Origin of the sequence: Saccharolobus shibatae B12 (assembly GCF_019175345.1) — an archaeon.
GTDB lineage: Archaea > Thermoproteota > Thermoprotei_A > Sulfolobales > Sulfolobaceae > Saccharolobus > Saccharolobus shibatae.
The window spans coordinates 772,672-829,542 of sequence record NZ_CP077717.1 but is presented as its reverse complement, the minus strand read 5'-3'; the positions used below and the strand labels follow the sequence as shown (position 1 = coordinate 829,542).

Genomic DNA, 56,871 nt, shown 5'->3' with positions numbered 1-56,871 from the left:
TGATTATAGTTATGTTGATTGGTTGAAGTAATGTAAAGTTTGAATAGGGTAAAACTTTTTCCATGAGGAGTCTTGCGGTACTATTTATGTAGTATGTGATATTCTCTATCTGTATTCTACTTCCAGTATTGAACCAAGAGTATTTTTGTAACGTCTCGTTAGTACCATTGACTAATGCGTAAACTGGAACCTTGGAATAAACAGTTAGAGGATACTGCTTTACCGTTATGATTGATATTGTGACTGGATTTTCAACCGTAATATTTTTGGAAGGTAAAATAGCAATTATTATGTCTCTATATTCGTTATTTGGTCCATAATATGTTATGTTTTCTACATTAATAGTTGTCCCTCTATTATACCAGTTACTGGTTAATGTATTGTTACTTCCATTAATGAGTGCATAAATAGGTATTTGCGATTTCACAGCAATATAATATTGCACCAACTCATCTACAGTTATTGTATAAGACATGTTTACGAGGATTTTATTTGCAGGTAAAATCTTAGTAATTATCGCTCTAGTTTCATTACTCTGATAGAATGTTATGTTATAAATTTGTATAATCGTATTCTGATTATACCATCCTGAGAAAATCGTACTATTAGTACCATTTATTGAACCAAAAAGTGGGATTAATGAGTTAACGTGTACGTAATACTGTAAAATATAAGTTACGGTAAGATTAATAGGATTATTTAGTGTAAACTGACTCGTTGGATATGAAAATACCATTATTCTCGAACTGTTAGGATAATATGTAAATGGGCTGATTGCAACTTTTATGGATGCGTTATACCACCCACTGCTTAGAGTTGTATAAATTCCATTAATACTCGCGTTTACTGGGACGTTTATATTAATAAAATACTGAAGTTGATAGTATACTGTTAGATTGCCACTTCTATTTGCCAGAATTGGCGTAGAATTTAAACTAACAATCCTACTTAATCCATTTAAAACCATAGATGGTAAACTTATATTAGAATTAGAGTCTACAAAAATCAAGGAAGGTAATCTCACCGTCTCCTTAAAACTGTCGTAAAAATACGTAACGTTTATTGGTATATTAAAACTGCCTCCAATCACCTTATAGTTTAAGAATATTGGGTATAAATCGCCAGTTATAAAGTAATATCCATTTGACGCAGCATATGCTCCTATATAGGATAAATCATAGAAGGTATAGTTATTTGAGACTGAGTATGCTACCTCATTAGACGCTATACTTTGTGGAGGGGAGGTTAAATACATTTCATTAATACCTAAAGTGAAGCTAGTTGTTAAATATTGTAATCTATACACCACTCCGAGTTCACCTCCAAAATATGCTCTAAGGTGATACCATTCCGTCATTAATCCAGTTATGTAGCCATGTAAAAAGTTAAGATCTGTAACGATACTCGATGCACCGTTGGCGTTAACAGTCGCAACGGCTTTAGCACCGGTACTATTATCATAGGCGGAAAGTACTATATTACCATTCGATATTTCAATTTCCAACATTATCTCATCTCCATTATTCACATTTCCGTTAAAGCTAAGCAAAACTGGTCCAATTACCGAATCCCCACTGCTATTCCAAACCATGTAGATCATATGGAATCCTGGGTCAAATGAACCATTTGTATAAGGCCAATTATAGGCTACACCAATTTGATACCACCAGTCATTATTGGTTATTGCGTTTAACAAATATGCTGGACCGTAACCAGAATCGCTGGTTTGCGAAATTACTTTTACATAAGCTATTAAATTTGTACTAACTGGATACGCATTTAATGCCATGAATATTTGCTCATCGTAGAAAGTTATCCCCGGGTCATTAGAATTTAACGGAGATAATGGCAAGGGTTTGGCGTTGCTATGATATACTGAGGTTAATGGTATAAGAGATATAATTAAAAGAATTGTTATGATAATTACTCTCCATTCCATATTTTTTGTCTTTATATAAAACTTTTTAAGTGTTTTTCCAACAGAACTTTCTTCAGTAGTACTATATATCAGAATCATAATATTTGTTAATTATCTCCATTACCATAAGACATATATACTCAGCTTGAGAATAAAGAATATGATGTTAAATGATTCCACCAATAGTATTTGTTAAGATTTCCTTCGTTATTATAGCCTTAATCATGGCTATCTTTGGAGTTACCTATGTCGGCCTGGCTTACTTTAATCTCTTTCCGCGAGTTAGGAATGATTTATATATTATTGGTTCTACATTAGTTGCAATAGCTACAGCATTCGTAATACTCACGTTGGTTTTGCTCTGATGCTGAGAAGGGCTCGGCTTGATCTGTGATGAACCCGAGCCATGCTAACTGAGCAGATATGTTTGATGTTAATAATATTTATATCGCAATCCCACTAAGATATATTTATGAGAAGAATTCTAAGATGGTACCTAATATACAGATTACTCAAGGCTCTATGGAGGATAAGAAGGTGATAAGTCATGATGAATGTAATAATGAGAGAAATAGGTAAAAAGTTAGATGAACTATCTAGAGAATTCTATGAATCAGTTATTCCGCCTATAGATATGTATGAAGAAGGAGGAGAGTTAGTAGTAGTAGCAGATTTAGCTGGTTTTAATAAAGATAAGATAAGTGTAAGGCTATCTGCACAGAACGAACTGATAATTAATGCCGAAAGGGAAATACAGTATACCGGCACTAAATATACTACTCAGAGGCCTCTTAAGATACATAAGGTAATTCGTTTACCGGTGAAGGTTAGGAAGGATTCTCAAGTTACAGCTAAATATGAAAATGGAGTATTGACTATAAGGATACCCGTAGAGGGTTCGGTATCAATCAAAATAGAGTAATTCTCCTTAAGTTATGTATTTTTTCTTCCACTGAGTGATATTGATAACGCTAGAATGACCATAAGTAGGGTAATTATAATATCTCTTGTTATTGCATAAAATATTATCGTTATAACCAATATCGTTTGAGGAATATAATTAACTATTGTACTACCTCTTCTACTACTTTGTATGTTTATCAGTTCTTGCTGTTGTGAATATGACAGTAGAAAGCTCCTAAACCTATTCCAAATTCCATCTACTATTTCTCTTACTTGTTCTATAACAACCTTTGTTGTATATCCTTCTTCCTCTAAAAAAGTTATCGAAGATTTAACAAAGTCGAAATCCTTGTCTATTTCTCTACAAGTTCCATCTAAAACGTTAATCATTCTAAAAGGTAGAACAAGTTTAGAAGGCATTCTGAGTGGGAACTTAAAGAATACTTGATCAGCTAATTTCATAAAATCTTCCAGCTCTAGTTCACTAACTTCTATTCCTTGCATTGCCTGCATGAAAAGCTTCAGTCCTTTCGCTAATACCCTCCTATCCGCGAAAGGTTGTATTGCACCTAACTCGTCCAGCACCCTCACTAGCGAATCGGCATCCATTCTAATCATTGCCACATATGCTCTTATCAGTAGATTTCTAGTCTTTTCATCTATTTTCCCAGACATCCCAAAATCGTAGAGTACTAAATTCCCTTGATCATCTACGGCTATATTACCAGGGTGAGGATCTGCATGAAAATAGTCCTTATTTAGTAACATATACATAAACAATCTAAATACTCTATACGCCAATACTCTGGTATCGACTATCTTTTTTGCTTCTTCACTTGTAACTTTATACCCTTTAATATATTCCATCACTAACACTCTCTTAGTAGCCTTTACTATTGAAGGTATTCTTAAGGATGGGTAATCGGACAACTCCTCCTTAATCTTATTTAAATAAAATGCTTCCTTAGTATAATCCATTTCTTCAAATATTCTTCTAGAAAATTCTTCTAGGAATACCTTTATTATTTCAGTGAATGATTCATCAAATACAAATCTAAGAAGTGGCAATAATTTCTTCACTACTTGAATATCTTCATTAACAATTTCCTTTATTCTAGGCCTATTTACCTTAATTGCAACTATCTTCCCTTTATACTCCCCCAGATAAACTTGACCTAAAGAGGCTGAGGATAGCTCTTTCAAAATTTTTACGCTATCACCTAGTTCCTCTTCAATAATTTTACTTACCTGGTTAAATGGAGCAGGTGGGACATCGTCTTGTAATCTGGCCAGTTCCTTTATATATGCTTCCGGCATGATATCAGGTCTAACTGAAAGAATTTGTCCAAACTTGATAAATGTGGGGCCTAGTTCGATTAAAGTGTCAACAAATTTCTTAGCTTCTTCGGCTATCTCCTTTTCATCAATTGGCATTTCCTTTAGGATTCTATTTCTGAACGCCCTATATGCTAGTACTCTAGGCGTCAATTTAAAGAATACTTTCAGTAATCTTTTAATCACAAGTATAATGGTAAAATGGAAGTATTTGTGCCTATTCAAAGTTGTTACATCACCGTAATTAGATTCGAAATAAATTCTTCTCAAGCTCATGAAGATTAAATGTTGCAATTAATCTTAGAATAAGCAAAAGAAGTTAGATATGATCACGAATTCCATTATCTTGCTTATTTGTACGTTTATTTTAGGAAGAATTTAATAATTCTGTTAGTTATCGATATACGTGAAAATACTAATAATTGCCCCATTAACTGAGGTATCGGAAGAAGAAAGTGAAATTGAACCTATAGAAGTTACAAATTGGACAAATCCACCAGTGGGAATTAGCTCTAAGTATACTTTTTTAGCTGAAAAGAAGTTCCTAGAACAAGAAAGACATGAAGTTAAAATTTTAACTCTTGTTCCAACTGAGATAAAAACAAGATTTAATGTTAAATTCAATAATTATAATGAATTAGCTAGTAATATTTTAGAAACCTTAAAACTCGGTGACAATATCACAGTTGAAGTAATACCTTTTGAGGACTCAGTAAGTTTTGGCACTTCTCTATTCTTCTCTTATCTGAAAATAAATGATGTTCTAAAGAATTTCTTACCTAGTTTAATACTTTTAGATGTATCACATTCTACTTCTTCCTTTTCTACAGTAGTTTTAGCGGCGTTAGAAATAGCGATAATTGATTCACTTCTCACACAACAAGTTCAAGACTATATCTATACGAAAGTAGCTAAAAAGGGCGATTCTATACAATTAATTAGCCATGTGCTTAAGAATATATATAGTATTAAACTATCTGAATACTTCTTAAGAGAAATGAAGATAATGAAGTCCGAAAAGCAAACTAATTTACCTCAGCCTGTAGGAAGGGCTGAATTTAGGAGACTTGGTTTTTGTATAGAAAATTGTTATCCTCTAGTAATGCTTCATATTCTGAATAGAATAGACCTAGAGAAGCTATTAAGCGAAGAGAAAATTATGGATATAGTTATGAATAACTTGGAAATAAGAGATGGTAAATTAATAGAGAATGTTGAATTATTAGAAGGCGCAACTTACTATGTCCTTGCTACGCATTTAGTAAAGAAGTATAAAGTTGAAAAGCCTTTTAGCATTGATAATTTGAGAAATATTCTAAATTTAACTTCTCCAACATGTAGAAGAATCTCCAATCAGATTATAGACGAAGTAATGATAGAGTTGAACTATCTTATAAAGCATTTAGAATTAAAAGAAGCTGAGTATAGCTTAGGACAGATATTTAACTTAGTAAAACAGCCTCTAGCTGAGATTATACGAAAAGAGGAAAGTATTGGTAATATATTAAGTGGATACAAGGGTGAATGTGATAACATCGATCTAACTGGTATTGGTCTAGATCCTAACGCGACTATTATAAAGATAGATAGAGATAAGATTTACATATATTACTCTGAACAATGTGAAGATAGTGTGTCAAGCAAAGTGAAGGAATTGATGGGTGATTAACAGAAATCTAGCTTTATGCAAATCCTATCATTTTTACAACTATCATCCAATTCAATTATTTGAAAGTTCTCATCAAGAATTTCCGTTATTATGCGAAGGAACATGATTATATTTGGATTAGTTGATGCATTAATTATCTCAAATCTTGTTTTTCCATCTGCAACTAATTTTATGTTCTCTCCTAGAATATACGTTAGTCCTCTTATAACGTTCTCTAAGATAGACCTCTCTTTGCAATTATTTTCAAAGTTCTCTAAATACAGTAAAGATGTCTCTTGCACTTTATTAGTTATTGTTGACAACAACGAATTGGCTATTTCTTTGTATATTTTTTCGTCTTGTATATTTGAGATAAGATTATAGAACACATTAGATGAAATGAGATATTTAATTCCAACTATTGAATTTCTGATACTAATATCAGTTATATCGATATCTTCCATTATAAGTTCAGACGCGCTCTGTATTATCTTATCTGTACAATTATATGATTTCTTATTATCTAGTTTTATGCAAATCTCATCCAATTTCTCCCAAATATCGCTTCTAATCCTCCAAGGTCGAGATTGTAATGTCATGTGTTTAATTGGTGGGATAAAGTAATTATGGGTTTTGCATTTCAGTTATGAAAATATTCTCTCATTCGTTCTTATTTTAAAGTATCCATGACTACCTTTTTCTATTTCTGTTTCATTTAAAGTATATCTTATAAAATTAGAGAGGTTCTGATCAAAATCATTTAAGCCTGCAATAATTAGCTCTTGGTTATTTATCTTTATTACTCTAATTTTAGGACTCATAAGAAGGGCAAAAATGTCAAGGTTTTTGTTGATTATTTCCTTCTCTAATAATCTATAATTAATATATTCGATTCCTCTTATATTAGGATATAAAATATGGCCTGTTTTTCTCAGCTCTAAGAACAAGGTGTAAATATCATTTAGTCTATCCAATATGTTATATAAAAGTAAATTATTTTTGAACAAAGTATCATATATTGTGAGTATTTGGTATAGGGACCAATCGTTTACGAATTTATCGGATTTAATATCATTTTTGAGATTGAATTTAGCTATTATTTGATTTCTCTTACTGATCACACTGCTTTCAACCCTCACTAGATGATGATTTTGGTTTGCAAAATCTATAAGAGACCGATATGATGCAATTATTTCTAGATTGTCTTTAGAGCTATTTATCTTTCCTATGTCTAATACTGCAACAATATTCTGTAGAAAATTTTCTACATATTCTCGTAATTTTTTATTTATATTATTTAAACTGATTTTATAGACTAAATTATTCCCATTCCTAATTACTAGCGGGGTATATGTGGATGGAATTAAATACTCAAGAAGATGTTTTAGATATATTGGATTTATGAAACTAAAATATTTTTTAATTAGATATTTTGTAACCTCATCATCGGAATGCAAATCAACTTTATCCTCTATATAGGAATAATGGACAAACGAAAAGTTCTCGTGAATCAGAATATAAGGGACGAGAAAGCAGAGGTCTACTCCCAATAAAGACTCATCCTTTTCCATCATATTCATGATACTCATAAGCGCGTTAGTGTAGAAATCTTTCTCATCCTCTATTCCATACATCCTCATGATGACCTCTGCTCTTTCCCTAAGGCTTTCGCTAATTGGCGTTAGTCTAACATCGGAAGATCTTGGCACTATATAAAATAAGAATAGAGGTTTATAAGGTTTCTAGACTTTTTCATATAATATCACGATATAGAGAAAACAAATTTCACTCATTAGAGTGAGAAGAAAGTTAAGAGTTGTGTCTATTAGCTACATAGGCTATTGTCATTAGGTAGTCCCTCAATTCTCTAGTTATGAGGAAATTCCTCCTTACGTGTTCCCTAGCGTTAATACCGAGTCTCTTCCTTATCTCCTCATTTCTAATTAAATATATTATGTAGTGTGCTGCTCCTTGTGGGCTATTGACTAGGAAACCAGTAATTCCATTTATCACTTGTAAAGGAATTCCACCAGTATTTCCTCCTATTACCGGTTTTCTTTTCCACATCGCCTCACTTACAGTTAGACCAAAACCTTCTTTTATAGACTTCTGCATAACTACCGTAGATGCTGTTTGAAATGCATTTATTTCTAAATCACTGTATGGCGGTAACATTAGGAGATGTATATCTTTATGTCCCTCGGAAGCCTTAACTACTTCATTGTAAACCTTTTCACCTTCTGGATCATCGGTAGCTGGACTTCCTACGTATAGTAATTGTATGTCTACATGCCTTTTGGCTAACTTATAAGCTTGTATAACGCCTAAAGGATCTTTAGCATAGTCAAATCTCGATACTTGGGTTATTAATGGTTTTTCAAGATTAATACCAAACTTATATAATATTCTGAATACAGTAGTCTCAGCGATGTCCCTATTCTTTACACTTAATGGGTCTATTGATGGGGGAACTATAAATTGCGGAATCTCGATATTATCTCTCCCAAACGAGGGAACTGAGATTATCATGCTATCATATTGTGAAATATACTTCTGTAAGAAGTTCCATACTGATGGATAAGGATTTGAAATATCAATGTGACATCTCCAAATCCACTTATTATTACCTTTTTTGAATTTTATAAGCCCCGCAGGCTGAGGGTCGTGTATAAACATTATATCGTAATCTAATGGAATTTCAGATAGGTTTATCTCTTGCCATTTATCGTAAATTTTAAAGTATTCCTCTGGTATGTTTCCAGTTCCATTTTGTAGCGAATTATGAAAGGATTTGGTTACGTTAAAGAATTCACTATCCCCTTTTATTACTTTCCAATCAACATTGAGACCTAATTCTTTCATTAAAGGCAACATTCTATTTAATATCTCAGCTACTCCTCCTCCTGCCTTAGTGGAGTTTACGTGAAGTATTGATAGGTCCTTGATCTTTTCCGCTATCTTAAAGATCGCATCGAGCTCATGCTCTCCTATAAATTCTACGTATTTATCTATCATCTTAACAACCACCTTTCTAATATTCTAATTATGTCTCTCCTAAGCACTTCCTCATCAATATAGGTTTGTGGGTCAATCTTGCTTAATGTCTCAGCTAGTTCTGAGAGTCCAAAATTAGAATCTAGCCATTCTGAAAAATCATTTCTCTTTGAAATTCCAAGTACTCTTTTGCTTACAAAATGCCAAACCAGTGCTCTTCCGGGTATTGTCTGTATTAAATCTAAGAACTCTGCAAGAGTATTTGCAATGTAATTTGTCTTGTATACTATTGGCATGCATGAAACAAACACAAAGTCCCCTATTCCCCTTCTCTCATCTACTCTGGGTTCCAGAATTTCTATCAAATCATTTCTAATATCTTCTATAGTTCTAGGCTCAGCACCGGGTATGTCAGAAACCAATTCGGCTAATTCTTTATCTCCTAAACTCTCAGCTATCCAGTGTGCGAAATCATTAGAATACTCTTCCGGTATAAGATGAGAACTAAAAATTGGGTGGAAAACGTGGTAAAATAACGTATACTTGTCAGCTTTCTTGATACCCTCAACTAGTTCCCTTAAAGTTTTGGCTTTAAGTTTAGAATAAAGTGGAGGATAGTAAGCAGCGTAAAAGATAAAAGGTGTTCCTTTACCTTTTGAGTCTAGATCCATCATTAAGTATATTTGAGTATCTAAAGCATATTAACCTATCTACATATGATATTGTAATTTAGCTAATAACTTCAGCAGTAATTGAAGGACTTATTATTATTTGTCCATTGGTATAGGTTATATGAGGAAAGCTTATCAGTAGTGATTGTGAAGAACCTCCTTTTAGATCCATACCGTTTATAATATGTATTTTAAATACTCCGCTAGGTATTTTCGCTGAGATATTGATATTTCCAAGTTGAACTTGAGCCGCAGATATCTCTAGAAATATCTCATTGTATTCCCCAGAAGGTATTCTAGAAGAGGCTAGAAATGTCATATTAGAAGTTAATAGTATAGTAATTGTCTTATTGGAAATTGTTATCCAAGAGTCATTGCTGGCATTAACTTTATGTATCATAATGGAAGAGATGGTTAAGTATATTTTGTCTCCTTGAGTGGTTGGAGGATCTTGAGCGTATACATTTACAACTCCAGTAGTAAAGTAATAGTAACCGTAGTATATTCCACTAACTAATACTAATAACACTATTACGAAGCCTATTATTCCCTTATTCATAGGTTCAATGTCGATCAGATACCTTAAAAGGATTTTTGAGTTTATTTTCGTTCCACTTGGTGGTATTTCAGACTTTAGAAGAATGTAATGAAGACTATTGTAGGTTTTTCAACAATTTATATATTTTTAAGTATCTTTTTCTATTTTCTCGTAAGGTGAAAGAATATAAATAGCTTGCCAAGCTTAACATATACGATGTATGAGGATTTAGTAGAAAAAGTAACTCCATCAGTGGTCACCATAATAACGAAGCAGATCGCTCTAGACCAGTTTTTTATGCCTCAAGTTGCTGAAGGTATAGGATCCGGCTACTCTATAGGGAAAAATGTTCTAATAACATCTTATCACGTTATATCAAATGCTGAAGAGATAGTAGTAATATCTGAAGATGGATTTAGAGAGGAAGCACAAGTAGTTGCTATAAATCCCTATCATGATTTAGCAATGTTGAGCACTACACTAAACTTGCCTAGTCTGAAATTCGCTAAGGAATACAAAACTGGAGAGGTAGTATTAGCAGTGGGAAATCCTTTGGGTTTATACAGTGTGAGCATGGGAATAATCAGCAGTGAAGAAAGGGCTATAATGACACCTAATGGTCTTCCTATATATGTGATTCAAACAGATGCCGCCGTTAACCCTGGTAATAGTGGAGGGCCTCTTATAAATACCAAAGGTGAGGTCGTGGGTACTGTTACTGCCATGATAAGAGAAGCTCAGAATATAGGTTTTGCAATACCGTCTAAACTTATTGATAGCTTCGTGAAAAACGTCATGAAGTTTGGAAGATATATAAGACCTTATATAGGAGTTGGAGTAATAAAGTTAAACAAAGCATTAGCGACGTATCTGGGAGTAAGGAAACAAAGTGGTTTACTTGTAATTAACATAGATCCAAATGGAAGTGCCTATAAATATGGCATAAGACGAGGTGACATTATACTAAAAGTCGATAACCAAGAAGTTAAATCTCCTATAGATTTACTAGCAATACTGGAAGAGATGGTTGGTTCAGAAGTTAATGTAAAAATGCTAAGGGATTCTAGGGAGATTGATCTTTCTATACCAGTTCCTGGAATATCTACTTAAACTTTTTAAAAGTCTTTTAGTGTTGAGCTTTTTATCTCTCATTGCTAAATCTTTTATATGGTAGAAATAGGACAGAAGGCTCCGGAATTAGAATTAGTAGATACAGATTTAAAAAAAGTTAAAATACCATCTGATTTCAAAGGTAAAGTAGTAGTTCTAGCATTTTACCCTGCTGCGTTTACTTCAGTTTGTACGAAAGAAATGTGTACTTTTAGGGACTCTATGGCTAAATTTAACGAAGTTAATGCAGTAGTTATAGGAGTTAGTGTAGATCCACCATTTAGTAATAAGGCGTTTAAGGAGCAGAATAAGCTAAATTTCACTATTGTTAGTGATTTTAATAGAGAAGCTGTAAAAGCCTATGGTGTAGCTGGTGAATTGCCAATCCTAAAGGGATATGTACTCGCTAAGAGATCAGTATTCGTAATTGACAAAAACGGTATAATAAGGTATAAGTGGGTTTCCGAAGATCCAACAAAGGAACCAAACTACGATGAGATAAAAGACATTGTATCTAAATTATCTTAAATGATGTCATGGCTAGGCACTGATAACGTGATGACTTAAGGGCGGGAATTCTGAATTCTTTCAAGGAATTTTTCTGGGTTTTTTATATCATATAAGACTGTGGCCTTTCCGTTTTTTAATATAATGTAAATTGAGCCACAATTCAATTTCTTCGCTATAGGTCCCTGTGATATAAATGTTTCTTTAAAATTTTCTGCTTTGACTACTTTTTTACCTAAGAATGATTTTATTATTATCTCTTTTTCCAAGATACAGTAAGTATGGCTCTTGAACCACGCAATTATAATAAATAATATAGCGTACCATATTCCAACGAAAATAAGATAATTAATTATGCTAGTTATCTCCAAGAATAAAGAAAAAATCACAAGTATAATAGTTCCCTCAACTAGAAGCCTTCTTCCAGTTGGTTTCGTACAACCAACAAGCGACTTTTCTTCCATTTATTTCCACCAATGGTGGTTCCTTTTCCTTACATATTGGCATAGCAAAAGGACATCTAGGATTGAATCTGCATCCGCTAGGTGGGTTTATTAAGCTGGGCACTTCTCCGCTAGGTGGTTTAAGCTCCTTCTTTCCCAATTCTGGTACTGAGCTAAGCAGTGATTGAGTATATGGATGCATTGGTTCCGAAATAACTTCTTTTGTATTTCCTTCTTCCACAATTTTTCCAGCATACATAATTATGACTCTATCAGAGATGTATCTAGCTACTGCAATATTATGGGTAATGAAGAGGTATGTGAGTTTTCTTTCTTTTTGTAAGTCTACAAGTAGATTAAGGATTTGCGCTTGTACTGACGCATCTAAAGCCGAAGTTGGTTCATCTAGAATTAAAAAATCCGGCTCTTTTGCAAGCGCTCTAGCTATTGCAACTCTCTGTGTTTGCCCTCCAGATAGTTCTCTAGGATACTTATCTTTTACGTAATTATAATCTAGCCCAACTTCCTCTAATACCTTCTTGATTCTTTCTTCCCTTTTCTCCTTCATAGCTTCTTTAACTATATCCTTGACTTTCATTCTTGGATTTATGGATGTCATAGGATTTTGAAAAACCATATGTATATGTTTTCTAACATGATTTACGTTATGATCATTTACCTCCATTCCCATAAAGAATAAGTTTCCACTAGTGGGTTTTTCTAGTGTAGCTAGTACTTTACCTAATGTGGTTTTACCAGAACCACTTTCACCCACAACACCTAAGACTTCACCTCTTCTTATCTCCACGGATACGTTATCTAATGCTCTAACATATATTGGGGGTTCTCTAGCTAATGACTCCAGTATTCCCCTCTTCTTTGCAAGATAATATTTGCTTATGTTGATTGCCTTGTAAAGTACATTATCACTCATATAACCAACACCTTATTTTTCTTCCATTTTTCTCACTAATGTTAGGTTCCTTCTTTCTGCAAATATCAAAAACTTTACTGCATCTATTACTAAACTTACATCCAGTAGGTAATGCAAAAAACGATGGCGGATTACCTGGAATTGCAGTTAACTTTTGATTTTTATCTCCAGTTGGTATACTTGCCACTAACCCTTGTGTGTATGGATGCATTGGTGACTTTAAGACTTCTTCAACTTTTCCATCCTCCATAATTCTTCCAGCATACATTACTACTATTCTATCCGAAACTACGTAAGCTAAGGAAATGTCATGTGTTATAAAAAGAATGCTTGTATTTATCTCCTTATTTAATTGCTTGAATAGATTAACCACTTGAGCCTGTATGGTAACATCCAATGCAGATGTTGGTTCATCAGCTATGAGCAGTTTGGGCTTAAGTAATAACGCCATTGAAATAACTATTCTTTGAACTTGTCCTCCTGAGAGCTGGTGAGGGTAACGGTCAATAATGGAATAAGGATCTGGAAGTCTTAAATCTTTGAGAACTTCAATAACATCTTTCATTAGATTCGCTTCTTCAACTTTCTTTCCTTCTCTTTGATATCTTATTTTAACTGCTTCTAAGAGCTGAGAGCCTACTTTCTTTACTGGATTTAAGCTGTTTAATGGATTTTGAAATATCATGAAAACCCATGTTCCTCTATATTTCTGCAATTCATTATCTTTTAACTTAGCTAAATTAACCCCATCTATTATAATATCTCCTCGTATTATTGCATTCGGTGGTAGGATTCTGGAGATTGCGTGGCCCAGTGTGGATTTTCCGGAACCGCTTTCTCCAACAACTCCTACTATTTCCCCTTTTTCTATATCTAGATTTACATCGCTTAATACTTTAATCCAACTAATTATTGTGTTATAATAAACGTTCAAATTCCTAATCTGAAGCAATACCATATTATTCACCTAATAGACTATTCTTCCAGCTACCACATCTTGTAATCTGTCACCTAATAGTACGAACCCTATAACAATAATTAAAATGGTTAATCCCGGAAATAAGGCCCACCACCAATACTGCGGTAAACCAGTAACACCATTTGCAGCCATTTCTCCTAACTCTGGAATTGGTGGTGTTATTCCTATTCCTAGGAACGCTAAGGTTGAATAAGTTAATATTACGTTTCCAAAGTCCAGTGCAGCATAAGCTAATATAGGATCTACGGAATTTAGAAAGATATATCTATAGAACAATGATATTCGAGAGACTCCACTTAATTTAGCTGCAGAAATATAATCCATATTCTTTATCCTTAACGTTTGGGCTCTATAAAATCTAGCATAGGTTGGCCACCATACTATTGCCAAGCCTAATATGGTAGCGAAGAACGTAGCCTTTAATGGTACAGTTATTGCAATAACTAATATTAATGCCGGTAAGGATAGAAAGGCATCTGTAACCCTCATTAAGATTTCATCTATTATACCACCTAGATATCCTGCGAGTATTCCTAATATTCCTCCTATGATTATTGCTGAAAACACTACTACTATGGCTACGAATGCATCTCTGGGTAGTGCATATAAAATCCTTGAAAAAATATCCTCTCCTTCTGCATTAGTACCTAAAAGAAAAGTAGAAGAAGGAGGATGGAAGGCTAACTGCAAATTATATTGAAAGGGATTATGTGGAAGGAGTATATAACCTAAAGATTGTTTCCTAAGATAACTGGACAATATCTCTAATATTCCTTGTATTAAAGACCACAATAGAAATAGGCTTACTATTATTAAGCCCAATAATCCAGCCTTATCTCTAATTAAAGCCTTTAGCATAAACCTAATTCCAGAACTTTCACTCAACTATCCTCACCCTTGGATCTAGAACCCCGTAAAGTATATCTGCAACTAGATTTGCTATAATTATAGCAATTCCAACAATTACTGTTGTTCCCAAAATTGACGTGTAATCTAGACTTTCTATAGCCTGAGTAATGAAATACCCCATTCCATGATATTGGAATATATCCTCAATTACAACTGCTCCCGCTACCGAGTATCCGAAAAGTAACGCAATTAAGGTTACTAATGGTATTGAAGCATTTCTTAGAACCACACCATATACCACTCTTCTTCTACTTAGTCCTTTCATAAGACTAAGTTTAGCGAAATCAGACTCCATATAGTCTAGCATTGAGGCTCTGGCTATTCGGGTTACTATTCCAAAACTCACTAATGCTATTGCTATAACTGGTAAGACCATATGGTGAACTAGACTAGAAAAATAAGGCCAATCTCCTGCTAACATTGCGTTTAGCAAGGGAAAAGGCGTTATAGACTTTGGTGGAGTAAGAACAGGGTTAACAGTACCGGTAGGGGGTAATAATCTGAGATAATATGCTATCACTAACTGTAATATGACAGCGATTAAGAATGGCGGAGATGCCCAAGTAACTAAGTAAACGCCACGGACTAGATAATCCAGTGGTTTATTCCTGTTTGATGCTGCTATGGCACCAGTGAATAAACCAATAACTACGGAAAGTATCGTTGCGGGTATTACCAATTCTAGGGTTCTTGGCAAATATTTGCCGATAAGCGTTACTACTGGTACCTTATATGTTGGATCTATACCTAAATTTCCATGAAATATGTTAATTATGTAGTTAATTATTTGGATATAAAGAGGTTGATCTAGTCCATATTGTTTCGCTACTTGTTCTAACTCTGTATAAGTTGCATGTGGCCCAGTATATAGCCTTGCCAATGCTAAAGGATTTGGTGCTATGATATGTATCATAATAAAAACTAATATAATTAGTAATATTAAGGTAATGAAAGCATTAATGATCCTTCTTATGATAAAGAAAACAGTATTTATGGACATACCATGTCCATTTAAATAAAGTTTGAAGGTACTAATATATTTATTCTCTCAGAGTAACGTGGAAAGGAAAAAAAAGAAAAAAGGAATGACTTTTAAAAGCCTGGGCCTCCTCTACCTCTTCCTCTTAAGAGGACTATCGCAACTACTATTATAACTATCACGACTACTATTCCTATTGTGGCATAAAGTAGTGTGGATGATGAGGATGAGGTAGTTGTCGCTGTACTAGTTACTTGAGTTGGTGTAGTAGTTACAGTACTTGTTGAAGTAGTGACAAAATTAGTTGTAGTAGTAGAGGTTATGCTAGTGGAAGTTGATATGGTTACAGTATATGGTTGATAGTACATTAAGTTATAGTAATAGCCTATGAATGGATTGTATACAAATCCTTTCACATAAGGCTGGACAAAGTAATATACTACAGGGTTTGGTAACCAGGCATATGGCGCTTCTTGATACAATATTTGATATACTTTAGCAACCTCTAAAGTTTGTTGTGTCTGGTTTGTTAAGAATGGTAAATTCTCATATATCTGCTGTAATGTTGAAATATTAACCCAGGCTAAATCTCCAGATATTCCACCATATAATACATCAGTTTGTGCTATTAATTCTTGGAAAATCGGATCTGGCCAATCTGGGAACCACCCTAAATCTATTAGCGCTGGTGTACCATTTGGTGTTATCCAGTTATCGGTTACGGAAGGTAAGACATATTGTATTGATGTTGAAATCCCTATCTTTTGCAAACTTTCTTGAACTATTGTTAATTGCTCTTGCTCTAACTCATTCACAGGTGCTAAAGCATATATAGTTAATGTGCCTAGTTGCTTACCATTGGTATCACCTATCGTAGTTCCATTAGGCAATACAACATAGAAGTGTCCCTCGTATCCAGCTTCATTTAAGTAGTGTAAGGCTAAGGATAAGTTATAGGTGTAGGGATGTAACTTATCTAGTTGCATAACTTCATTATAAAGTGGGAAAACTGGGGATATTGGACCTAAATACTCTATTGCTAGCGTTTGATTTTGGAATTTGAATATATCTAACTCTGCAGTATAGTTTATAGCGTGAACTATTGCTTGCCTAAATGCAGTAATGTTAGTAGGGAAGATTTGTGTATTCATTGCAATATAGAACACTGCTGCCTCATAACCTAAATTCGCAAATATTTGATCGAAACTTACATATTTATTATACTGATATGCAGAGTACATTTGCTGTAGGAATGGCAAGCTAACATACGAAATTTGAGCTTGATTCGTTGCAAAATCTTCCACTCTAGCATTGTGGCTTAATCCGTATTTTATGTCAATAATTGGTATATGTCCAGGTTGAGCTACAGCTGGTATGTTAGATAAATTAGCGGCCCAATAGTGTGGATTCTTCACTAATACGATCTCAGATAAACTAGGTCCCACACTTTTAATCACATAAGGACCAGTTCCGTTCATACCATTGTCATTAATATATGAGTTAGGAGTATTTGGTTGAACTCCATCATGTTGATCAATAAAGACTGGATTAACTATTGCTCCCCACCAGCTAGCTATATCTAATAGGAAGTACTTGTAGGGTTCAAGTGTACTTATCTCAACCTCATAAGGACTCTTAACTACTACTGCTTGGTATGGGTATTCCATGATTTTCTGTATTGTAGTGTTTGCGGCATTGAAATGGGATAGTATTGATGCAAGTACCTTCGCAGCTAGTGTTGCGTTCTTAGTAGTTGGTAATCCAGTAACGTTTTGTATTGCTGCTGCGACACCCCACGGTAAGGCATATCCAGTCTGCCCATATTGAGTTGAATTGAATAATAGTTCAATATAGTTAGCTACACCAGGACCTTGCCCCATTAGTATAGTCCTGTAGAAGGAGAACCAAACAGTACTAGCGTTTACTTGTACTCCATCTGGAAAGTATACTCCATGTCTGATGTAGAATGTCCAGTTCTCATAGTTTGTTGTTGACCAGTTCTGGGCTATAACTGGGACAACTTGTAAGTAATTCGAACCGTTAAATTCCACTAGCTCTTGAAAGATTGCTTGATATAATGGTCCATCTTGAACGTAAAAACCAGTCGCTGGGTCAAGTGCATCTGGAGGCGCTACTTGGGAGACGTCAACAAGTATAGATGAGTTTGATGGAGATATTGTGAGTGATGTTTGTGCTGAAGTCTGTAAGAAAAATAGTGATGGTATAATTATGCCTGTTAAAATTATTAATAAAAAAGCTAGACCCTTTAGATTAGACATTTATAATCCCAAGAAGCTTCTCATTTTATGTTTAAAAAATTTATGGAAATATGCATCGTTTATATGTAGACTTTTTTAAAATAGTAATGATAGGACTTTACGAATTAAAATTTACTTGATCTTACCGTAGAGAAATATCTACACTATATCTTAACACTTTTATGTACTCCATCATCCATTAGAGCTACACAATAGCTTGCTATTCTAGCCAATTCTCTTGCCAGTTCTTTACATTCTATCTCGTTTCCATACACTATCTTGTTTATTTCTTTCATGTTTTCTCTTATATCCCTTATGTGATCTATATTTTTATCAAAGAACACTTCTTGGGATCTCTTAAACATATTCACGATGGCTTTGACTATGAATTTTAGTTCTTTATTAGATGTATTTACACATTCAGTTACGGCTAGGGATGCAGTTTTGATGTGAGATAGCATTCTTCCCATGTCACGCATTGCTATAGCATAGAGTATTAAATCTCTAGTCGGGAGATTTTTTATCTCAAATTCCTCCTCTTTTTGTGAGACTAGGGCTATTTCCCTTATTACCGAATTGTATAATTTATTTAACTCTTCAGCTCGATTTTTCAAATCTACAGCCATTTCCTTGTTAGGGTTTTCAATTATCTTTTCCAGATCCTCCAGTAGTATCAATAATTTACTAGAGAAAGTTTTCATCCTTTCAACCAGATTACTATTAACACTATCCTGAACTCTGAACGTGATATAGTTAAAACTTTCACTCTCAATAGCTAAACCTGGTAAGTACAATTGCAAATTTTTCAGCTCATCTTTTATAGAGGCTGATATTACAGACTTCGATGTTATTTCTATTTCTGAAATCCCTTGCATGTAATATACTGTTATCAAGTATTTACTAGTTTCTAAGTCAATAAGATCAAGATCGATGGTCTTCTTGGTAATGTAATCCCTTATAGGTTTTATCAGTAGTTCCCCATCCTTTTCTATAACAAAAACCTCACTTTTAGCATCTAAGCTATTTCTCCTAACCCATTCTGGAGGTAATGTTATTATGTAACTGCCACCTTTAATCTTCTGAATTCTTCTTCTCAGATTCTTCTCCATTAATATATAAAAATTAAAGACCTAATAAAAAGGTTTGCGAATTTAGAATATTGCAGCTACTAAATCGTCTTCTTTTAGTTCTATATCCTCGTCTCCATTTATCCCAATCTCTGGCATTGATGGAACCTTAACGTTAAACCTCTTAACATTGCTAGCAACCCTCGCCACAGCCTCTCTCCAGATCCTTTCTCTCTCCTCTATTGTTGGTAATCCTAAACCAGCATCAATTGCTATCTCCTCCATTTTCTCATGTATCTCCTCATACCAAGGAGGTAATTTCCAGAACTCCTTAGGAGGCTTATAGGTTATCAGCGATAGGAAGACAAATCCGGCTCTCATCTGTTTAGTTACAAACATCTTCTTCTCTTCATTCATCTTATTCAAGTTATTATTTAATATAAGATGGGTAAAAGCGTAATGTCTAGTCTCGTCTACAGTTAAATTTCTAAAGGCATCCTTAAAGGTAGGTATTTTAGTCTTATCCTTCATTCCGCTAAATACTGTTGTAGCTGCAGCTTCGCCCATCATAAATGAGGTGAATAAAATATCCAAGGTGTATTTATTATAAGCTTCAACATAACCTTTCCAATATCTAGAACCATTCCACCAAACCCACTCGACGTTAAGTTTAGCCTTTCTTTCCAAATCGTCTTGCGGTTTGAAATTAAAGGGAAATCCTTTCATAGCCTTTTCTATTGCAAATCCGCACAGTATGTTATGCCTATTTTCATCATAAGTTATTGTTGTTAGGAGAGCTCTGATAGTTACTGGTAGACTCCTTTCACTGGCTTTAACTAATGCGTAAGCGAATACCGGTGTAGCATTATCGAAGTTAGATAGCAGAGCCCACCAGTACGCTAACGCTAATCTCTGTTTTCTATCAAGGCCTGAAACTATCTCCTCGTACTTTTTCCAGTTCAAATCTTCCTCGTCCCACTGCTCCTTTTTAGCTCTCCTATAAAGTCTCATGGCTTTCTCGTCATCAAACTCCCATGTCGGTGGATAGACATTATTTTCTGGATATATTGGATCATTTTCATAATTTATATCCATCCGTTCACCATATATATGTTATTGATTCTAATATATAAGTTTTTCCAGATACTTTACGAAATTAAAGAAGATTAAGTACACTATAAAAAGGATGGAAACTAGACTTCTCTCCTATTATCAATATGGAAAACTAAAGCAGTAACGTATGCTACAAGCTTTCCCTCTTCATTTTTTACAATTATTCTATATAGAGAAGTAGTTTTTCCGGTACTCTCCTCAAATGCCTCTGCTATAACTTTCTCCCCTTCTTTTACAGGTCTTCTAAAATCGATATCCATATGTAAGGCTACTGAATCACGGGTAAAGTTACTAGCGTACTCGAAAGCGGCATCAGCAATAGCAAAGATAAACGAGCCATGGGCAGTGTTATGTACGTTTAGGAAATCTTTAGTTATAACTCCAGAAACTCTAGCATAGCCTTCTCTTATCTCCTCTAATTCTATGTCAAGAAATTTAAGGAAAGGACTTTCTTTCAGCATTTAAATTCCCTTAAATTTAGGTTCTCTTTTCTCTTTAAACGATGATATACCTTCTTTAAAATCTTCCGTTTTGCCTAAATAGCCTTGTATGGCGGATTCGTACTCTAAGAACCTTTCTAGATCATTATATAATACTAGATTAGCCATCCTCTTTCCAGCAATATAAGACTGAAATGGTCCATTATTTATTCTATTAGCCATCTCCTCAGCATCGTGAAGCGGATTTTCCGACACCTTCAATAAGCCCCATCTCTCAGCCTCTTCAGCAGTGAATTCTCCACCTAGGACAGCTATTTCATAAGCTCTTTGATCTCTAGTCAACTTCAAAAGGAAATAGGCTACTCCAGTATCTGAAGCTAGTCCAAGTCTTTGAAATGCAGTAACGAATTTCACATCACGTTTGGCGAATTTAAAATCTGTAGATAAGCTTATCCCTATACAAGCTCCAGCAGTAACGCCATTTATTGCAGCTATATAGATTTTATCTGAGAAACGAATCTCCCTAATTATTGGATAAAATGTCTCCCGTAAGTCTATGGCGAAATCCGGGGCGAACTCGTTTACGTCAGCCCCCACACAAAATGCCCTTCCTTCTCCAGTTACTATTACAGTCCTAATTTTCGGATCCGCGTTAATTTGTTTAAGTTTTGATATAAATTCATTTCTCATTTGCAAGTTCAATGCATTTAGTTTATCAGCTCTACTCATTGTGACTATTGCATAACCTTCCCTACTCTCAACTTTTATCATTCTCCCACCTGGGCTTTCTCTTCTCTAAAAACGCTCTCATGCCTTCTTTAGCTTCCTCTGAGCTTAAAGCCAAATAGAAATTCCTTCTTTCGAAATCCAATCCTTGTTGTAGTAAGGTGTCCCATGCTTTGGCAACAGCCTCTTTGGCTAACATCAAGGATATCATTGGTTTTTCAGCTATTTCCTTTGCTAACCTAATTACCTCGTCAATTAACGCATTATCTGGTACTACCTTGTTCACTAAACCGTATCTTTCCGCTTCTTTAGAGTCAATTAACTTCCCAGTGAGTACTAGCTCCATAGCCTTATACTTCCCTAATATCCTAGTTAATCTCTGAGTTCCCCCTGCTCCTGGCATGATCCCTAAGTTTATTTCCGGTTGACCTAATTTTGCAGATTCTGAAGCAATTATAATATCACATGCCATTGCCAGTTCCAGCCCACCTCCAGCTGTAATACCATTTAATGCAGCTATCACTGGTTTTTTAAATGTCCTCAATTTTTCCCATAATGGCATATGGCCCTTTTTCATTATTTCCTCGAGAGGCGTTTCCAGCATTTCTTTAACATCTGCCCCCGCAGAAAATGCTTTACCATTCCCTGTTATTATTACGACCTTAATCTTGTCATCACTATCTAACTTATTCAAGGCATCAACTAGTTCATCAACCATCTGGAAGTTGATTGCATTTAACTTATCTGGTCTGTTAAGTTTTATAATTGCTATATTTTCTCTAACTTCTATTTGTATTGTACTATACATATATATGTAATTCACCCGCATATAGTACTATTCACAAAAGTTTATATAGTTTAGTATTGTAAGAAATCTTGGTTAGTCCAATATGACAAGAAGAGTCGCTGTAATAGGAGTAGGTAATTCAAAATTCGGGAGAAGAGATGACGTTTCCGTTCAAGAGTTAGCCTGGGAATCTATTAAAGAAGCATTAAATGATAGTGGCGTATCTCAAAGTGATATAGGGCTAGTCGTTGTAGGTAGTACTGCTTATAGGGGAATAGAATTATACCCTGCTCCAATTGTTGCTGAATACTCTGGATTGACAGGGAAGGTTCCCTTACGTGTAGAGGCAATGTGTGCTACGGGATTAGCCGCAGCCTTATCTGCATATACCGCTGTCGCTTCTGGCTTAGTTGATATGGCAATGGCTGTAGGAGTTGATAAGATGACTGAAGTTGACACTTCAACATCGTTGGCAATAGGAGGTAGAGGGGGTAATTACCAATGGGAATACCACTTTTATGGAACTACCTTCCCAACCTATTACGCCCTTTATGCCACAAGACATATGGCAGTTTATGGTACGACTGAAGAGCAGATGGCTCTAGTTTCGGTAAAAGCGCATAAGTACGGTGCAATGAACCCTAAAGCCCACTTTCAAAAACCAGTTACCGTAGAAGAAGTTCTCAAGTCCAGAGTAATCTCATGGCCAATAAAGCTACTTGACTCTTGTCCCATAAGTGATGGTTCGGCCACTGCAATATTTGCATCAGAGGAGAAAGTGAAGGAATTGAAAATTGATTCCCCTGTTTGGATAACTGGAATTGGCTATGCGAATGACTACGCTTACGTTGCAAGAAGGGGAGAGTGGGTTGGATTTAAAGCGACTCAATTGGCGGCAAGGCAAGCTTATAACATGGCTAAGGTAACTCCTAACGATATTGAAGTAGCAACAGTACATGACGCATTTACAATAGCTGAGATAATGGGATACGAGGATTTAGGTTTTACAGAAAAGGGAAAGGGAGGCAAGTTCATAGAGGAGGGGCAAAGCGAGAAAGGAGGCAAAGTAGGAGTGAATTTATTCGGTGGTCTAAAAGCTAAGGGACATCCATTAGGGGCTACTGGACTTTCGATGATTTACGAGATAACTAAACAATTGAGGGATGAGGCTGACAAATTACAACAGCCTCTTAAAAAGTATATCGGGCTTGTCCACAATGTAGGCGGTACTGGTCACTTTGCATATGTTATGGTTTTAAGAAGGTGATCTTGAATGCAAGTAGATGCAATACCGTTATCGATAAAGTACAAGATTAACTACCCCGACGAATTTATTGAAGCTGTAAAGCGAGGGGAAATCGTAGCTACTAGATGTAAGAATTGCGGTTCAGTCTACTTTCCCCCTCAAAAGGATTGTTACAACTGTGGTAAGAACGAGATGGAGTGGATTAAGGTATCTAATGAGGGTGAAATAATGACATATAGTATAGTATCTCAGAAACCCCAAGGTTTCGAAAATTATAAGGATTACATTATAGGAATAGTGAGGACGAAAGATGGGATAAATCTAATGGCGTGGATTAAAGGTCAGCCTAAGGTGGGCGGTAAGGTAAGGCTAACTACGGATGACACGAGAATAATTGGTGAGGTGGTTTGATGAGCCTTAAGTTAACTTATAATGAGGTAGATCCCAAGGCATTAACTAAGGAAGAGGTTAGAGAAGTTCAGAGATTTAGACTTAGGAGTCTAATCAAGAGAGTTTATGAGAATTCCCCATATTATCATAAGTTGTTTAAAGAAAGGGGATTAACGCTAGATGATATAAAAGCCCCAGAAGATTTGGTTAAACTTCCTTTTACATATAAGGATGATCTAAGGAGGCATGCTTATCCACATGGTGGTGATTTCTTGGCGGTACCTTTTGAAAATTTAGTTGGATGGCACATGACGTCTGGGACAACGGGAATTCCTACAGTAAACGCTTACACTTGGAGTGACGTTGAAGTGTGGTCGAACCTCGTGGCAAGAAGTCTAGTCGCTGCTGGAGTTACAAAGAACGATATTGTTATGAACATTTATGGTTATGGACTATTCACTGGTGGGATAGGTTTGCATCAAGGTATTCAGAGAATAGGTGCAAAGGTAATACCGTGGAGTACCGGTAGAACAGAAGCGTTAGGTAGAGCATTAAAGGATTTTAAAGCTACTGTAATAACTGGTACTCCCTCTTATGAATTGCTAGTTGCTGAGACTCTGCGTAAACTTAACATAGATGCTGAGAATGAATTGCAACTTAGGCTAGCAATTCCCGGTGCTGAGGCAATGACAAAAGAGATGTTGGAGAGAATTGAGGACGAATTAAGCCTAAAGACTAGGGGAGGAAGAGCATTAGAAATTTATGGTTTGACTGAAGCTTTAGGACCAGGGGTTGCGCAAGAGTGTCCAGACGATAATCACGAATGGTTACATATATGGGCTGATCATTATTTGGTTGAAATTATTGACCCGGAGACCGGTGAGAGAGTTTCAGAAGATGAAGAAGGGGAAATGGTGATAACCACGCTTAGTAAGGAGGCAATGCCTCTAATCCGATATAGAACAAGAGATATTACTAGTCTTATTGAAAGCGATGATCAAATACCGTTTCCTAAGATCAGAATGTTAAAGGGGAGATTAGATGATGTTATATTCTATAAAGGGGTTAAGCTATTCCCTACTGCTATTGCTAATGTTTTAATGTCTTACGAGGAAGTGAAAGAGTTTCAAATAGTTGTCGATAAGACTAATAGAGAGCATAGATTAATAATTAAAGTAGAAACTGAAAAACCATCAGAAAAGTTAGTTGAAAAACTGATAGAAGAAATTAGAACAGTAGCATTTGTAACGCCAGAAGTGGAATTTGTAAGTTTGGGCACATTGCCTAGATTTGAGGGTAAATCTAAGAGGGTAGTTATTAAAGAGTAATTTATAATAAGCAAAAATAGTTAATTTTAAAACTAATTAAGAGAAATAATAAACATGGCTAAACTTCTTTTCGTAATAATGGATGATCCAAATAATTTATCTGAATCCATAAGGGCAGCTCATGCCCTACACTACGCAGTAGAGCTTAAGAAAGAAGGACATGAGGTCTACGTCTATTTTGACGGATTAGGTACTAAAATACCAATATCTGAAAGTCCCTATAAAGGATTAAGACCGGCCTATGAAAAGGCGTTAAGAGAAGGCATTGTATTAGGTGCGTGCGGTTATTGCGCATCTCCACCTCATTTGAACATTAGGGATAAACTATCTAACACAATAAAATTGATTGGAGATGAGGAGCATCATTACGCTTTTACTGATTTAGTTAATAGAGATTTCCAGATTATAATTTCATAATATAGTTTTGTGTATAATTATATACAGTCTAGACATACTTAAATTTTAAAACATTTGTAATTTTAGGTATAACTAAATTAAGTAATAACATTCTTGAAAAAATATATTGTTGAAATAAACGTAATATTTATAAAGTATGAATGTAACATAGAATATAGGTGAGTCTAAAAGATGAGTACTCTTAAGATATATAAGGAGCTTGATCTAACTAGTTCGTCATGTGCTGGACCTATTGGCGAGTTGAGTAGTGTTGTTGATGAACTTAGAGAGGGTGAGGCTGTTAAGGTTATTTTGGGTGATGATGCGACTAAAAAGGACATTACTTTGTGGAGTAAAAAGAGGGGTTTGAAGATCGTTCAAGAATCACAAGAAGGTAACAAATACGTGTTATTGATAAGCAAATAGGAGATGAGGTAAATGGCTAAAAGGATTATAATAGCAGGGGGAAATGTTGCAGGGACGATAGTAGCAAACAGATTAGTTCAAAAGCTAGAACACGAGGTAAATAGAGGAGACGTTGAAATAGTAGCGTTAAATAAATCAGATGAGCACATCTATTTGCCAGGACAACTATTAGTTGGTTTTGGTCTCGAAACTCCAGGTGAATTAGTTAGAAAAGAGAGCGAATTACTGGATCCTAGAATCAAATTCCTACATGGAGAGAAGGGTACGATTAGTAAGATAGATGTTGCTAATCACTCAGTTCAAACCGCGGATGGAGTGTCACATAACTATGACTACTTGGTAATAACTACGGGTGTGGATTATACATGGGACGAGATTCCAGGCTATAGATCTGCTGCACATACGGTATACGAGTATGATGCTGCTATTAAAATGAGGGAAGCACTGGAGAAATTTGATGGAGGCACAATTGTTGTTAACACGGCAAAACTACCTCATAGATGCCCAGTAGCTCCATTAGAAGTTACATTAATTTTGGACGATTATTTAAGAAAGAGAGGGATTAGGGATAAAACTAAAATAATTTACACATATCCCGTTCAAGGAGTATTTGGTAGGCCGATAACAAACAAGTTTATGCTGAGATTATTTGAACAAAGAGGAATAGAGGTTCACTCTCCATTTACGGTAACCAGTGTTGATCCTAATAACAAAGTTATAGAATCCCAAGAAGGTGAGAAGCTAAAGTTCGATATGCTGATTGGCATACCGCCCAATATGGGTGCTAAGGTTATTGAGGACTCTGGAATAGGTGATAGAAGGAGATGGGTTCCAACAGACAAATTTACACTTAGAATGAAGGATCACTCTAACGTTTATGTAATGGGTGATGCTACTGATTTGCCAGTTTCTAAGGCAGGTTCAACTGCAGATTTCGAATCTTATGTTGTTGCTCACAATATTGCAAACGACATAAAGGGCAATCTTGGAGTTAAGCACTATGGAGGAGATGTTCTATGCTATATAGCTACTGGCACTGATCAAGCTACTTACATAAGATTCAGCTATACTATGAACGAGAGTCCACCACCACCTTCATATGTACATTGGTGGGGAAAGATAATGTACAATAAGATGTACTGGACTGTTACAGCTAAAGCTGTGGTTTAAGATGAAGACTGGTATCATAGTGGGCTCAAATGAACGTTCAAGATTAACATATGCCGCAATGAGTGCAGTTATAGTATCATCTATGGGTGATGAAGTTTACGTCTTTTTGACAATGGATGCAGTTAAGGGGTTTACTAAAAATCCAGAAGTAAAGAGTGAAGACATATCTTCTAAGACTATGGTTGAGAAAAAGGAAGAAGATTATATAAGTTTATTTAGAAAAGCTAAGAAGAGCGGCAAGGTTAAAATATACGCCTGCTCTTATGCTAGTAAATTATTTGGATACACCAAAGATGACTATAATGACGTAGTTGATGAAATAGCGGGCATAACCACATTTAGTATGGATGTTGAAGGCGGACAAATAATTTCGGTGTGGTGAAAATGCAGACTATTAACCTTGAGAAGTTAGCTTCGAAAATTGATGACAAGAAGATAGACGAACTTGCAGAGCTCATAGACTTAACCCCAGCTCTTAATGAGGCTTTGAAAAAGGTTAACGAGCTTAAGGAATCGGGTGCGTTGGACGCCATAGTGAATTCTGCTTATGTTGTTAAGACCTTTCGTGATATGTTGAATGATGAGGCCATACAAAGTTTAGGGAATATAGTTTCCTCACTTTTAGAGTTTGGTAAGGCTATCTCTAAGCCAAAAACCTTTGAAAACACAATGGCAATTATGGACAACTCAGACGTGCTAGCAGACTTCGTCAATAAACTGAAGATGTTGAAAGAGGATGGTACTCTAGACGTTTTAATTAACATGGCGTACACAGTAAGAACGCTTCGTGACATGTTAAATGATGAGGCTATCCAGAACCTGGCCTCTACAGTTTCTTCTTCATTAGAGGTTATGAAACTTATAACTCAAAAGGCTGAGCCAGTAAAGGTGCTATTGGATAAATCTAGTGTCATTAACGATCTCTTAGCGAGATTGGAAGATATGAAAAATGATGGTACTTTAGACGTTTTAATGAATTCTGCTTATGTTGTTAAGACCTTTCGTGATATGTTGAATGATGAGGCCATACAAAATCTAGGAAGGTACATTTCCAATTCTTTAGAAATAATGAGGGAAATTGACGACGATACTTTAAAATCCATAAAGTCGACTGTGAAGAAAATGAGACTCATAGAAAACGTTTTAAATAAAGTAGAGGAATTGGACAGAAATGGTGCATTAGATGTTGCATTTGATATAGCCTATGTAGCAAAGACTTTACGAGATATGTTGAATGATGAGGCTATCACTCATCTATCTAGTTATGTATCTCAGTTCTTAGAGGTCTACCCGAAGGCTATGGATTTCTTTGAGATAACCCTTAGCAATGTACCGTACAGGATGATGAGGGCTATCGCTTCTGAAGAGGTAAAGAAGACTTTAGAGTCACCACCTCAAATTTCATTGGGAGGTATTGTAAGGCTATTATCCGACCCAGAAATTCAGAGAGGCTTAGGAGTTATCTTTACTGTAATTAGAGCTATAGGAAAGGAATTTAGTACTAAGTAGGTTTTTTTCCTAATTTTTCTAACTCTATTGATCACAAAATATTTAAGAAATGCTTTGAAATAGAGGCTTATGAGAATAGCTTTAACATATGATAAGTCACAAGAATTAAAACCTCTCGATGAAGCGGAGATTATAGGAATAATAGATGAGGAGAAAAGGGAAGTTGAACAATATGAGAATCCTGGAGTTGGTAGCAAAGAAGCTACCATGTCAGTAATTTTAGATCTAAATGTAGATGCAATAGTGGTAGGTCCTAAATTCTTATGCCCAGGGTCTTATATGATGTCATACGGTAGACTAAGATATATTCCTACAAAGTATGGAAATCTCAAGGAAGTATTAGAACATTTAGAGGAGATAAAGAAAAACATGAAGGAAGAATTAGAAGAAGAAATGTATGCAGAAGAAATGGAAGAGTTTTAATCGTTAAACAGTTTATAGCACTCGTCTACCTCATATACTGAGTACATTCTTTCTCTTGCGTCATCTAAACAAGGTAGTGTTTTTATTAGTCCTTTTTCCCTAAGTACTCTTAGAGCATATCTTAACGTACGTGTAGGTAATTTAGTTTGCTCCTGCAATTCTTTAAATCTAATTACCTTCTTTTCCAAGATAACCTTTAATACAAGTTTTGCTGAGGGCGGAAGTCTTTCCATCATTTTATGTTTTTATTCATATTTCTTAAGACTTTCGCTATATGCAAAAAGTAGCTTCATCTTAAATTTTTAGTTAGTAATTTATACCATAATGTGCCATTATCATCCATTCCTTTTTCAACTTCATAGCCCATCATCATCCACAATTCTATTCCACCTAACATATTGTAAACTTTTACTTCTTTAAATAGAGAAGGTTTAGTATAAACTAGCCATGTAGACCTATTGGCGTGTTCACATATAATCCCTATACTACTTTTGTTTAACATTAACTGAAATAAGTCTTCAAAGTAATCCAAAGGTAATAATATTGATCCCGGTATATGGTGATCTTCGTATTCCCACGGTTGTCTAATATCAATTAGTTGAATTTCCTTATTCTTGACAAGTTTTCTAATTACCGATGGCGGTACGTTTTGTATGTTAGGATAAAAAGGGGACCTTCTCTCGGTTATTAACATCATAATCTAAACCTTTTATTGAGAATTTAAATTTGTTGGAATTTTTGATTTTCAAAACTACTTTTATTTAAAATGAAATTTACAAAAAATGCATAAACATTATGATAGCTAACTTTTTATTTTCTTAGGAGAATATGCTAACTTGATGGCTATTGATAAGCTAATTGATAAATTTAGAGTTAATTTAGATAAGTACAAAAAAATGGGACTGAATCCATTATCCCTTGCAACCGGTTGTGCAGTAAAAGTAGATCTAATAGATACAGTTTACCCAGCCATACATAAGATAAGAGATGAGCTGGTTAGAAGAAATATAGAAATACTACCTAGAGAAGATGCTGATATTTTCATAAGCAGAGAGAAAATTTATATAAAGAGAGTAATAAACGGTGGGGAATTTGATGCGGATAGGGCTGTTAGCCTTATTCAGGTCAATCAGGAGACTTCAGGGAATCCAGATAAATTCGCTGAGTTTCTACTGAAAGTTTACACTTCGATAAAAACTAGCAGAAAGCTCACAATAGGTAAAGGACATTCAATAGTTACCTCAAATCCCAAGGGTGAAGTGGCAGTATTGGATCTGTTCAGACTTGATGGAGCAAAGGAGAAATCTTACACTGTTGCAAATAACGATACGATTCAAATAGTAGATCCCTTGGATGATCCAGGATCTCAGATGCAAGTTGATGTTGCCATTTCCAATTCTCTAAATGATCTTTTCACTAAGGGCGTTTTTCAAGATTTAAGAATGATCCCCGTTGTTGATGCTCCAACTGATGATCTAAAGCAACAATTGCTAAGAAATGCTGAAAATTACTCTAGAGAGTATTCAATTGAATTATTGAGTGATATTCAACCCAATTCCAAGACGTTGATGATAGGAGCTACTGTAATAGGTAAGTCCGATCACGAATTACCGACATACTACAATAGGGTTAATGAGAATATGGAAATCTTAGTGACTAGACCAGTTGGTGAATTAACGCCAATAAACGTCTTTATGTGGATGTTGACTGTACCAGAGTTAATAGAGGATATGGAAGCTAGGGGAATTACCATACAGAGAGTGGAAGAAGCTAAGAAAAAAGCTCTAACTTACATGAGAAAACCTAATACTGAGATAGCTAAGATAATATATGATCATCTACCACCATTTGGAGGGACATTTGACGAAAACTCTCATATAGCTATGACCACTGATGTTACTGGTCCGGGGTTATTTGTGATAAAGGAATTTGCTGAAAAGGCACAAGTAGATGTAGAGCTGTTCGATATCCCAGTAATAGACCCAGATATACATGAATTCGCAACAGAGAATTTTATCATACCAAATTCTACTGCAGGGACAAATGGGGCTATAGTTATTTTTGCTCATAAGAAGGTTATTGATGAAATTTTCGATGAGTTGAAGAGAAAGTCGCTAGAGCCTCACATTATAGGTAAGGTTATAGGCAAGGGAAATGGTACTGTTATAGTCCCACCAACTATTACAAAGTACATTCATAGAAACAATGTATTAAGACAGTTCAAAATAAAGTGAAATATTTCTTCGGAAAAATATTTCTTATTGTATATATTTCATCTTTTTATCTATGTTAATGTAAAATGTTCAACTATTGGTTTTTATATTAGAACTCTCCTTGTGACTTAAATGTAGAGAAATAAAGAAACATTTTATTACCTAATATTCCTATCTAAACATTTTTTACGTGATAAAATAAATAGCTAAGAGTGCAATATAATATGTGTATCCGCCAGATTTTACATATGTTAGGGTCAGTAGCACGGAGGAAGCTACAAAATTCCTAGAGTCTCACGAAGATGCAAGGCCTCTAGCTGGAGGACAAAGTTTAATTCCAATGCTCAAACTTCGTGTAATATCGCCCAATTACATAGTTGACCTAAATCCTATAACGTCATTAAGTTATGTAAGAAGTTCCTATAATTCAACTAGAATCGGCGCTTTAACTCGATATAATGAAATACTAAAGAACGATCTAGTAAGGGTAAACGTGCCATTACTTCACCAAGCAGTTAAGGTTGTAGGAGATATGCAAGTTAGAAACTTAGGTACTATTGGTGGTAGCGCTGCAAACGCTGATCCATCAGCTGATATGCCTACTGTACTTACTGCGTTAAATGCTGAATTTGTTTTATCCTCGGCATCTGGCAATAGATCAATTAACGCTCTAGATTTCTTCAAAGGTGCGTTTACCACAGATTTAAGAAAAGGTGAAATTATATCTGAAATTGTTTTACCACACTTGGAAGGATATCGAACAATTTACAAAAAGGTTGTAAGAAGAGCTGGAGATTTTGCACTTGTATCCCTAGCATTAGCCATAGAATTAAAGCAAAATGAGATAGAGGATATTAGATTAGCCTATGGTGGAGTTGGGGAGAGACCATTCAGAGCATTAGAAGTTGAAAAAAGTGTAATAGGTAAAAGGCTAAATGATGAGTTAATAGAGGAAATTGTAAGTAAGGTTTCAAGTCAAGTAAATCCCCCTTCCGATACTAGGGGAAGTTCTTGGTATAGGAGGGAAGTTATGAAGGTTATAACTAGAAAAGCCTTAAAGGAGGTGTCGAGTTAAATGTTAATGGTTAATCAAGGAGAGAAAGTTAAAATAAAAGTTAAGGTAAATGGAGTATTGTATGAGAGATACGTAAGTCCAAGGATGTTGCTAGTTGACTTCTTAAGGGAAGAGTTAGGTTTAACGGGAACGAAAATCGGTTGTGATACTACGACTTGTGGCGCATGTACAGTTCTACTAAACGGCAAATCAGTGAAATCTTGTACATTGTTTGCAGTACAAGCTGATGGTGCGGAAATAACTACAATTGAGGGTCTCTCAGTAGATTCTAAGCTTCATCCAATTCAAGAGGCATTTAAGGAAAATTTCGCCCTTCAGTGTGGTTTCTGCACGCCGGGAATGATAATGCAGACGTATTTCTTGTTAAAAGAAAATCCAAATCCTTCTGAAGAGGAGGTTAGGGATGGACTTCACGGTAACATTTGTAGGTGTACTGGATATCAAAACATTGTTAAGGCAGTTTTAGATGCTGCAAGGAGGTTAAGAACATGAGCTACGTGGGTAAACCAATAAAAAGACTATATGATGATAAGTTCGTGGCTGGTAAAAGTACATACGTTGACGATATAAGGATACCAGCCCTATATGCCGGTTTTGTTAGGAGCACTTATCCTCATGCAATGATTAAGAGAATTGACGTTAGTGACGCATTAAAGGTTAATGGTATAGTTGCAGTATTTACTGCAAAGGAAATCAACCCCTTATTAAAAGGGGGAATTAGACCTTGGCCAACGTATATAGATATAAGATCATTTAGGTATAGTGAGAGGAAGGCGTTTCCAGACAATAAGGTTAAATACGTAGGCGAACCAATTGCAATTGTCCTTGGCCAAGATAAGTATAGTGTTAGAGATGCCATAGATAAGGTGGTAGTGGATTATGAACCCTTAAAACCAGTAACTAAAATGGAAGAAGCGGAGAAAGATCAAGTGATAATCCATGAAGAGTTAAAGACTAATATATCCTATAAGATTCCATTTAAAGCAGGAGAAGTAGATAAGGCGTTTAACGAAGCCGATAAGGTAGTTAGAGTTGAGGCCATAAATGAAAGATTAATTCCTAATCCTATGGAACCTAGGGGAATAGTGTCTAGATATGAAGCGGGTACACTGTCAGTATGGTATTCTACGCAAGTACCCCACTACATGCGTTCAGAATTTTCCAGAATACTTGGTATACCCGAAAGTAAGATAAAGGTTAGCATGCCAGATGTTGGAGGTGCCTTTGGAGCTAAAGTCCATTTAATGCCAGAAGAACTAGCAGTTGTAGCTTCATCAGTCATTTTAGGAAGGCCAGTGAGATGGACAACTACCAGAAGTGAGGAAATGTTAGCCAGTGAAGCTAGGCATAATGTTTTCACTGGTGAGGTAGCAGTTAAAAGAGATGGTACCATTTTAGGTATCAAGGGTAAATTGTTACTAGATCTAGGAGCTTATATAACAGTAACCGCTGGAATTCAACCATTGATAATACCAATGATGATACCCGGTCCCTACAAGATACGTAACCTGGATATTGAAAGTGTTGCGGTTTACACTAATACTCCCCCAATTACTATGTACAGAGGAGCTAGTAGACCAGAAGCAACATATATAATTGAAAGGATAATGAGTACAGTGGCTGACGAGTTAGGCTTAGACGATGTTAGTATTAGGGAAAAGAATCTAGTCACTGAATTACCATATGCAAATCCATTTGGTTTAAGGTACGATAGTGGAGACTATGTGGGATTATTAAGAGAAGGCGTAAAGAGGCTAGGTTATTACGAACTTAAGAAGTGGGCTGAAGATGAGAGAAAGAAAGGGCATAGGGTTGGAGTAGGGTTAGCATATTATCTGGAGATATGTAGTTTTGGTCCGTGGGAATATGCTGAAGTTAGAGTGGATGAGAGGGGAGATGTATTAGTAATAACTGGTACTACACCACATGGACAAGGAACGGAAACTGCAATAGCTCAAATAGTCGCTGATGCATTGCAAATAGATATAAGCAGGGTTAGGGTAATATGGGGAGATACTGATACTGTTGCAGCTAGTATGGGAACTTACGGTTCAAGATCTGTAACAATAGGCGGCTCTGCAGCGATTAAAGTTGCGGAAAAGATTTTAGATAAGATGAAGAGAATCGCTGCATCTACCTGGAATGTCGATGTTCAAGAGGTCCAATATGAAAAAGGAGAGTTCAAGTTAAGGAGTGACCCAAGTAAGAGGATGAGTTGGGACGACGTTGCTAATATAGCTTATAGAAGTCATGATCCGGGACTGGTAGAGAAGATAATATACGAGAACGATGTAACTTTCCCATATGGAGTCCATATAGCGACAGTGGAAGTGGATGATACTGGAATTGCTAGAGTATTAGAGTATAGAGCATACGACGATATTGGGAAGGTTGTAAATCCAGCATTAGCAGAGGCACAAATTCATGGAGGAGGTGTTCAGGCAGTTGGACAAGCACTATATGAACAAGCCTTGCTTAACGAGAATGGCCAATTAATCGTAACTTACGCTGATTATTATGTTCCTACAGCTGTCGAGGCGCCTAAGTTCACCTCAATATTTGCTGATCAATATCACCCATCTAACTATCCGACTGGTAGTAAAGGAGTTGGTGAAGCTGCATTGATAGTAGGTCCAGCAGTGATAATTAGGGCCTTGGAGGACGCTGTTGGTGCTAGATTCACCAAAACTCCAACTACTCCAGAGGAAATTATGAAGGCAATCATGAGTAAAAGATAATAACTTTTTTCTTAATTAGTTTTTAGGAATATAATTAATAAATAACTTTTGGATTTAGTGTAATAAGTTAATATTTTGAAGGAAAAGCTTATTTATGTAAAATATCATATTTAGATAATGAGTGAAGGAAAATGTTAGATAATATACCGGGTATAATTGCCATCTTTAGATTTCGTGAGGGTAAGCTCACTAAAATACAAGGGCAAGATATCTTGATCGATCTTAATAAATTAAGTAACATTATAATGGAGAATATGAGAATTGGAGAAAATGAAGCTAAAGAGTTAAAATTTCTAGACTCATTTAGAGGGTTTGCAATGATATTAGATGACATGGGAGTTGTATTCATAGACGATTACTTAGTAATAACTAATGCCAAGAAAACCAATTGGGACTTATTAATAAAGGCTATCCTAAAAGGTGAGGTGATAAGAAGTGGATAATATAAAGAAGCTGAAAGGATATGTTGGGCATATAAAAATTAATGAGGAAGGAAAAATTGAAGAAAGTTCAAATATTGATTATCCATCAAAATTAGTTGATATAATAAAATTTAATTTGAAAAAAGGGAATGAAGAGGCAAAAGAATTAGGTTTTAACAAGATAAATGGCTTTGCAATGTTCGGTAGTGATAAGTCTTTAACCTTTATGAAAGGTCTAGCTATAGTTGTTGATAATGAGAAAGCTGATTGGCAGGATTTATTCACGTATTATACCTACAACAAGACCTTTATAATAACCGGCGTTGTATTAGTTATACTTTCGATATTACTATTCTATTATGGACTTCTTACCTCTGTGTTTAACTTTATGGCTCCAGAGCCTCGCATTTATATACCAACAATCCTATTATTAATAGGAGTAATATTCCTAGCACTTTCCAAATCTACTTTCTCCTATAGGTTAGAATGACTCTTTTTTAAAATACACTTGTAGATAGTAATGATAGAAACTTTTAAAAACTAGCAGTAATAAAGTACTATAGCGTGAGAAAATGAAAGAGATAAAAGGAACTAAAACTGCTGAGAACTTAAAACATGCATTCTGCGGAGAGGCTATGGCAAATAGAAGATATCTATATTTCGCTAAGAGGGCTGATGAGGAAGGATACCCAGAAATTGCCGGGTTATTGAGAAGCATAGCAGAAGGTGAAACTGCCCACGCATTTGGTCACTTAGATTTCATAAGGCAAGGAGGAATTGGTGATCCAGCTACTGACAAGCCAATAGGGACATTAGAGCAAATGATAGAATCAGCGGTAGCAGGGGAAACTTACGAATGGACTCAAATGTATCCAGGCTATGCTAAGGTAGCTAGGGAAGAAGGATTCAATGAAGTTGCTGAGTGGTTTGAAACCTTGGCAAGAGCAGAAAAGAGCCATGCAGAGAAATTCACTGCTGTACTTAATCAACTAAAGGGAGGCAAGTAATGTATTCTTTAAATCCAAGTAATCCTACTTTTTTTGATTCCGATAAATTATTGTCAGAGTTTATAAGACAAGCAAGTGTTTGTCACGGTTGTAGGTTATGCTTTAATTATTGTGACTCCTTTCCCCTTATGTTTACTTATACTGATAAAAAAGGTCCCAAAAACTTAACCTTAGATGACTTATTTAACGTGGCCTCTAAGTGCTTCCACTGTAAGATGTGCTACGTTAATTGTCCCTATGTTCCTCCTCACGAATTTAACATGGACTTCCCAAGTCTAATGGAATGGGCGTGGCTATATTATAAGAAAAAGAGAGGACTGACAGTAAGGGACTTTATATTTGAGATGTTAGATGGTGTGAAGTTCGCAAGACCCCTGGCCAAAGTAATTATGGAGAAGAATAAGGAGTTATTAGGTATTCATAAAGAAGCCCCCACGCTACCCGTTGCGGAGAAAGGCTTAAGGGAAAGAGTTAAGCCGAGAACTATTGATAATCCTAAAGCAAAGGTTGCACTATTTCCCACTTGCTTAATTGAGAATTTCTTCCCAGAAATAGGTGAGGATTTAATAGAGGTATATAACGAATTGGGTATAGAAGTAATTATTCCTAATTTTATTTGTTGTGGGGCTCCAATGCTTGATTCTGGGGACGTTGATAGGCTTAAGAAAAACGCTGAGTATAATACCAAAATGATAGAGGATTTGGTAAAGAAAGGTTATGACGTAGTTTCGCCGATACCAACTTGTACTTTGATGATTAGGGAGTATAAGAAGATTCTTGATAAGGAAGTACCTAAGGTTTATGATGCAATGGAGTACCTATTTAAATTGAAGAATGAAGGTAAGATTGAATTAAAGGGTAAGATTGAGAAGAACGTGTATTACCATCCTCCATGCCATCTTAAGTTCTTACAATTAGGTTTACCTGGGGTTAGACTGTTGAGGTCTATGGGAGCGAAAGTTGATATTTCCAATAATGGTTGTTCCGGTATAGATGGGGGCTGGGGATTAAGAAATTACGATACTGCTAAAAGGGTAGGAAGTAAAATGATGGAATCTTTTAAACAAAGCAAAGCTGATCTTTTTTCAACTGAATGCCCTCTTGCGGGGCTTCAAATAGAGAAGTCTTCCGGCAGAAGACCCTTACATCCGATTCAATTGTTAAAGGAGGCGATGAAAAATGGTTAAAATAACCTTACAAGATATCTTACCTTGGGAGACATACGAAAAAGTAAGAATGGATAGAATAAGGAGAATTATTGAGATAAAAAACAAAAGAAGAATAGAGTTAGGAGATAGATTGACGTTATTGTTTGAAAATAGGGATACAGTGCTTCAACAGATTCAAGAGATGGTATATCTAGATAAGAAGGGAAAGAAGGAGGATATACTAGAAGAAATAAGAATTTACTCAACATTGCTTCCATGCGATGGTAAGATAAAGGCGTCTCTTTATATTCATTCCTATGACTTTAAGGACTTGGATTGGGTCTACGATAATCTGAGAGGAATATATAATTCAATATTTCTAAAGGTAGGAAACAAGCTAATTCAAGGAATGCCAGAAGGAGGAAGGGAACAAGGTAGAGAGTTCTCCACAGTCCAATATTTAACATTTGATCTTGAGGGCGAGAAAAGCACTGATATGGAAGTTCATGTAATTCATGAAAATTATAGATATTCAACTAAAATAGATAAGAGCCTAGCAGAGGATTTGATCAGAGAAGCATATGATGTTTGTGAAAAGATTTAAAAATCTTTTTAGGAATGCCACTATAATTAGACCTAAATACTGTATTACGCTATAACTCTTGTATAGAGCATAAAAAGTGCCATATACATATAAACTTTAAAAGGCCAAATGTAAATATTTACATTCAAAGGTAAGGAGTTATGCTAGCTAATTCTGCCGATACTGGAAACCTCGAAGACTTCATTATGACTGTAGCGAGAAGCAGAGAAATTTTCAACCTTAAAAGTTATAGCTTAAGGATAATTTCTGATTATACGAAGTTCTTTAATCTCATACTGCCTAAAGATGTAAGTGACGTCCTTGTTATATTACCAATTAGTAACGATGATGTAGGCAGTACCATCAAAAACGAATTAACTAGGATAAGGAGCAGTTGTTCAATAATCGTATTATATAGTAATAGATTACAGAAAGATAGAATGGTTGTCGGCTTTCGTACTGTTGTTAGTAAAGCTGTTGATAGTGAAATCGATAGTAACAAAAATAACATGATTAGTAAGCACCTAGAGCCTCTAGGGTCAAAAACTCATCTAAATCTATACTCTCTCGGTATAACATTTTGACTCACGAGTAATCTTTTTTCTTATAGTTTTTAAGGTATTGCCATAGTGGTCAATAGTCATTTGTCTATATTAGTATTCTGCTAGAGTACCTTTTTCTCTAGCTTTTTTGAATGCGTAATTATATGAAAATATGCCTAATGGCAATAGAACTATGTCAAATATGGCTAATATTATAATAAATTGGGCAACACCAGTTATAGGAGTTCCATTTAAAAATGCCTCTCTTAATCCCTCTAATGCCCATGTTAAAGGAATTCCGTAACTTATATACCTAACAAATAGTGGAAGCACTGTGACTGGAAATACTGTACCCCCAATAAGATTTGTAAAGGTGTTGAAGAAGAATGAAATGGGATTACCTTGTTTTGTTATCATTGTTACGGCCCCAGCTATCATACCTATACCTAAGGTTGATAATATTAACAATATTATAATCACTATTGCACTGAGTACATTAATGTTATAATGTATATTTAACGCAAATCCTATGGCCAAAATTATAATCGCATTAATTGTATTTAGAGTAAGACCCCAAAGTGCTGAATACAACAAAAATCCAAACGTTCCAGTTCTTGAGATAACATAATACTCTATTGTTCCATAAAGCTGTTCATTACGTAACCTTTGACTTATGGTTGAAATTACGGAAGATACATATCCTTGGAAAGCTAAACCTATAGTGAAAAATGCTGTATAATTACTTACTCCTACTTCACTCACTAGTCTATTTCCTAATGCAGTTCCAGTGAAGTAATACGTGAAAACTGGGAGAACCCAACCTAATACCGTTAATATTGTTTGGGTTCTATACGATATCCATATCTTAAATCCTCTCAAATATAAGAAAGAGTAGAGTTTTCCGCTTATCCCCATCTTCCTCCCCATCCTCCTCTCCTTACCGCTTCTAACCTTGCCGAATCCTCAACATCTCCTATTAAAAATATATACACATCTTCTAATGATGGCTCTTCCTCCTTAATTACCCTATAATCCTTTAATTCATCAAGTTCCTTCTCTGGTATCCTCAAAATGTAGTAATTTGTTGAAGTTTCCACCACGTATTTACCTAATGCTAATGGATACTCATTTACTTCTACTTCTATTACTTTGCCTAAGTAATTCTTTAAATTCTCTTTGTTTCCTTCAGCTATTACTTTGCCTTTCTTTAATAGTATTATCTTCTCTGCTAACTCCTCAATATCCTTCATGTAATGTGAGGTAAGGAGAATAGTCTTATCTCTACCAATTCTTCTAACTAAATCCCTAAACATTCTAGCTGAGAGTGGATCTAAACCTAAGGTAGGTTCATCCAATAGTAGCACTGGCGGATCCGTTATTAGTGCTCTAGCTAATGCCAATTTTCTCTGCATCCCAGTACTAAACTTCATGTATGGTATGTTTTCCCATTCGGATAATCCTACAATTTCCAATACCTCCCTTGCTCTTCTCCTAGCATCGGATAGGGATAAGTTTTGCAAACTAGCGAAGAATACTAAGTTTTCTAAGGCAGTCAATCTATAATAGAATAACCTTTCACTCACTGTAACTAAACCTATTGATTCTCTAACTTTCTTTTCCTCCCTAGTTATACTATAACCATTAACTATTGCATCTCCAGAACTAGGTATTATGAGAGTCGAAAGCATTTTAATCACGGTTGTTTTTCCTGCCCCATTCGGTCCCACTAAAGCCCCAGTCGTATTTCTTTCTATCTCAAAGGAAACATCATCTACAGCTTTTATCACCTTATCCTTTATTTTAAAAGTCTTTGAAATGTCAATTGTTTTAATCATTAGTTAAAGTATTGACAATAATGCTAAAAACTTTTTGCAGAAAACATAAGGATTTTTTCATTCTAAGTTAAGTCCCTTTAATACTAAATTAGTATTGTTGATAAGATTAATAGGGTATAAGTATTAGATACTTATAATAGAAAGGTTTAAAAACTACTAGGAGAATATATCATGTATGACTAATGAGAGTATAAAATATATAGCCATAAAGATGCTAGCTGATAAAGCATATGTAGTTGATGCTATATATAGCTATCTAGTAGAAGGAGAAAGACCAAGTGTACTGGCATATAAATACGGAATAACAAAGCACACAATCAGAGGAAACATAATGAGATTCGTGGAGAAAGCTGGTGGAGAAGGGAAGGCTAAAAAACTAATAGCGTTGATAAAGCAATCAAATGCCAAAGTGAGTCCTATTGTATATAAAACAGATGGAATGTATACATGCCTTCTCTGCAATGAAAAACTTGACGAAGGGAAATTAGAAAAACACATTACGACTAAGCATAAGGCAGAGTTACAAAGAGCGATAAATTACATTATGTCTAAGGTTGAAGGAAAGAAGAAACAAGAAGAGGCTAATAAGAAAGAAGTTGTCGTTAACGCCTAATAAAAGATAGTATTTTTGTATATACAAAAATTTTATGTTCTAATTTTTAAGATATACTTTTCTACTTCTTTTTCCCTATTTATTAAATTGGTACTAGAGACCATAAACTCACTATCACGCTACTAAATCCCATTGCGAGTGCCGCGTATTCTGGCGGTAAATATATGGTTGGGTAAAACGATCCTGCTGCAATAGGTATTATTACTGTATTATAGCCAAATGCCCACGCCAAATTCTCCTTAATTTTCCTAACTCCCAATTTCGCTTGTTCAAATAGTCCTATTACGTCATCTAAGGAGTTAATCACGACTTTACCAGCACTCTTAGCCAAATCAGTACCACTAGAGACAGCTATACCTACGTCAGCCTCTCTCATAGCAATTGCATCATTTATCCCATCACCTATAAACATCACTTTATTATCATTTTCCCTCAATTCCTTCACCAACTCCGCTTTGTCATCTGGAGTTAATCCCTTGCGAACTTCAACACCTAACTCCTTCCCTATTTCATCAGCGTAATTACTACTATCTCCAGTGGCTATTATCACCCTAATTCCCCTTTCTCTCATATAATTTATCACTCTTTTAGCGTCATCCCTAAGCTTGTCCCTTATGTTAACTATCCCTCCAGCTCTCCCATTAACACAAATTAAAATATCTCCTTCGTCTTCAACATTCCAATCACAATTGCTTTTCACGAAATCCTTGCTTCCTACAATTACATCATTTCCGTTTACCCTTGCATATATTCCTCTTCCTGGGAATTCCTCAAATTGTTCAACCTTACCATCATTCATAATTTTATGAAAAGCTTTAGCAATAGGATGTATACTTCTACTTTCTGCGATTGTGGCCAAATCAAACGCTCCGTTAATGAACTCCTTCTTAGTAATAATCACATACTCACCTTCAGTTACAGTACCAGTTTTGTCTAAGACCGCAACGTTAACATTCCTTATTTCCTCTAAAATACTACCATCCCTAATTATAATACCTCTTTTTAGTGCTCTACGAACACTAACTAACATCGCCATAGGTGACGCTAAGCCTAATGCGCAAGGGCACGCTGCAGCTAATACAGCTACACTGAAAAGTAGAGAGGAATACAAGTTATAGCCCAGTACAAATTTCCAAACAAGAAACGTAAGTGCTGAAAGAGTAATAACTATGGGTACGAATACGGAGGAAACTTTGTCCACCAGATTTTGGATAGAAACTCTAGCATTATAGGCTCCTCTTACACTCTCTATCACTTGTATAATATAGCTCCTATCCCAGTTTCTAGTTACGTATATTTCTAGGTATCCATTTACTAAGATACCACCAGCTAAGACGTTATCTCCTTTTCTCTTTAATACTGGTTTCTGTTCTCCAGTAAGTATTGCCTCGTTTACTTCTCCCTCCCCACTCTCAATAATTCCATCAGCTGGTATTCTCTCCCCAGTCCTAACAATTATTATATCACCTACCTTTAGTTCATTGGAGTTAACTACTCTTCCGTCTTTCAGAGTAGCCTTGTAAGGCTCTATACGTATTTCGGAACTCATCTTTGCTTTAATATAAGCTTCTAACGTTTTACCAACGAGTATGAAGGTTATCAATAATGAAGCATCAGCGTAAAATGTACTATGAAGGAAAATACCAGAGAACCACAATATGTTTGACGCTAAGGAGACAAGCACATCCATATTAGTAGTTCTATTCTTTAAGGCTCTATAAGCACCTTTATGAAATCTCAATCCTGAGTAAAATTGTACCGGTATCGATAATAAGATACCTAAAAAGAATGGAAATAGATAAGTTAAAGGTGTAAATGTTATGCCTATTACCAATCTCTTTAATAAGTCATAGAAGTCTTCATAGAGTACGCTTCTTTCACTACGTTGTTCATTTATTATTTCTCCTTTTACTCCAGCTTCCTTCAATATTTCCTCCGGAGTAGTGGATTCAAGGTTATACTCCACGCTTACTATTCCTAGACCAGGATTGGATTTTACATCGACTACTCCCTTAACGTTTTCGAACTTCCTCTCTATTTTAGGCATTTCCTCTGGGTTGACATTCAGTTTTACAGTGAACTTTTCTGTGGCAACATCATAACCAGCCTTTCTCACAGCTTTTACTAATTCCTTTAATCTAACGTTACCACTTAGGATTACTTTTGCACTACCAGTTGCTAGATTTACTTCCGCATCTTTAACACCACTAACTGACTTCAAAGACTTAGATACACTCATTACGCATGTGGCGCAATGCATTCCAATTATCTTTAGCTGTTCCTCCTTATCTGTAATTCTCAACTCCTCTTTCTTCTCAGTGACCATGAGGCATTCCCTTAGGTCCACCCCTTAGATATTCTTCTGGGTTCTTCTGAAACTCCTTAAGGCAATATGATGAGCAAAAATAGTAGACTTTTCCTTTATACATTGTCTTATATTGGCTTTTTTCATCTACTTCCATTCCACAAACAGGATCGATTATCATAATATTAATTATTGGTTTTTTATAAAGAACTTTTTCTTCTGTCAATTCGTATCTACTTAAAATTTACAAGAGTCAAAATGACTCTAAAACTAATGTAAATGCAAATCATTATTACGTGCAAACTTTTCCTTTAACCCAGTCAAACAAGAGTTGCAACAAGCGTAATACGTTCTTCTTCCAATTTTATATGTTAAGGGGTTATCGTATATTTCCTTACCGCAGTAATCACATTTAACTACAAAGTTACTCTTACCTATGAATACTAGATCTTTTCCCTGAACATTTTTTAGCTTATTTTCTAAATCTTCTAATGTATTAGCTCTTATTATGTTGATAAATCTACCGTCCAACAGCTTATAACACTCGTCACTTTGGCAAGACTCTGAAATTGTAAAAGCGATAAGTGGTTCATTCTGAAATTTAATAGTAAATTTTACACCCTTTTTACTAAGATTTCTTAGAAGCCTTGTGGCAGTACTCCTACTAATATTAAGCCTTTTTGCAAGCTCCGTAACACTTATCCTAGAATCTTCTCTTAAAATTTCCAATGCTCTAAATTCTAAATCTGTTAGCTTTTCCACAAGATTTTTTCTTTACTTTTGCCGTTTTAAATTTGTTTTTCTTCCATTACCGACAATGGAGTTAACTAGTCTATTATAAATTGTTGAAATAAACTTTTCTAGATTTATTGCAGTTAAAGCTATTGCTATTCCTAATATCCATCCAGTTAATACATCTAAAGGCCAATGAACTCCTATATAAACTCTAGAATAGCTTGTTAGCACTGCTTCTATAAGTAGCGGTATTGAGATGTAATATGGTAAAGTTAAGAGAACTATCATTGCACCTACAGCCACTATCAATGCATGTCCTGAAGGATAAGAATAATCAGTGGGTTCTGGAACTAGTAAATTTACGTTATGTAGAATTAGAAATGGTCTTGGCTGAGCCATTACATATTTTGAAACCTCTCCCAAAATTATAGCTATTATAAATCCTCCAACTAATAAGAGTGAACTTCGTCTAAACTTCCCACTCATAATGAATAAGATAGCAGTCACTGGTATCCAAATATACTCTCTCCCGTATTTACTGAAGAATAACATTATAGGATTAAATGCTGGAAGTTGGGAATGGTTGATCAAATAAAGGAAATATATATTCCCCGGAAAATTAGCTTCTCCTACAATTTTAACCACCACAGATATAATTATGTATATTGCATAAATTGATGCAATGTATTTCCACTTCATGGCTAATAGTCAATCATAGAACTATTTAGTATATATAGTTAATCCAAATCTGATTTCATGACGTCATTTCCTATTATATCTTTCTATGAAAAATGTTTTATATAGACGCATAAGATATTTGAAACTAACTACTAATTTACGGTGATTGTAATTAATATATGTTAGTTAGACTTGAGTTATAAATAAAAAAATAATTTTAAAAAGCTTATAAACCTTCATAGCTTGTTTATTCCCTTAAAGAGTATTATGAATATTATGCTCGCTAAGAGCATGTAGACTGTTGCCATTATTATACTTGTGGGATCAACTCCTATACTACGTGCCGAAATGAAGTTAAGAGGTAAGGAGAGTATTATAAAAAATATAGCCATTATTCCCGATATAATTCCAGCTATGGTATATTTTTTCATTTTTATCTCACCAACATTGCTATAATTTTAACAGAGTCCCATAACAGGTTATACGCCATAAACCCAGCCATGAATGAGGTGGCTCCAAATATTAGAGCCAAAATTGCTATACCTAGCTTATTCATTCTCATTCACCCCTATTTTACATAGATTTCATAATGATAAAGTTGCACTGCTATTCCCCATAGCATTAGAATTACGCCTAAATCCATTCCAGCATAAGTTGATTGTGGCCCTATACTCGGTAAGGTCCACATTAGACCTAATAGGAATAAGGATACGATGAAAATTATTACTATTCCATAAAACGCGGCTTTCTTGCTCCAACTGGCTGCTACACTGCTTCCTACAGCTGCTACTGGTTTTTTTCCGACTATAAATGCGGCAACTCTTCTTAGCATATACAATGTAAATAATCCCACTGGTATTAGAATAATTCCGTTTACAATTGTTGGGAATTCTAGGAAGTTTACAAATGTCCCTGCCAAGGATAATGCGGATACGGAAGCTAAGAGTATTTCCATTGGAGTTATGTTCATTTTAATTACCTTTGTTTCAGCTCTGGTAATTGGAGTATTATTTTGCTTTACTGGCCATAAGTAGACAAGTATTCCTATAATAATTAACGGTAACCCTAAGTATTCTATCTCTTGTGAGAACGGAACTGGCACACCTGGTTCCAAGTATCCCCACACAGATAACTCTATCAGATATACAGCTAAAGTACTAACTATCCATGTCCAGAACTTTCTCCTAGTAACACGTAAGTCGTCACTGGGATCTAAGAATGGAAGGAAGATTAGTACTAAAAGACCTATAATAAGCACCGCCAAAACTAATATTGGAGTAATTGGCATTCCGTTAGGTAATAGGAAATCTACAAATTTGTATAGGAATAAGAAGAACCATGGTGGATAGGGTTGCACACTCGTAGACTCTGGCGAACCTGCTTGCGGGGCTGGATAGGGATTAATCACTATTGGTAACCCATTTATATTTGCTAATAAGTTGGGAACAAATAATATTATTCCCCATGTTAGTAATACAACTGATAGCATATAAACAAAGTTCCTAGGCCACCACTCATTAAATCTTTGCTGTTCTTCCTTAGTGTAATATGCCGGTACTTTAGGTTTATCTTTAGCTGAAGGCGTCATTCCATACCTCTCTGCTAGCATGAAGTGAAATAGGAATAAAACTCCCAGCAGAAATACTAGCAATATATGCCACCCTAATAATCTATCAAACAATTCTGATCTCACTAAGGGATCCGAAGATAATGCTGCACTTCCTCCTGGACCAAACAGCCAGCCTACTATAGCTGTTGCACCTGGAATACCAGTACCAACCAATAGTTGATCTCCAATATCTATCGCGTTTACTCCAAGGACATCACTGACTAAGCTGTATCCAAAGAACGATGCCCCTAATGTTAGTAAAAGGAGAATCACTCCGGTTATCCACTGCAATTCTCTCGGCTTTTTGTATGCTCCCTTGTAGAAGTTTCTAAACATGTGTATATATGCTAATATTATCATTATGTATGCACCATATAAATGGCTAAATAACAATACCGGGCCATATGGTACACTAGAAATTATACTTTGTGTAGATTGATATGCAAAGGCTGGTTGGTAATACATTAAGAGGAATAGTCCAGTAATAACGGTATAAATGAAAGCAGCAGCTACCATTGCACCTAGCCAATAAGATAGATTATACATGTAATCTGGTGTCTTAAACAATGGTGCTTCAGTTACACCTACTCTATCAATTATAGTATCTATAATTCCCTTCTTTTCCTCACCCATTTTTGCTCACCCCATCTTCCGCCATTACGGGTAAATTAGAGGGAGTTGAGGGGGTAGAAGCGGAAAAAACATTTTGCTTAGAAGCATAAGCTAACGCATCGAAAATACCTACAAATATCGTTACTAATAACCCTGGAATTCCTATTTCAGCTAATAATGATTCTAACAAGTTATATGGTTGGAACATTGCTGGATAAGCTATCATTCTCCTTAACATTCCTAGATAGCCAATAACTGACATGGTATAACCTACACTCATAAATGGTGCTGTCCACCATATCATTCCAATTCTCATCCATTTAGAGGCTTGCTCACTGAAGTTGAATCCACCAAATGTGCTTCTTAACATATCTAAAAATACGGTAGTGAAGCCCATTACTATTAACGTCCATATCATTAGGTGGAAATGCCCTACTACGTAATAGGTATTGTGGAATAGTGGGTTTATTGAATTCTCTGGCAAAACTAACGCTTGAACACCAGCTAATATGAATCCTACTAATGCAATCAGTGCTCCCATTCCCACTGGGTCTTTCCAGTTATATTTTTGAGAAAGAAGTATTGTTAACCCTAAGTTAAGCACGGTAAGGCCAGACCCTGAGGCTAAGATCAGTGTGGATAAGTTTACCCATATTCTCAGATCTATAGGTAATGGCCAAGTTTGCAGATGGTGAACCCATATAAGCATTGAGCCTATTGATAGTAAGTATATATTCCATCTAGCCCACTTCTCACTGAAGAGTGCCCTCCCAGCGTATTTTGGTACATAGTAGTACAAAGCGCCAAACAACGGGAATGGAACGTAATATACTACTGGATGCCCATAGAACCAAAATAGTAATGCCCATAACAATGGGTTAACTGGAACTCCTGCAAAGAAATATAACGTATACCATAATGTAGATGCTGCTAATGCGGGAAGAGTTATTGCAATAACTATTGCAAAAGCTACTCCATAAGCTCCAAAGATGTTCAATCTTTCATTTCTTGGTTTTGTAGCGTAGGCATCTGCAATCAGTGTTATGAACATCGCTGTCTGTAATATGAAGGCTAAAGTTAGGGATAAGTAAGCCATACCCATCAGGGCTGGCGAAGTGTAAAACAAAAAGGCATGGAAGTTACTATCTGATTCTATTGCTAGTGGAGGATACATGTACCAACCCATATCAGGAGATCCAGCAAACCCAATTGCTAAGAATATGTTAGACAACCAGAAGAAAATAGACATTAATTTAGTATGTAAAATTGATAAGTTACTCTTATACATTGCAAACGCGATTACAGCTACCGCAGCTAAAGGTACAAATCCAAACATACCGGCCCAGCCGTGAATAGTTAATGCACTATAGTATAGTTCTCCCACGTTGGGGGAATTATTATTAAACGTTAAATAAGTCCTTAGATTCATGGCTGCAATTCCTAAAACTCCTAGCCAGAATATGGAACCTATTGTGTAAAGCCAAACTACGTTTAACGTGTTTTTAGGCATTATAGTATCTTTTATTTGTTTTATAATACTCATTATACCACCTCTAGAGTTCCAGTCATATATGAGGAAGCATAACCATCATATTCTGCATTATACCACGTGTAATTTCCCGGCTGATTAGGAGTTATAAAATAAACATAGCTTGTAATTCCTGGAACATTATTTATATTAATTAGCCCATTTGGAAGCCTTAAGTAGAATCCAGTATCCACTTGTGGAGAGTTTACTATCAGTACTACTGGTTCACTCACGTTAGCTACTATAATGTTGGGAACCCACTTGTATTGCACTGCAGTAATATTAACTACTAGAGTGCCATTTATGACCTCAGAATACTCCCCAGGTGGCGGAGGGTGAGTTTCAAAATAATTCACTGCCACTTGAGCTTGTGGAGGTAAGCCAGAGAATTCTGGTAAACCGTATCGTAAACTAAAGCTCTTTCCAGTTAGAATATAGTAAACGTTCCAACTGAAGAATGTTGCAACCAAAATCAACATAATTATAAACCACACCTCTTCGGCATGCTCCTTAATATCCATACTTCACACCTAATTCTTTTTTAGAGTATTCAAGCTTATAAATCTTTATTTGAAATTTTTCGAAGATTTAATAACTTAAACTCTGTTAAAGTTGAGTTAATTAAAATTAGAATTACATAATCTAGTCTACTATAAGAAAAATTGTAGGTATACACATTCACTATGCTTGTTTTAGTGTCATGTGCTTTTAAAATAAAATTATATTTTTGCTAAACTAGTCATAGATATGTTATTTAATTTATCATGTAATTTCTAGTACGTAAAGGTTTGTGCTTATTTTTACTTATTTATTTAGTTAATTTGATTGCATAATAAATTTCCTCTACATAAGGTACATGGTCATAATATTACTAAAAAACCTTGTGCAACAAATAAAGCTAACATTTGCTATGGAAAATTTTAAAATAAAATTTTTAAGGTTTAACTTACATTGTAAATTTGGTAAGTAATATGGCTAAGGGAATACCTATTATTAAGCGTGATGATCTTATATTTGCTATTAAGCTTCTTAGGAAGATGAGAGATCCAAAAACTAGGTTTGATGAGAAAGAGTTTATAAAAAGTGGGAGAGATTATTTATATAATTACGCTGAGAAAAATGTAGGTCCTCTTGATCCCAGCAAGAGAGCATTCCTAAAAGGTATTCTCATAGGTATAGGGGCTGCAGCAGTACTAAGTGCAATTCCGGTCATTTCGTATCTAAATCAACCTGAAATAAGTTTGAAACAATTTCCATGGGTAATTATAGTCGACTCCAGTGGGAATCCAATTAAAGCGTCTCAAATTCCCGTAAATAATCCAGAGATCTTATTATTTGAATACCCAATGCAAGGTGATATAACTTTCCTCTTGAATTTAGGCGATGAGAACGATAATCCTATAAAAGTTCCTCCAACTACGGTTGTAATTCCGGAAAACGGTAAGACTTATACTTTTCCGGGTGGGGTTGGTCCTAATAATTCAATAGTAGCTTATTCAGCCATATGCCAACATTTAGGGTGCACTCCACCTGAAATCCACTTTTATCCACCTAAATATATGAAGGTAGGTTTACCTACCCCAAACTTCCTACCCGAAGTTGCTTTACAGTCTGCTCAACAAGCAAATGCACCCGGAGTTATACATTGTGATTGTCACGGATCTACTTATGATCCTTACCACGGAGCTTCTGTACTAACTGGACCCACAGTTAGACCATTACCTTACGTGCAATTATATTGGGATTCTAATACTGATTACCTTTACGCAATTGGCATGAACTTAAATGCTCCTACAATATTAGGACGCACTAATGATCTTTCTGGATATGCATATCTATCTTCATATGACCAGGCAACTGGATGCCAAAAAATGCTATTACAATCTGGTCAAACTCCAAGTAATTGCTATACAGAGCTTCAGAATGCTGGAAACACCTATCAGTAGGGTGATTGTGTTGGGAACTATTGAATTAATGTATGAGAAGTATATCCAAATAAGTAAGATGATGTCCAGAATGAATTATATGCCAGCAATAGCTTCTGGTGAGGTAGCAATACTACTTGTTCTTTACGCTGGAGGCATGTTATTAGCTGTATATAACCTTCCTCTTCAAGGGGTACCCTTAATAATGCATTTATATGGTGCAATTCTAGTTGCTATATTAAGCATAGGTTTGCTCGCATCCGCAGTTAGCTATAAGGATAAGGGTGCAATTGTAATCTCTATTCTAAACGTTCTTTCAGTCCTTTTTGCAGCGTTTGCTGGATCATTTTATTTTGGAGGTGTGATAGATGTGAATTACTTGCTTCAAATGGGAATGGGTTTTGTATTTGCACTTATAACTGCCTCCGGTTGTTTAATATATAGTATAAGAAGGGGTGAGTAAATTGGTAGTTTCACAGTCTAGAATAAGGCCAAGTAAACTGATGTTGTATATCTCCTTAACTGAGACCATACTGTTAGCTGGATTATTCTACGCAGGGATAGCTACATTATTTTATGATAAATTCCCACTAAATGCCTATTCAGAGGCGTTGATATTGTCAAGTCATATAACCCTTGCCATGCTTGTGGGGTTTTTCGGTGCTGCAATGCTTGCTCAATCAGTTAGAGAAGGTATAAGATCAGTATACCTATTTTCCCTCTTGAATCTATTGTTTATAGGAATAGCAGCAGCTGGTGGTTTAGCTTTTTATGGCTTATTAATTCCAGACTATGCCTATTTAATGGCACTAGGATTCTTCGGATCGCTATTTTGTACATCATCTGTTCTATTTTACGCAATTTAATTTTTTAAAGAGCTCCCTTTTTAGTGAAAGACCTTTCCGCTCACCCTACTATTCCTTTTATGTATTTAGCTATAACGTATCCTAGGAACACATTCATTGCAATGAACATCGTTACACCAGCAATTGGAAGGGATGAGGGAGGATATGGAGAGAAATTGTAAGCAACGTTTGAATATATCGGACTCGATACAATGAATATTATTGCCAGTGCACTATCTCCCAACATCCAGAGTGCGAATAATGTAACTTTTAGGTAAAACTTTACGTATTTAATTGAGGAACCCGCAAGAATTCCGCCAATAAGAAGTGTTATTTCGAGAATTACTCTGTACGTTGTGAAAGCTGCACCTAATGCGAAAAAATATGGTAAGTGCCACAAGATAGGTGGTATCAATCCAAGCGCTAAAGAAATTTCGTCTCCCTTAAAGTACTTATAACCGACAAATATTCCAGAGAAGTAAACTAGATAGTGAGAAATCATATAAATTGCAGGATAGTGAAATTCTAGACTTTCTGTGTATGGGTTAACAGCAATTGCAAGAAGAACTATAGGAAGGATTAGCGGTTTAAATGTGGTATTTTCATTCTTGATTAAACTTAAGATCATATTATAAAGTAACGTACTCGGTTTAAGAACTTTTATAGCAATGAGTAATTTTCTACTTTGCTTGAGAACTACCCTTATTAACTTTTTAAAGTATAGCCTATATGATTGATCGTTTTGAAGTATCAGAGTACACTACGATATTTATATTCATATAAGAGGATGATTTCTACGTCTTAAGTAATTTTAGAGCATACAGTTTATATACTTATATATTACAAGCCGTATTAGTTGAAAAGTATTTAATGTAGTCTACACATCTTCAAAGTTTATTTATTCAAGTTTAAGATTATTCTATATGATTAAGCTGGATTTAAGCGGAAAAGTATCTCTTATAACTGGTGGAACTTCCGGTATAGGTCTAAAGACAGCTGAGCTCTTCAGTAAATTAGGTGCAAATGTTTACGTTATAGGCAAGAGAGAAGTTGGCTCTCTACCTAAAGGTGTACATTTCAAAAAAGTTGATTTAACAAGTAGAGAAGAAGTTATTTCATTTATTGAATGGTACGAGAAAAACGTGGGAATAATTCACGTTTTGATAAATAATGCGTCACGAAATTCACGATATTCAGTGCTTGATATTCCAATGAAAGAGTGGGATGAAATGATTAGCTTAAACTTGACTGCGCCTTTTCTCTTATCAAGAATGGCTGCAAGGCTTATGATTAAAAATGGCATCAAGGGAAAAATAATTAATATCTCTGCAATTCAATCTAAGTTTCCATTACAGAGATCCTTCGCCTATGTCACTACTAAAGGTGGTTTGATATCTATGACTAGAAGTATGGCTGTGGATTTGGGAAAATACGGAATACAAGTTATTACCGTGTTATCAGGCCCAATTTACTCGAAAGACAATGAACCCCCAGCAAGTTTAGATGAAAGAGCTGCAACCCTATTAGGAAGAATGGGAAGGACAATAGAGGCCTCTTACCTATTGGCCTTTCTAGCATCAGACTTAAACACCTTTATTACTGGAACTGAGATTGTAATAGATGGAGGCAGGCTAATAAGTAGAAAACCAGATCCAGAGGAAATTTCTAAAGGTGAGGTCTAACTAGTAATCCTTCCACGTTCCTTTAACTACCCACACTGGTTCCTCTGGGTTAAAGTATTCCTCACCCTTAACCTTTAAACTCTCTAACATTTTCTCGTTTACCTCAACTCCCAAACCTGGTCTTTCCGGTATTATTGCATATCCATTATCAACTGGGGTACCATCATATATTAGCTCCCTCTTCCAACCTGGGAACCAATCATAGAAGGACTCTTGTATTAAGAAGTTGGGAATGAACGCATCAAATTGTAGTGTCGCAGCATTTAATATCGGACCTTGAGCATTGTGGAAAGCCATCAGTACGTCAAAGGCTTCAGCAATTCCCACTACTTTCTTAGTCTCGGTAACTCCACCAATTCTGTATAGATCAGCTTGTAAGAAGTCAACCAATCCCTCTTTCATAAAGTGCAAAGCTTGATGTTTATTGATTATCCTCTCACCTAATGCAATCCTTAAGCTCGTATTGGCCCTATATTTTTTAAGCCCTTCCATATCCTCAGGATGAACAGGTTCCTCCATAAACAATGGATTATACTTCTCTAGCCTTTTCGCTATCATTATTGCTGAATTTGCATTAAACCTACCGTGATGCTCTATTAAAATATCCACATTATCACCTACAGCCTCCCTAACAGCCTTTACCCTCTCCTCAGCCATATCTAGACCTCTCTTTGAAATATCGTTAAAATATGGGCCAAATGGATCGAATTTCAAAGCCTTGTAACCCTTTTTTACGACTTCTTTGGCCTTATCCGCAAAGTCCTCCGGCCTAACGCAATTTTGATACCATCCATTTGCGTAGACAAGTATTTTATCTCTCGTTTTTCCTCCGAGCAATTTATATAATGGAGCTCCCAATTCTTTTCCAATTACATCCCAAGACGCAATATCTACTGCACTATAGGCTGTTGTAGACTCTAAGGAGATGGTCATATTGAAATCATGCTTGTACCATTCTAGCTTGTTCTTTTCTACGTTAAAGACATCACTTCCTTTTAATACAGTATTTATCTTCTTTACAAAATTTGCCACTGCTTCGGCTCTCAACGCGCTCACAGTTTCTCCCCAGCCTACTCTGCCATCGCTTGTTGTAACCTTTACCAATACCATTAATGACGCCCATTGGGCGCTTGTTACCTCCTTACCTAAAATATACGCTTCAATTTCCGAAATCTTTGTCATGTATGTAAGTAAAGGTTTAGAAAAAATAAAGTTTTTATCAGCTAGAAAATAGGGTATATATTGTATGAGAAAGAGGACAATTTTAGCAGTTTCAATTGTAATATTAGCTATAGGTCTGATAGACGTAATTTTCACGTATCTCTATTCTTCTCTAGTAGTATACGCTCTAAAGGATACTATTTCCTTGGCCGAAGAAGGAGCACAAGGATTTCCAGTTGTGGTTAAAGAGAATGATAGGATAGTAATAGAAGGAAATTCTACAAAACCTATTAACATTTACATTATAGGGATCGTACCCCAACAGGTTGCAAGTAACGCAAATAGATTTAGTATATCATATATTTCTCCGAATTCTGGTACAGTTTATATTCAGTTTAGATCGCCTCCATATTCTAATTTAACTACTATTTCGTTTACCATAAAAGTTTTCAACTCTTGGTTCTCCGGAATTGGCTATTTATCTTCTGGAGTCATATTATTTATCGGTCTTATACTTCTTGGTTACGCTGTTCAATTAAAGGAGAGGCGAAGGAGATGAAATTATTGCCATTCTATATGACTGATAATATTTTTATAGACGCGTATTTTCTTGAAAACATATCGAAGCCTCATACTAGAATTTTATTAGTAAGGACTAATCTTAAACCTGAAGAGAACGGGGAAAAATTAGAACCAATCCCCCTAAATCAGGTTGTCAAATTACTAGAGGATGGTTATGTAGATCTGAAGAGTCTTAACGAGAAGAAAGAGAGGCTAGATGCTTTAGATTATTTATTATCAAGCCTATATAATCCTGGATTGTACTTCAGAAAAAGGGAGGCGGAGATTACCTTATCTTCTCTTCTTAGAATATACGATTTAGCATACAAACAAGTGTTAAAAAAATTACGTTATTCAAATCATGTTAATCTCATATTTGCTTCAATATCAGTATCTAATAATTCAATACTTATCAACGGTAAAGAAGATAAAATCTATACTGCTCTTTTTAAATCCGATTCAAATTTTAAGGAAGCTATTTTAAGTTCCTTATCTGGATGATCGCATATACTATCATGAACGTTGATAATATCAATACAACTATCTGAGGGAATAAGGTTGCAGGACTCCTATATATTACCAGTGAGAAAACGTCAAGTAGCAACAGTGTATAACCTATAGCCAATAGTGTTTTATACGCTTCCATTATTCTTCACCAACCTTAGCTCTAGGATCTAAGAACGAATATGTTAAGTCTGCGATTAAATTACCTACAATTACTGCTACAATTATTATGATGAATACTCCCATTTCAGTGGGATAGTCATTAGAGGTTATGGAGTTGATTAGTAAGTTTCCTACTCCGGGGTAGGAAAATGTCTGCTCTACGAATACTGACCCACTAAAGGAAAATCCTATTGCTATGATTAAGCTGGTGTATAGGGGCAATATTGCATTCTTTCCAATATACTTCTTTTCTATTATATCTTTTTTAACTCCAGAGAGTTCAGCAAAGTTTACGAAATCTTCGCCAAGTACATATATTGTGTTTGCCCTCATCTGTAAGATCCATCCTACTAAATTTACTATGGTCAATGTGAATATTGGTAAAAATGCATGATACAACACGCTAGCTATGAAGGGAAGATTAAACCCTGGAGTTACATGTACACTGTAAGCACCTCCCGTGGGAAAGATATGGTATGTGAACGCAAGTATGTAAATAAGTAACACGGCATAGATGTAAATTGGTACTGATCTTAAGATCGATAGCGAAACGGTAGATATGGAATCGGTCTTAGTCCCCCTCATATACCCTAGTTTCTGGCCTATTCTTATCCCAAGGAAGAAACTTATTAGAAGAGATGTTACAACGATGAATAAGGTCCAAGGTAACGCAACTGCAATCAGTTGAGCCACTGGTACGTTGCTTATTATCGAGAAGCCCAGATTTCCATGTAACGTATTCCAAATGTAATCCGCAGCGCTAATTAACGGATTCCCATGGGGTCTGAGAGTGTTTAAATAATCTATGAGTGAACTATATAGTTCAGGTTTTTGAGCAAATTCTTGTGGATTTATGAACTGCATGATGTAATTTGCGGGAGAGTAGGGAGAAAACTCCAATAAGGCCCAGCTTATGACTATTGTAGCAAATATCGCAACAATTACCGATGCTAATCTCCTAATCAGCCATTTATAATTCATAATTATTATTACTTTTAATAAGATATAAGTGTTTCTCAACTATACCATAAAGGTTTAGGCAAAGTTTATAAGTGGGAAAATACAAATAATATCTATGCGAAAGGAATTAGTATTAGAACTAGGGATAATATTCTCAATATTTGTAATGCTTTCTTCAATGAGTGGTATATTGATAGCCAGTTCAGCATCTTCTGTATTTCCATCAACACTTTACCTAGGATGGTATAATTCTAACGTAGAAGCATTTTCCTCATTTGCGA

At 35.5% G+C, this 56,871-nt stretch carries 67 protein-coding genes (2 of these 67 cut by a window edge); 32 read left to right on the top strand and 35 right to left on the bottom strand.

The window, feature by feature from the left end; genetic code table 11:
• Positions 1–2,017, bottom strand: partial view of a hypothetical protein gene (locus tag J5U23_RS04615; RefSeq protein ID WP_218267110.1) — the 5' portion only. It extends 944 nt beyond the left edge of the window; 2,017 of the gene's 2,961 nt are visible here — the first part of the coding sequence; its start codon is at positions 2,015–2,017; the stop codon falls past the left edge of the window.
• A 71-nt stretch (positions 2,018–2,088) separates the two neighbouring features.
• Here J5U23_RS04615 and J5U23_RS16065 point away from each other — a divergent pair, with 71 nt between their 5' ends.
• Positions 2,089–2,283, top strand: coding sequence for a hypothetical protein (locus J5U23_RS16065; RefSeq protein ID WP_240781355.1), 195 nt, complete (start codon positions 2,089–2,091; stop codon positions 2,281–2,283).
• Positions 2,284–2,465: 182 nt separating this feature from the next.
• A complete protein-coding gene (hsp14, locus tag J5U23_RS04610; RefSeq protein WP_218259646.1) occupies positions 2,466–2,840 on the top strand; it encodes an archaeal heat shock protein Hsp14 in 375 nt (124 codons plus the stop codon).
• A gap of 11 nt (positions 2,841–2,851) precedes the next feature.
• Here hsp14 and J5U23_RS04605 read toward each other — a convergent pair whose 3' ends face one another.
• Positions 2,852–4,342: an ABC1 kinase family protein gene (locus J5U23_RS04605; protein WP_218261291.1), complete on the bottom strand. Its 1,491-nt coding sequence runs from the start codon at positions 4,340–4,342 to the stop codon at positions 2,852–2,854.
• Positions 4,343–4,562: 220 nt separating this feature from the next.
• Between J5U23_RS04605 and J5U23_RS04600 the strand changes: the two genes are divergently transcribed.
• Entirely contained in the window at positions 4,563–5,825 is a 1,263-nt protein-coding gene (locus tag J5U23_RS04600; protein ID WP_218267109.1) for a hypothetical protein, read from the top strand.
• Here the strand turns inward: J5U23_RS04600 and J5U23_RS04595 are convergent.
• The 5 genes from J5U23_RS04595 to J5U23_RS04575 all read right to left on the bottom strand — a co-directional run bounded on the left by J5U23_RS04595 (position 5,822) and on the right by J5U23_RS04575 (position 10,028).
• A complete protein-coding gene (locus J5U23_RS04595) occupies positions 5,822–6,403 on the bottom strand; it encodes a hypothetical protein (protein WP_218259643.1) in 582 nt (193 codons plus the stop codon). The genes J5U23_RS04600 and J5U23_RS04595 overlap by 4 nt on opposite strands.
• Positions 6,404–6,448: 45 nt before the next feature.
• Entirely contained in the window at positions 6,449–7,513 is a 1,065-nt protein-coding gene (locus tag J5U23_RS04590) for a hypothetical protein (protein WP_218267108.1), read from the bottom strand.
• 100 nt (positions 7,514–7,613) lie between these two features.
• Positions 7,614–8,819, bottom strand: a complete 1,206-nt coding sequence (locus J5U23_RS04585; RefSeq protein ID WP_218259641.1) for a glycosyltransferase — start codon at positions 8,817–8,819, stop codon at positions 7,614–7,616.
• A complete protein-coding gene (locus tag J5U23_RS04580; protein ID WP_218267107.1) occupies positions 8,816–9,472 on the bottom strand; it encodes a DUF5752 family protein in 657 nt (218 codons plus the stop codon). The genes J5U23_RS04585 and J5U23_RS04580 overlap by 4 nt, the downstream gene beginning before the upstream one ends.
• A 55-nt stretch (positions 9,473–9,527) precedes the next feature.
• A complete protein-coding gene (locus J5U23_RS04575; RefSeq protein ID WP_218267106.1) occupies positions 9,528–10,028 on the bottom strand; it encodes a DUF4382 domain-containing protein in 501 nt (166 codons plus the stop codon).
• Between the two features lie 195 nt (positions 10,029–10,223).
• Between J5U23_RS04575 and J5U23_RS04570 the strand changes: the two genes are divergently transcribed.
• Positions 10,224–11,117, top strand: coding sequence for a S1C family serine protease (locus tag J5U23_RS04570; RefSeq protein ID WP_218267105.1), 894 nt, complete (start codon positions 10,224–10,226; stop codon positions 11,115–11,117).
• A 57-nt stretch (positions 11,118–11,174) separates the two neighbouring features.
• Positions 11,175–11,645: a peroxiredoxin gene (locus J5U23_RS04565; RefSeq protein ID WP_218267104.1), complete on the top strand. Its 471-nt coding sequence runs from the start codon at positions 11,175–11,177 to the stop codon at positions 11,643–11,645.
• Positions 11,646–11,680: 35 nt separating this feature from the next.
• Here the strand turns inward: J5U23_RS04565 and J5U23_RS04560 are convergent, their stop codons facing one another.
• From J5U23_RS04560 to J5U23_RS04510, 11 genes are all read right to left on the bottom strand, one after another.
• Positions 11,681–12,088 (bottom strand): PH domain-containing protein, encoded by a 408-nt coding sequence (locus J5U23_RS04560; RefSeq protein ID WP_218259636.1) that lies wholly within the window; start codon positions 12,086–12,088, stop codon positions 11,681–11,683.
• Positions 12,030–13,001, bottom strand: coding sequence for an ABC transporter ATP-binding protein (locus J5U23_RS04555; RefSeq protein WP_218261289.1), 972 nt, complete (start codon positions 12,999–13,001; stop codon positions 12,030–12,032). Before J5U23_RS04555 ends, J5U23_RS04560 begins: the two co-directional genes overlap by 59 nt.
• Complete coding sequence (locus tag J5U23_RS04550; protein WP_218267103.1) at positions 12,994–13,959, bottom strand: ABC transporter ATP-binding protein; 966 nt, start codon at positions 13,957–13,959, stop codon at positions 12,994–12,996. The genes J5U23_RS04555 and J5U23_RS04550 overlap by 8 nt, the downstream gene beginning before the upstream one ends.
• A 9-nt stretch (positions 13,960–13,968) precedes the next feature.
• Complete coding sequence (locus tag J5U23_RS04545; protein ID WP_218261287.1) at positions 13,969–14,865, bottom strand: ABC transporter permease; 897 nt, start codon at positions 14,863–14,865, stop codon at positions 13,969–13,971.
• Complete coding sequence (locus J5U23_RS04540) at positions 14,858–15,889, bottom strand: ABC transporter permease (RefSeq protein WP_218267102.1); 1,032 nt, start codon at positions 15,887–15,889, stop codon at positions 14,858–14,860. The genes J5U23_RS04545 and J5U23_RS04540 overlap by 8 nt, the downstream gene beginning before the upstream one ends.
• A 92-nt stretch (positions 15,890–15,981) precedes the next feature.
• Positions 15,982–18,147, bottom strand: coding sequence for an ABC transporter substrate-binding protein (locus tag J5U23_RS04535; protein WP_218267101.1), 2,166 nt, complete (start codon positions 18,145–18,147; stop codon positions 15,982–15,984).
• 143 nt (positions 18,148–18,290) lie between these two features.
• The gene (locus J5U23_RS04530) at positions 18,291–19,235 is read right to left on the bottom strand and encodes an AbrB/MazE/SpoVT family DNA-binding domain-containing protein (RefSeq protein WP_218267100.1); all 945 of its coding nucleotides are present in this window, start codon (positions 19,233–19,235) and stop codon (positions 18,291–18,293) included.
• Between the two features lie 42 nt (positions 19,236–19,277).
• The gene (locus J5U23_RS04525; RefSeq protein ID WP_218267099.1) at positions 19,278–20,288 is read right to left on the bottom strand and encodes an aminobenzoate oxygenase; all 1,011 of its coding nucleotides are present in this window, start codon (positions 20,286–20,288) and stop codon (positions 19,278–19,280) included.
• A gap of 98 nt (positions 20,289–20,386) precedes the next feature.
• Entirely contained in the window at positions 20,387–20,767 is a 381-nt protein-coding gene (locus tag J5U23_RS04520) for a hotdog fold thioesterase (protein WP_218259633.1), read from the bottom strand.
• The gene (locus J5U23_RS04515; RefSeq protein WP_218261284.1) at positions 20,768–21,517 is read right to left on the bottom strand and encodes an enoyl-CoA hydratase-related protein; all 750 of its coding nucleotides are present in this window, start codon (positions 21,515–21,517) and stop codon (positions 20,768–20,770) included. It lies immediately after the preceding gene.
• The gene (locus J5U23_RS04510; protein WP_218267098.1) at positions 21,504–22,301 is read right to left on the bottom strand and encodes an enoyl-CoA hydratase/isomerase family protein; all 798 of its coding nucleotides are present in this window, start codon (positions 22,299–22,301) and stop codon (positions 21,504–21,506) included. The genes J5U23_RS04515 and J5U23_RS04510 overlap by 14 nt, the downstream gene beginning before the upstream one ends.
• Before the next feature lie 61 nt (positions 22,302–22,362).
• On the opposite strand from J5U23_RS04510, the gene J5U23_RS04505 reads away from it, so the two are divergent.
• From J5U23_RS04505 to J5U23_RS04465, 9 genes are all read left to right on the top strand, one after another.
• A complete protein-coding gene (locus J5U23_RS04505; RefSeq protein ID WP_218267097.1) occupies positions 22,363–23,526 on the top strand; it encodes a thiolase domain-containing protein in 1,164 nt (387 codons plus the stop codon).
• Positions 23,527–23,532: 6 nt separating this feature from the next.
• Positions 23,533–23,916: a Zn-ribbon domain-containing OB-fold protein gene (locus J5U23_RS04500; RefSeq protein WP_218259629.1), complete on the top strand. Its 384-nt coding sequence runs from the start codon at positions 23,533–23,535 to the stop codon at positions 23,914–23,916.
• On the top strand, positions 23,916–25,223 hold the full coding sequence (locus tag J5U23_RS04495; RefSeq protein ID WP_218267096.1) for a phenylacetate--CoA ligase family protein: 1,308 nt from the start codon (positions 23,916–23,918) through the stop codon (positions 25,221–25,223). The genes J5U23_RS04500 and J5U23_RS04495 overlap by 1 nt, the downstream gene beginning before the upstream one ends.
• 54 nt (positions 25,224–25,277) lie before the next feature.
• Positions 25,278–25,640: a hypothetical protein gene (locus J5U23_RS04490; protein ID WP_218261280.1), complete on the top strand. Its 363-nt coding sequence runs from the start codon at positions 25,278–25,280 to the stop codon at positions 25,638–25,640.
• A gap of 171 nt (positions 25,641–25,811) precedes the next feature.
• The gene (locus J5U23_RS04485) at positions 25,812–26,045 is read left to right on the top strand and encodes a sulfurtransferase TusA family protein (protein WP_218259626.1); all 234 of its coding nucleotides are present in this window, start codon (positions 25,812–25,814) and stop codon (positions 26,043–26,045) included.
• Between the two features lie 12 nt (positions 26,046–26,057).
• Positions 26,058–27,215, top strand: a complete 1,158-nt coding sequence (locus tag J5U23_RS04480) for an NAD(P)/FAD-dependent oxidoreductase (RefSeq protein ID WP_218259625.1) — start codon at positions 26,058–26,060, stop codon at positions 27,213–27,215.
• 1 nt (position 27,216) lies between these two features.
• Positions 27,217–27,597, top strand: a complete 381-nt coding sequence (locus J5U23_RS04475) for a DsrE family protein (RefSeq protein WP_218259624.1) — start codon at positions 27,217–27,219, stop codon at positions 27,595–27,597.
• Between the two features lie 2 nt (positions 27,598–27,599).
• Positions 27,600–28,724 (top strand): DUF1641 domain-containing protein, encoded by a 1,125-nt coding sequence (locus J5U23_RS04470; protein WP_218261279.1) that lies wholly within the window; start codon positions 27,600–27,602, stop codon positions 28,722–28,724.
• Positions 28,725–28,793: 69 nt separating this feature from the next.
• Positions 28,794–29,147 carry a hypothetical protein gene (locus tag J5U23_RS04465; protein WP_012712591.1) on the top strand — a complete coding sequence of 118 codons (354 nt, stop codon included), beginning with the start codon at positions 28,794–28,796 and terminating at the stop codon, positions 29,145–29,147.
• Here J5U23_RS04465 and J5U23_RS04460 read toward each other — a convergent pair.
• Complete coding sequence (locus J5U23_RS04460) at positions 29,144–29,380, bottom strand: winged helix-turn-helix transcriptional regulator (protein WP_016730361.1); 237 nt, start codon at positions 29,378–29,380, stop codon at positions 29,144–29,146. The genes J5U23_RS04465 and J5U23_RS04460 overlap by 4 nt on opposite strands.
• Before the next feature lie 56 nt (positions 29,381–29,436).
• Positions 29,437–29,844, bottom strand: coding sequence for a rhodanese-like domain-containing protein (locus J5U23_RS04455; RefSeq protein ID WP_218267095.1), 408 nt, complete (start codon positions 29,842–29,844; stop codon positions 29,437–29,439).
• A gap of 142 nt (positions 29,845–29,986) precedes the next feature.
• Here J5U23_RS04455 and J5U23_RS04450 point away from each other — a divergent pair, with 142 nt between their 5' ends.
• From J5U23_RS04450 to J5U23_RS04405, 10 genes are all read left to right on the top strand, one after another.
• A complete protein-coding gene (locus J5U23_RS04450) occupies positions 29,987–31,381 on the top strand; it encodes a SelD-related putative sulfur metabolism protein (RefSeq protein ID WP_218267094.1) in 1,395 nt (464 codons plus the stop codon).
• 205 nt (positions 31,382–31,586) lie between these two features.
• On the top strand, positions 31,587–32,435 hold the full coding sequence (gene cutB / locus J5U23_RS04445) for a glyceraldehyde dehydrogenase subunit beta (protein WP_218267093.1): 849 nt from the start codon (positions 31,587–31,589) through the stop codon (positions 32,433–32,435).
• Positions 32,436–32,927 carry a glyceraldehyde dehydrogenase subunit gamma gene (gene cutC / locus J5U23_RS04440; protein ID WP_218267092.1) on the top strand — a complete coding sequence of 164 codons (492 nt, stop codon included), beginning with the start codon at positions 32,436–32,438 and terminating at the stop codon, positions 32,925–32,927.
• On the top strand, positions 32,924–35,173 hold the full coding sequence (cutA, locus tag J5U23_RS04435; RefSeq protein ID WP_218267091.1) for a glyceraldehyde dehydrogenase subunit alpha: 2,250 nt from the start codon (positions 32,924–32,926) through the stop codon (positions 35,171–35,173). Before cutC ends, cutA begins: the two co-directional genes overlap by 4 nt.
• 131 nt (positions 35,174–35,304) lie before the next feature.
• Positions 35,305–35,616: a DUF2173 family protein gene (locus J5U23_RS04430; RefSeq protein ID WP_218267090.1), complete on the top strand. Its 312-nt coding sequence runs from the start codon at positions 35,305–35,307 to the stop codon at positions 35,614–35,616.
• On the top strand, positions 35,609–36,085 hold the full coding sequence (locus J5U23_RS04425) for a hypothetical protein (RefSeq protein ID WP_218259616.1): 477 nt from the start codon (positions 35,609–35,611) through the stop codon (positions 36,083–36,085). Before J5U23_RS04430 ends, J5U23_RS04425 begins: the two co-directional genes overlap by 8 nt.
• Positions 36,086–36,167: 82 nt before the next feature.
• Positions 36,168–36,602, top strand: coding sequence for a rubrerythrin family protein (locus J5U23_RS04420; RefSeq protein WP_218259615.1), 435 nt, complete (start codon positions 36,168–36,170; stop codon positions 36,600–36,602).
• Positions 36,602–37,789, top strand: a complete 1,188-nt coding sequence (locus J5U23_RS04415) for a heterodisulfide reductase-related iron-sulfur binding cluster (RefSeq protein WP_218267089.1) — start codon at positions 36,602–36,604, stop codon at positions 37,787–37,789. The genes J5U23_RS04420 and J5U23_RS04415 overlap by 1 nt, the downstream gene beginning before the upstream one ends.
• Positions 37,782–38,354, top strand: coding sequence for a DUF3501 family protein (locus J5U23_RS04410; protein ID WP_218261273.1), 573 nt, complete (start codon positions 37,782–37,784; stop codon positions 38,352–38,354). The genes J5U23_RS04415 and J5U23_RS04410 overlap by 8 nt, the downstream gene beginning before the upstream one ends.
• A gap of 140 nt (positions 38,355–38,494) precedes the next feature.
• Entirely contained in the window at positions 38,495–38,917 is a 423-nt protein-coding gene (locus tag J5U23_RS04405; protein WP_218267088.1) for a DUF4898 domain-containing protein, read from the top strand.
• A gap of 69 nt (positions 38,918–38,986) precedes the next feature.
• Here J5U23_RS04405 and J5U23_RS04400 read toward each other — a convergent pair whose 3' ends face one another.
• Together J5U23_RS04400 and J5U23_RS04395 are read right to left on the bottom strand one after the other, a co-directional pair.
• Positions 38,987–39,790, bottom strand: coding sequence for an ABC transporter permease (locus tag J5U23_RS04400; protein WP_218267497.1), 804 nt, complete (start codon positions 39,788–39,790; stop codon positions 38,987–38,989).
• Positions 39,781–40,710, bottom strand: coding sequence for an ABC transporter ATP-binding protein (locus J5U23_RS04395; protein WP_218259611.1), 930 nt, complete (start codon positions 40,708–40,710; stop codon positions 39,781–39,783). The genes J5U23_RS04400 and J5U23_RS04395 overlap by 10 nt, the downstream gene beginning before the upstream one ends.
• Before the next feature lie 175 nt (positions 40,711–40,885).
• Here J5U23_RS04395 and J5U23_RS04390 point away from each other — a divergent pair, with 175 nt between their 5' ends.
• Positions 40,886–41,323, top strand: a complete 438-nt coding sequence (locus J5U23_RS04390) for a hypothetical protein (protein WP_218259610.1) — start codon at positions 40,886–40,888, stop codon at positions 41,321–41,323.
• An 82-nt stretch (positions 41,324–41,405) separates the two neighbouring features.
• Here J5U23_RS04390 and J5U23_RS04385 read toward each other — a convergent pair whose 3' ends face one another.
• From J5U23_RS04385 to soxA, 9 genes are all read right to left on the bottom strand, one after another.
• Entirely contained in the window at positions 41,406–43,649 is a 2,244-nt protein-coding gene (locus J5U23_RS04385; protein ID WP_218267087.1) for a heavy metal translocating P-type ATPase, read from the bottom strand.
• On the bottom strand, positions 43,639–43,809 hold the full coding sequence (locus J5U23_RS04380) for a YHS domain-containing protein (protein WP_218267086.1): 171 nt from the start codon (positions 43,807–43,809) through the stop codon (positions 43,639–43,641). The genes J5U23_RS04385 and J5U23_RS04380 overlap by 11 nt, the downstream gene beginning before the upstream one ends.
• Before the next feature lie 89 nt (positions 43,810–43,898).
• A complete protein-coding gene (locus J5U23_RS04375; protein ID WP_218267085.1) occupies positions 43,899–44,390 on the bottom strand; it encodes a TRASH domain-containing protein in 492 nt (163 codons plus the stop codon).
• Positions 44,391–44,402: 12 nt separating this feature from the next.
• The gene (gene sepP / locus J5U23_RS04370) at positions 44,403–45,062 is read right to left on the bottom strand and encodes an undecaprenyl-diphosphatase SepP (RefSeq protein ID WP_218267084.1); all 660 of its coding nucleotides are present in this window, start codon (positions 45,060–45,062) and stop codon (positions 44,403–44,405) included.
• 215 nt (positions 45,063–45,277) lie between these two features.
• Positions 45,278–45,472: a hypothetical protein gene (locus J5U23_RS04365; RefSeq protein ID WP_012719263.1), complete on the bottom strand. Its 195-nt coding sequence runs from the start codon at positions 45,470–45,472 to the stop codon at positions 45,278–45,280.
• Positions 45,473–45,474: 2 nt separating this feature from the next.
• A complete protein-coding gene (locus J5U23_RS15970; RefSeq protein WP_280638396.1) occupies positions 45,475–45,597 on the bottom strand; it encodes a hypothetical protein in 123 nt (40 codons plus the stop codon).
• A gap of 12 nt (positions 45,598–45,609) precedes the next feature.
• Positions 45,610–47,283, bottom strand: coding sequence for a proton pump complex cytochrome B SoxC (gene soxC, locus J5U23_RS04360; RefSeq protein ID WP_218267083.1), 1,674 nt, complete (start codon positions 47,281–47,283; stop codon positions 45,610–45,612).
• Complete coding sequence (gene soxB, locus J5U23_RS04355; protein WP_218261270.1) at positions 47,276–48,805, bottom strand: proton pump complex quinol oxidase subunit SoxB; 1,530 nt, start codon at positions 48,803–48,805, stop codon at positions 47,276–47,278. The genes soxC and soxB overlap by 8 nt, the downstream gene beginning before the upstream one ends.
• The gene (soxA, locus tag J5U23_RS04350) at positions 48,805–49,311 is read right to left on the bottom strand and encodes a proton pump complex quinol oxidase subunit SoxA (protein WP_218259603.1); all 507 of its coding nucleotides are present in this window, start codon (positions 49,309–49,311) and stop codon (positions 48,805–48,807) included. The genes soxB and soxA overlap by 1 nt, the downstream gene beginning before the upstream one ends.
• Before the next feature lie 450 nt (positions 49,312–49,761).
• On the opposite strand from soxA, the gene J5U23_RS04345 reads away from it, so the two are divergent.
• From J5U23_RS04345 to J5U23_RS04335, 3 genes are read left to right on the top strand one after another with little or no spacing between them, the layout of a single operon-like run.
• Positions 49,762–50,736: a Rieske 2Fe-2S domain-containing protein gene (locus tag J5U23_RS04345; RefSeq protein ID WP_218261269.1), complete on the top strand. Its 975-nt coding sequence runs from the start codon at positions 49,762–49,764 to the stop codon at positions 50,734–50,736.
• On the top strand, positions 50,714–51,178 hold the full coding sequence (locus tag J5U23_RS04340) for a hypothetical protein (protein ID WP_218259601.1): 465 nt from the start codon (positions 50,714–50,716) through the stop codon (positions 51,176–51,178). The genes J5U23_RS04345 and J5U23_RS04340 overlap by 23 nt, the downstream gene beginning before the upstream one ends.
• Positions 51,171–51,581 (top strand): hypothetical protein, encoded by a 411-nt coding sequence (locus tag J5U23_RS04335; protein ID WP_218259600.1) that lies wholly within the window; start codon positions 51,171–51,173, stop codon positions 51,579–51,581. The genes J5U23_RS04340 and J5U23_RS04335 overlap by 8 nt, the downstream gene beginning before the upstream one ends.
• A 40-nt stretch (positions 51,582–51,621) precedes the next feature.
• Here J5U23_RS04335 and J5U23_RS04330 read toward each other — a convergent pair whose 3' ends face one another.
• Positions 51,622–52,188, bottom strand: a complete 567-nt coding sequence (locus tag J5U23_RS04330; RefSeq protein WP_244988822.1) for a DUF1404 domain-containing protein — start codon at positions 52,186–52,188, stop codon at positions 51,622–51,624.
• Positions 52,189–52,483: 295 nt separating this feature from the next.
• On the opposite strand from J5U23_RS04330, the gene J5U23_RS04325 reads away from it, so the two are divergent.
• Positions 52,484–53,242: an SDR family NAD(P)-dependent oxidoreductase gene (locus J5U23_RS04325; protein ID WP_218267082.1), complete on the top strand. Its 759-nt coding sequence runs from the start codon at positions 52,484–52,486 to the stop codon at positions 53,240–53,242.
• On the opposite strand, the gene J5U23_RS04320 is transcribed toward J5U23_RS04325, so the two are convergent.
• Positions 53,243–54,424 (bottom strand): mandelate racemase/muconate lactonizing enzyme family protein, encoded by a 1,182-nt coding sequence (locus tag J5U23_RS04320; RefSeq protein WP_218267081.1) that lies wholly within the window; start codon positions 54,422–54,424, stop codon positions 53,243–53,245.
• 64 nt (positions 54,425–54,488) lie between these two features.
• Here J5U23_RS04320 and J5U23_RS04315 point away from each other — a divergent pair, with 64 nt between their 5' ends.
• A complete protein-coding gene (locus J5U23_RS04315) occupies positions 54,489–54,962 on the top strand; it encodes a hypothetical protein (protein WP_218259596.1) in 474 nt (157 codons plus the stop codon).
• Complete coding sequence (locus tag J5U23_RS04310; RefSeq protein WP_218267080.1) at positions 54,959–55,465, top strand: hypothetical protein; 507 nt, start codon at positions 54,959–54,961, stop codon at positions 55,463–55,465. Before J5U23_RS04315 ends, J5U23_RS04310 begins: the two co-directional genes overlap by 4 nt.
• On the opposite strand, the gene J5U23_RS04305 is transcribed toward J5U23_RS04310, so the two are convergent.
• Together J5U23_RS04305 and J5U23_RS04300 are read right to left on the bottom strand one after the other, a co-directional pair.
• Complete coding sequence (locus J5U23_RS04305; RefSeq protein ID WP_218267079.1) at positions 55,440–55,610, bottom strand: hypothetical protein; 171 nt, start codon at positions 55,608–55,610, stop codon at positions 55,440–55,442. The two genes, J5U23_RS04310 and J5U23_RS04305, sit on opposite strands and share 26 nt — an antisense overlap.
• Positions 55,610–56,611, bottom strand: coding sequence for an ABC transporter permease (locus tag J5U23_RS04300; protein WP_218267078.1), 1,002 nt, complete (start codon positions 56,609–56,611; stop codon positions 55,610–55,612). The genes J5U23_RS04305 and J5U23_RS04300 overlap by 1 nt, the downstream gene beginning before the upstream one ends.
• 94 nt (positions 56,612–56,705) lie before the next feature.
• On the opposite strand from J5U23_RS04300, the gene J5U23_RS04295 reads away from it, so the two are divergent.
• A protein-coding gene (locus J5U23_RS04295) for an ABC transporter substrate-binding protein (RefSeq protein WP_218267077.1) crosses the window boundary here: on the top strand, positions 56,706–56,871 show its 5' portion. The gene runs 1,913 nt beyond the window's last position; only the first 166 of its 2,079 coding nucleotides appear in the window; its start codon is at positions 56,706–56,708; its stop codon lies off the right edge, out of view.

What these genes read in the sequence shown, in the direction of transcription:
- J5U23_RS04470 (WP_218261279.1), top strand. Translation starts at nt 27,600, where the DNA reads ATGCAGACTATTAACCTTGAGAAGTTAGCTTCGAAAATTGATGACAAG.
- J5U23_RS04410 (WP_218261273.1), top strand. Translation starts at nt 37,782, where the DNA reads ATGGTTAAAATAACCTTACAAGATATCTTACCTTGGGAGACATACGAA.
- J5U23_RS04490 (WP_218261280.1), top strand. Translation starts at nt 25,278, where the DNA reads ATGGCTAAACTTCTTTTCGTAATAATGGATGATCCAAATAATTTATCT.
- J5U23_RS04580 (WP_218267107.1), bottom strand. Translation starts at nt 9,472, where the DNA reads ATGATGGATCTAGACTCAAAAGGTAAAGGAACACCTTTTATCTTTTAC.
- J5U23_RS04510 (WP_218267098.1), bottom strand. Translation starts at nt 22,301, where the DNA reads ATGCGGGTGAATTACATATATATGTATAGTACAATACAAATAGAAGTT.
- J5U23_RS04525 (WP_218267099.1), bottom strand. Translation starts at nt 20,288, where the DNA reads ATGGATATAAATTATGAAAATGATCCAATATATCCAGAAAATAATGTC.
- J5U23_RS04495 (WP_218267096.1), top strand. Translation starts at nt 23,916, where the DNA reads ATGAGCCTTAAGTTAACTTATAATGAGGTAGATCCCAAGGCATTAACT.
- J5U23_RS04340 (WP_218259601.1), top strand. Translation starts at nt 50,714, where the DNA reads ATGCTGGAAACACCTATCAGTAGGGTGATTGTGTTGGGAACTATTGAA.
- J5U23_RS04465 (WP_012712591.1), top strand. Translation starts at nt 28,794, where the DNA reads ATGAGAATAGCTTTAACATATGATAAGTCACAAGAATTAAAACCTCTC.
- J5U23_RS04480 (WP_218259625.1), top strand. Translation starts at nt 26,058, where the DNA reads ATGGCTAAAAGGATTATAATAGCAGGGGGAAATGTTGCAGGGACGATA.
- J5U23_RS04305 (WP_218267079.1), bottom strand. Translation starts at nt 55,610, where the DNA reads ATGGAAGCGTATAAAACACTATTGGCTATAGGTTATACACTGTTGCTA.
- sepP (WP_218267084.1), bottom strand. Translation starts at nt 45,062, where the DNA reads ATGAAGTGGAAATACATTGCATCAATTTATGCAATATACATAATTATA.
- J5U23_RS04485 (WP_218259626.1), top strand. Translation starts at nt 25,812, where the DNA reads ATGAGTACTCTTAAGATATATAAGGAGCTTGATCTAACTAGTTCGTCA.
- J5U23_RS04550 (WP_218267103.1), bottom strand. Translation starts at nt 13,959, where the DNA reads ATGGTATTGCTTCAGATTAGGAATTTGAACGTTTATTATAACACAATA.
- J5U23_RS04475 (WP_218259624.1), top strand. Translation starts at nt 27,217, where the DNA reads ATGAAGACTGGTATCATAGTGGGCTCAAATGAACGTTCAAGATTAACA.
- J5U23_RS04430 (WP_218267090.1), top strand. Translation starts at nt 35,305, where the DNA reads ATGTTAGATAATATACCGGGTATAATTGCCATCTTTAGATTTCGTGAG.
- J5U23_RS04585 (WP_218259641.1), bottom strand. Translation starts at nt 8,819, where the DNA reads ATGATAGATAAATACGTAGAATTTATAGGAGAGCATGAGCTCGATGCG.
- J5U23_RS04595 (WP_218259643.1), bottom strand. Translation starts at nt 6,403, where the DNA reads ATGACATTACAATCTCGACCTTGGAGGATTAGAAGCGATATTTGGGAG.
- J5U23_RS04530 (WP_218267100.1), bottom strand. Translation starts at nt 19,235, where the DNA reads ATGGAGAAGAATCTGAGAAGAAGAATTCAGAAGATTAAAGGTGGCAGT.
- J5U23_RS04310 (WP_218267080.1), top strand. Translation starts at nt 54,959, where the DNA reads ATGAAATTATTGCCATTCTATATGACTGATAATATTTTTATAGACGCG.
- J5U23_RS04555 (WP_218261289.1), bottom strand. Translation starts at nt 13,001, where the DNA reads ATGAGTGATAATGTACTTTACAAGGCAATCAACATAAGCAAATATTAT.
- J5U23_RS04565 (WP_218267104.1), top strand. Translation starts at nt 11,175, where the DNA reads ATGGTAGAAATAGGACAGAAGGCTCCGGAATTAGAATTAGTAGATACA.
- J5U23_RS04455 (WP_218267095.1), bottom strand. Translation starts at nt 29,844, where the DNA reads ATGATGTTAATAACCGAGAGAAGGTCCCCTTTTTATCCTAACATACAA.
- J5U23_RS04405 (WP_218267088.1), top strand. Translation starts at nt 38,495, where the DNA reads ATGCTAGCTAATTCTGCCGATACTGGAAACCTCGAAGACTTCATTATG.
- hsp14 (WP_218259646.1), top strand. Translation starts at nt 2,466, where the DNA reads ATGATGAATGTAATAATGAGAGAAATAGGTAAAAAGTTAGATGAACTA.
- cutC (WP_218267092.1), top strand. Translation starts at nt 32,436, where the DNA reads ATGTTAATGGTTAATCAAGGAGAGAAAGTTAAAATAAAAGTTAAGGTA.
- soxA (WP_218259603.1), bottom strand. Translation starts at nt 49,311, where the DNA reads ATGGATATTAAGGAGCATGCCGAAGAGGTGTGGTTTATAATTATGTTG.
- J5U23_RS15970 (WP_280638396.1), bottom strand. Translation starts at nt 45,597, where the DNA reads ATGAATAAGCTAGGTATAGCAATTTTGGCTCTAATATTTGGAGCCACC.
- J5U23_RS04400 (WP_218267497.1), bottom strand. Translation starts at nt 39,790, where the DNA reads ATGGGGATAAGCGGAAAACTCTACTCTTTCTTATATTTGAGAGGATTT.
- J5U23_RS04325 (WP_218267082.1), top strand. Translation starts at nt 52,484, where the DNA reads ATGATTAAGCTGGATTTAAGCGGAAAAGTATCTCTTATAACTGGTGGA.
- J5U23_RS04420 (WP_218259615.1), top strand. Translation starts at nt 36,168, where the DNA reads ATGAAAGAGATAAAAGGAACTAAAACTGCTGAGAACTTAAAACATGCA.
- J5U23_RS04415 (WP_218267089.1), top strand. Translation starts at nt 36,602, where the DNA reads ATGTATTCTTTAAATCCAAGTAATCCTACTTTTTTTGATTCCGATAAA.
- soxB (WP_218261270.1), bottom strand. Translation starts at nt 48,805, where the DNA reads ATGAGTATTATAAAACAAATAAAAGATACTATAATGCCTAAAAACACG.
- J5U23_RS04380 (WP_218267086.1), bottom strand. Translation starts at nt 43,809, where the DNA reads ATGATAATCGATCCTGTTTGTGGAATGGAAGTAGATGAAAAAAGCCAA.
- J5U23_RS04395 (WP_218259611.1), bottom strand. Translation starts at nt 40,710, where the DNA reads ATGATTAAAACAATTGACATTTCAAAGACTTTTAAAATAAAGGATAAG.
- J5U23_RS16065 (WP_240781355.1), top strand. Translation starts at nt 2,089, where the DNA reads ATGATTCCACCAATAGTATTTGTTAAGATTTCCTTCGTTATTATAGCC.
- J5U23_RS04300 (WP_218267078.1), bottom strand. Translation starts at nt 56,611, where the DNA reads ATGAATTATAAATGGCTGATTAGGAGATTAGCATCGGTAATTGTTGCG.
- J5U23_RS04460 (WP_016730361.1), bottom strand. Translation starts at nt 29,380, where the DNA reads ATGGAAAGACTTCCGCCCTCAGCAAAACTTGTATTAAAGGTTATCTTG.
- J5U23_RS04575 (WP_218267106.1), bottom strand. Translation starts at nt 10,028, where the DNA reads ATGAATAAGGGAATAATAGGCTTCGTAATAGTGTTATTAGTATTAGTT.
- J5U23_RS04385 (WP_218267087.1), bottom strand. Translation starts at nt 43,649, where the DNA reads ATGGTCACTGAGAAGAAAGAGGAGTTGAGAATTACAGATAAGGAGGAA.
- soxC (WP_218267083.1), bottom strand. Translation starts at nt 47,283, where the DNA reads ATGGGTGAGGAAAAGAAGGGAATTATAGATACTATAATTGATAGAGTA.
- J5U23_RS04500 (WP_218259629.1), top strand. Translation starts at nt 23,533, where the DNA reads ATGCAAGTAGATGCAATACCGTTATCGATAAAGTACAAGATTAACTAC.
- J5U23_RS04320 (WP_218267081.1), bottom strand. Translation starts at nt 54,424, where the DNA reads ATGACAAAGATTTCGGAAATTGAAGCGTATATTTTAGGTAAGGAGGTA.
- J5U23_RS04450 (WP_218267094.1), top strand. Translation starts at nt 29,987, where the DNA reads ATGGCTATTGATAAGCTAATTGATAAATTTAGAGTTAATTTAGATAAG.
- J5U23_RS04505 (WP_218267097.1), top strand. Translation starts at nt 22,363, where the DNA reads ATGACAAGAAGAGTCGCTGTAATAGGAGTAGGTAATTCAAAATTCGGG.
- J5U23_RS04570 (WP_218267105.1), top strand. Translation starts at nt 10,224, where the DNA reads ATGTATGAGGATTTAGTAGAAAAAGTAACTCCATCAGTGGTCACCATA.
- J5U23_RS04560 (WP_218259636.1), bottom strand. Translation starts at nt 12,088, where the DNA reads ATGGAAGAAAAGTCGCTTGTTGGTTGTACGAAACCAACTGGAAGAAGG.
- J5U23_RS04515 (WP_218261284.1), bottom strand. Translation starts at nt 21,517, where the DNA reads ATGATAAAAGTTGAGAGTAGGGAAGGTTATGCAATAGTCACAATGAGT.
- J5U23_RS04365 (WP_012719263.1), bottom strand. Translation starts at nt 45,472, where the DNA reads ATGAAAAAATATACCATAGCTGGAATTATATCGGGAATAATGGCTATA.
- J5U23_RS04330 (WP_244988822.1), bottom strand. Translation starts at nt 52,188, where the DNA reads ATGATCTTAAGTTTAATCAAGAATGAAAATACCACATTTAAACCGCTA.
- J5U23_RS04540 (WP_218267102.1), bottom strand. Translation starts at nt 15,889, where the DNA reads ATGTCCATAAATACTGTTTTCTTTATCATAAGAAGGATCATTAATGCT.
- J5U23_RS04535 (WP_218267101.1), bottom strand. Translation starts at nt 18,147, where the DNA reads ATGTCTAATCTAAAGGGTCTAGCTTTTTTATTAATAATTTTAACAGGC.
- cutA (WP_218267091.1), top strand. Translation starts at nt 32,924, where the DNA reads ATGAGCTACGTGGGTAAACCAATAAAAAGACTATATGATGATAAGTTC.
- J5U23_RS04315 (WP_218259596.1), top strand. Translation starts at nt 54,489, where the DNA reads ATGAGAAAGAGGACAATTTTAGCAGTTTCAATTGTAATATTAGCTATA.
- J5U23_RS04520 (WP_218259633.1), bottom strand. Translation starts at nt 20,767, where the DNA reads ATGCTGAAAGAAAGTCCTTTCCTTAAATTTCTTGACATAGAATTAGAG.
- J5U23_RS04390 (WP_218259610.1), top strand. Translation starts at nt 40,886, where the DNA reads ATGACTAATGAGAGTATAAAATATATAGCCATAAAGATGCTAGCTGAT.
- J5U23_RS04345 (WP_218261269.1), top strand. Translation starts at nt 49,762, where the DNA reads ATGGCTAAGGGAATACCTATTATTAAGCGTGATGATCTTATATTTGCT.